Raw genomic sequence first — 54,514 nt, 5'->3', positions numbered from 1 at the left:
AGTAGTACAAACACCGCTTAAAGCGGTGGCAGAAGTGACAAACGCAGTTTGGCTTTGAATTATAAAAGCCAGCGCCTTGAGACGCTGGCCAGTACATAGGGCTTATAGCCCTGGAGCAAACCACCCGTTTTACGGGTGGTTATGATTTGCTTACGCACGTCAGAAAACACTCATCCGTCGCAGGTGAACGCAAGCGATCCGCGCGGGAGGATCTCGCCTCCTTCTGAGTCACCCGACTCCCCATTACCAACCGGATCTTCTCAGGCAAGCAAAAAAGTGATACCAGAAGTATCACTTAAAAGTTTCGGTGCGGTAGCGGTCAAGTAGACCGGCCCAATCGGTTTGGATGCAATTGATGCCACTGGTCAAGAGCTGCCCCCAGGCCTGGTCGGGAGCCTGCGTGATGGCCACTTCATCGCTAAGCGCGCCGAATAGTTGGGTTTGATCATCCAGATTAATTGCGTTACCCAGCATCAGGTAGCCAGCTGCGCGATATTTCGCTAATTGCCGCGAGTGGATCAAGTCAAAGGTCGCGGTTTTCTCGATCACCTCGACCCCGACCACATTGATCTCGGGGTAACTTTCTAGTACCGTCAACTCGGCCGCCTGACTGATGATCGGCACATACATATATTTGATCGGATGAGTAGCTAGCCGCGTCAATAAATCCCGGCGAACCGGTGATTTCAAAATAAAATGATCATGCCGCTGAGGGAATTGATCCAACAGCGCCAGAAACGCTGGCCAATGATCCCAGGAACGGTCCAAATTTAGAAAAACATCGTCTGGTACTTGCGCTAATAACTCGCTAAATCGCTCAACTTTCTTGGTGAGCCGTTGATCCAGCCAGTTATAATAAAATTTCTTGGCGATCGACGCCGTGCTCAACTGGTTCAGATTACGCTGCTCATGAAGCAATCGTGGTTCGCCACCATCGTGAAAAACGAAGAAATCGCCATCGGTGGACTGGGCCAGATCGATCTCAACAATATCAGCGCCTTGTTTGACGGCAACATTGACCGCAGCCGCTGTATTCTCAACGAGATTGCCGCCATGGGCGCCGCGGTGCAACATGATCAGAAACGGCTGGCTGGCCAGTAACGCTTGCAACGGTCGATTCATTTGCCGCTGCCAAGGCGACGCGATTTTTTGCTCTGTTGGCGCAGTGATCGGTTGCTTTGACTTAGGATCCAAGGGGGCGTTTCTCACCATCATTCGCCTGATTTCTTATTTTCTTTTTTGAAAAGTTGCTTGATTTTCGTCTTGCCATCCGCGTAGACGAAGAAGAGCACTAAGGCGTTGATGACCATCAAGATCACCGAGTAGACGAAGTTGATCGCGATGCCATCCACCCCATATTCCGGATTGGAATTGCTGCGGATCACGACACCGACAGGCTTGGCAATGGGATTATAGAGGAAGACAGACAGATCATAATCGCCTAATTTGCCATTGAAGTTAAGCGCCAGCATCGCCAAAATCGTCGGCAGAATGATCGGTAGCACGATTTTAACAAAGGAATAAATCGGTTTAGCCCCTAGATTCTTAGCGGCGTCTTCCAGATTCGTATCCACCGAGAAATAAGCGGCCTTCAAAAAACGAAAAGTGTTGGGTAACATCACCACAATATAAGCGACCAGCATGATCACCAAGGTGCCGGTCAGCGGGTGTCCGAACACGATCCAGCGCGGTCGCGAGTAGGCCAGTACCAAACCCAAGGCAAACATCAACCCTGGGAGGATCCAAGGCAGATAAAGCAAGAATTCCAAGACGGTGGTCAAGCGATTGCGGTACTTAAAGATGATCCGCGCCGCGATCGTCATTAGCGCCACCGCCGCGATTGCCGCCAGTCCGGCGTAAACGACACTGGTCAGGAAGGGATGATACGCCGAGCGATCGGTCAGCACCCGTTGATAGTTCTCCAAGCTGAAGGAATTCAGGTGGAGTTCCCGCGTCGAGATCGTCTTGAAATCAGTGAACGAGAACAAGACCACGACCACCAATGGTAATAAATTGATCAAGGCGAACAAGTAAGCAACGACGTGGGCGCCTAAGTTGAGTAACGGTTGCTTGATGCGCGTCGGTTCGATCGTGGTCTTCACCTTGGAGATCGACAAATAATTTCCCCGCCGCTCATTTCGTTGGATCACGAAAAGTAACCCTAATTGAAACACTCCCAGAAACAATGACAGCACAGCGGCCAACATCCGTGACGCTGGTCGTTGCGTAAAGGTCAGGATCAAGGGACCGATCGTTTCAAAGCGGCGACCGCCCACCATTAAGGGCGCGGCCATCGCCATTAAGCCGGTCTGAAAGAGCAAGATAATACAAGTCAGTAAAATCGGTTTTAACGCTGGCAAGACAACCTTGGTGAGAATCTTGAAGTCGGAAGCGCCCAAGCCTCTGGCCGCCTCCACAGTTTGAAAGTCGATACTCTTAAAGGCGTTGCGGAAGAAAATCATATAGTGGGCGGTACAAGCAAACGTCATCAAGAACAACACCGCGCCGAATCCGCCAAACCAATCCGCTGGCAAATTAGGAAAGTGACCGATCAGAAAACGGGTCACAAAGCCGCGTTTCCCATAGGTGAACAAGTAGCCATTGCTTAGCATGATCCCGCCAAAGACCAGCGGGATCATGTAACATAGCGTGAGGAACTGCTTACCCTTCAACTTGAAATATTCCAGGAAGAGCACCTCAGCAATGCCGACGATCGTTGTTGTGACCGTCAGCGCAAACGGCGCGCTGAGACGTGAAGATTTTCTGAATCAGCTCACTGGAGAACCCATCTTTGGAGAAAAAGACTGTTTTGAGGATCTCGATGTTGGGGACGATCATAAAGGCGATAATGAACCAAACCAACACGATCAAATAGGCAATCAAGCCTAAGTGAAGGCGGCGCCAGCGCCGCGGCGGATCTTGCCGTGAACTCGTTGTCATAAGTGCGCCCCCTTACCCTTTCGCCGGGTAACTTAAGATATTCTCTGATTGCACGCCCACAAAGATCTACTCACCGTTTCGATGTTGTTCGGCCTTTGACTCGCGCTGGAAAGAGATCAACTTGGTGCCGGCGATCTCGATCTGATAATACCCGTACATCCCGTAGAATTCCTTACCCACGATCTGACCGGCGATTCGATTGACCGCGCTGGCCGTGCGGGAGAAGGAGACCTTTTCTGGACGAACATAAAAGGCGTCACTGGCTGAAGCGTCGCTGACTTCGATCCCCAATTTGGCCAGGTCCGCCGCCGTTAACGAATTGGCTTCTCCGATAAATTTGCACACAAACTCGGTCGCGGACTCATTGTAGATTTGTTGCGGCCGACCGATCTGCTCGATCTGACCCTTGTTGAACACTGCGATCCGATCCGATAGCATCAGCGCTTCTTCCTGATCATGGGTCACATAAACGGTGGTGATCCCAAAAGATTTCTGAAATTCCTTGATTTCTTTTCGCAGTGATTTCCGCAATTTGGCGTCCAAATTCGAAAGGGGTTCATCCATGACCAAGATTTTCGGTTTCTTCGCCAAGGCGCGTGCGATCGCGACACGCTGTTGTTGTCCACCCGACAAGTTGGCCACGTTCTTGGCCAATTGTTCTGGGGTCAGGTCGATCATTTTCGCCAATTCCAGCACCCGCGTATCGATCTCTGCCTTCGATTTTTTCGCGATTTTAAGCCCAAAGGCAATGTTGTCATAGGCCGACATGGTGGGAAACAGGGCGTAACTTTGAAAGACCATGCCCACTTGCCGTTCATCGATCGGCATCGCCGTAATATCGACCCCAGCAATCTCAATGCTCCCTTGGGTGGGCTTCAAGAACCCAGCCAAGGCCCGCAGTGTCGTGGTCTTGCCGCAACCGGAGGGACCTAACAGCGTGAAGAACTCACCTTCATTGACCGCAAAACTCAAGTTAGGTACCGCGACAAAATCATCGTATTTGATTTCAATATTCTTAAACGTTATCATTTTGCCCGCTCACCCTTTCATTTAGCGCCGAGGAGATTCAGCTCGATGTATTCCGTCCAAGCGTCCAGATGTTGACTGATAAAGTCGTAGTCATTGGCTTGCGGCGTCGTTGTTTCTAGAATTTTCTTGATGCTTGGATTCACTGAAGATTGCGCTTCTTTATTGACCGGCGCCGAGCCAAATTTCTCAGACCAACCCCGCTGCAATTCGGCGCTACCTAAGAAATCAACAAAGTCTTTCGCCTGACTCTTCATCTTGTCCTTCTTGATGATACCCACTTGTTCAACCGTTTGCGGCACTCCATAAGGCGGATTGACAATGCCTAATTTAATGCCCAGCTTGTCCTCCAATAATGGCACATTGCTCAACCAAGTATAGGCATAATCAGCCACGCCATTGGCGATCTCGCCAACTTCGGATTGACCATCCGTGGCGTTCGTCCCATTCTTGAAGAACTTGTTCAAGACTTCAAAGCCTTCTTTGGAAATGCCCATTTTCGCGGATTTGTCTTGATAATTCATCAAGATGTTATAAACGACCGCGTTGGCTGTGGCGCCACCTAGGCCTTTAGGCACAATATATTTTCCTTTAAGACTTTTATCGTTGGCCAATTGTTGCCAGTCTTTGACCGCATCCGCAGCCTTGATCTTCTTGGCATCATAAACCATGAACACCCGCTGTTCTTGTAGCGGTGAGAATTTGTGCTGCTTGTTGACCAAAGCAGGATCGACTTGGTCCAGCCATTTAGGTTGATAGGTTTCCAAGATTCCGGTTTTCTCGACTTTGTTGAACATCATTTGGTTCATCCCAAAAACCACGTCCGCGATCGGCGCGTCTTTTTCCGCCATCACCCGGTTCAATAAATCGTTGCCGCCTAAGTCGACGATTTCCAAATCGAAACCTTTTTCTTTGGCCTTCTCTTTCAGAAAATCACCTCGGCCATTTGCAACCGAATTTGAATAAACGACAATTTTTTCATCTTTTTTGTGACCCCCGCTGGCCTTGCCCTTCACTTTGTTGTTGGCGCATCCGGCCAGTAACATCAGGGCAGTCACTGCTACCGCCGCAAATTTCAATCCCATTTTCATCTTGCATTCCCCTTATCCGCTTGTTTTTTTGCGCTAAATTAACACTTCCAAAAATGTAATGCAGCGATTATTATACATTATTTTCTGAAAGTTTCGGGAAAACGCAAACACGCATTTTCCGCGATTTTTCTCCAAAAACAGGCAGAGGGGTAGCGGTCGGGCGCTGGCTTCGTTTCTGACCCCGCCAGCAGCACCAAAAAAACTGACCGCCAGTCGTTCACGGTCAGTTCTTTGGGTGATAATGGTCACTATTATTTAGCCATTCCGGCGTTTTTGGACTAGGAGCGCGAGCATGTAGCAGATCACTTCGATCAAGGCGATGAAGAAGGTGACCGGCCAATTGGTCAGATAGCCTAACCACAGGCCGAGCCAGACGCCAAACAGGGCGGCCGCCACAGAGATCAGCAGCAATTGTTTCATGCTGTGTCCTAGGGCTTTGGCGATCGAGGCTGGCAACGTCAACAAGATGAACACCAGCATTGAGCCGACGATCTGCGCGCCGACGCTGACACTCATGGCCAGCAGGATCAAGAAGATGATCCCGATCACGCGGGAGTGGACCCCATTGGCCTTGGCGCCGACGCTATCGAAGGAATCGAATTGCAGCGGCCGGAAAATCAGCCAGATCGTCAACAGCACCACCAGCGACAACACCACCAGTTGCCAAACGCCACTCTGACTGATGCCGACAATACTCCCGAAAAGAATATCGGTGGCGTAACTAGAGCTTTGATTGGCCAGCGCCAGGAACAGGATCCCCGAGCCGATAAAGAGCGAGGAAACGGCGCTGATCGTCGATTCCCGTTGGACCCGCTCCACGGACAAACTACTGATCAACAAGCTACTGGCCAAGGTGAACAGCAACATTCCGATCAACGGCGAGATACCGAGAAATGCGCCAAACGCCGCGCCAGCAAAACCGATCTCGGACAACATGTGAGCCAGAAAAGACAGTTGCCGGGCCACCACGAAGACGCCGATCACCCCACAGGTCAAAGCGATAAACGTACTGGCCACAAACGCGTGGCGCATAAAGGTAAAAGCAAACATTAGAGCCGCACCCCCTTCAAACTATCGGCGTTGACTTCTTTGCTGGAACCGGTCAACAACTGCTGATTACTGATCAACAAGTAGCGGTCGGTGTACCGCGCCGTCAACTCCAAGTCGTGGCTGACGAAGACCAGCGCCATTTTCTGCTGGGTCACGATCGTATCCACCAAGGCCATCATCTGCACCTTCGCGTCCACGTCCATGCTGGCGGTGGCTTCATCCAAAATCAACAGATCTGGATCAGCCAACAAGGCCTGGGCCAAATACGCCCGTTGCCGCTCGCCGCCGGAGGTCAAGGTGATCGGACGGTCTTTGATCTGCGTCAATTGCGTCTGTTCCAAAACTTGGGTCACCCGCTCTTTTTCCTGGTGGCTCAACCACGGCCGCCAAGAAAGCCCCACATTCAAGGCCACGAAACTAGCGACGGACAGCGGCGCGTCGGCGTCCAAATTGCGAAATTGAGGCACATAACCGATCCGCAGTCGCTCATGACCAGGCAACGGGATCCGCGTGATCGTGCCAGCAGTGGGATGGGTCAACCCGATCAACAGTTTGACCAAAGTCGACTTGCCAGCGCCATTATGCCCGATCAAGGCCAATTTCTCGCCGGCGTCGATCGTAAAATTCAAATTCTTAAAAACAGTTTTCTCACCGAAGCTCATCGCTAAATCGGTGACTTTCAAAATTGGGTCTGTCATTGATTCTCCTCGCTTACTATTTCTCGAAACGTGCTGCGCGCAACTGGCTTTTCCGCTTAACTACGCTAGGCTTCTGGAGGCAAAGACCTGCCTCCAAAATCCTAGCTAGGTTAATGCTCAAAGCCAACCCGTTGCGCTCCGCACTCTGGTTTGAAACGTGCTCACCGACCTAGCTTCCTCCGCTTAGCTACGCCATTGTTCCGGAAGCAAAGCCCAGCTTCCATAACAATGGCTAGGCTAATGCTCAGAAGCTGACCAGGTCGGCTCGCACTCTGTTATTTTGTGATTGTCGCGAATGCTTGTAACTGGCTGGTCATCCAACTCAAATAATTCTTCCCTTGCGGCAATGTTTCGGTCACTCGCAAAATTGGCACCTGATGTCGCTCGGCCCGCTTGATCAAATCGGTGACCAAGGCGCTGGTCACTTGCTTATTGACGACTAGGCAACTGACTTCGCGGTGATCCAATTGATCTTGCATCCGCTGAATATCAGCAGGCTTCGGATCGGCGCCCTCTTCAATATCCAAGGCAAAGCTTTCATTGACGATGGTCATTTTCAAATTAGTCAGGACATAATTGAAAACCGGCTCGGTGATCATTACTTTCTGCCCGGAAAGCGTTTGGCGTAACTCTTTTTCCTGTTCTTGCAACTTGGCTAAACGCGCCAAATATTTCTGCCCGTTACGTTTGAAAGTCGCCGCCTGAGCTGGTCGCAGCGCGCTAAAACGCTTGACCAACAGCTTCGTGACTTGGGGCATCACGCTGAAATCATACCAAAGATGTTCATTACCGCCGTCTGGCAACTTAACGATATCCGCCGCTACATCGATCAGCTGGGTCTGTTCATTGTCGGCCTTGACCAATTTGGCCAGCCAGCTGTCATAGCCCGCGCCGTTCATCAGCGCCAGATCCGCCCGCGCCACGATCTTCGCGTCGTTGGTCGTCGGCGAATAATCGTGAGGATCCACACTCGGCGAATTGATCAAGCTCGTGACTGTCCCCGCGTCGCCCAAAATCGCCCGCGCCGGATCACCATAGAAATCCAATGAGGTCACAAAATGAATCTTGCCCGTGGTCTTCATTGGTTCCTTGGTCGCGGTCCGGCCACAAGCCGTTAGCAGCAGACTCAAGCTGAGTAGCGCCACCAACCAAGGCCATTGTTTAATCAGTTTTTTAACCATAACTCCTCCTTACTAATCAATAGTCTAATGATGACAATAAATATGGTCAAATGTTCATAGGTTCATCTATCGCAATAAAGCGGTTAATTGCGGTGATCACGCTGGGGTCGCGCCTGCCAAAACTCAGTGATAGCTTACATTCTAACCTTTTTTTCAAAAAAATTAAATTTTTTGTATTTCAGAGCCTTCGCTTGATTGCAGGTGTGCTGGGTTTAGTGGTGACGCAACCGCCTCAGGACGTTTGTCGTGGCTGGAACGCGGTGGGCATCGTTTGAAGCCAATTCCAAAAACGGGAATTGGCTTCAAATCGAGCCTTGTCCTAAGCGGCAAAGCCGCAAAGGACAATTTCACCGCTGAGCCACACGTCCTGAGGCGGTTGCTAGGCAGAATTGAGCTTATCTGCAATCGAAGCGAAGGATTTGACGACGTGGTTTTGCGAGCGAGCGGTCAAACAGTTGCCCATTTTTTATGGTACGGCAATACCAGCGGATTCGGATTGGGAGGTCGGTACATTTCGCGTAGGCCTAATAATTTGCCCAATTTCCGTAACAATTCTTGGGTGAAGACCGACCGATTCAGTTGATTCATCAAGAACTTGCCTCAGTTCATCAGGCGGACTTCACTGGTGTCACCAATTTAAAGCTGATGACCACTAGACACGGTCGTCATTTGCGTGGTTCCTCATCAATTGGCGATAGCTTGCCAATTGGCGTGAGTGCTCAAACGGCTGCTATAACGTTGAGCAGCTGGAGCGGAGCGTGGTGTTGGTGGTCTGTTTATTCGTTGGCGGAAGGTCGGGCTGGGGGTGAGTCAGCCGCGATATTATTGTTGGCGATTTATCGCCTACAATAAGGCCGAGCTTGAAGATTTTCGGTGGTTTTCCGAAAAGCTTCAAGTCGTGCCCGCCGCGTTCCACCACCCCCAGCCCGACCTGGAGCCCCACCACACCTGCCCACCACCAACGCCACGCGCAGCGCAAGCTGCGGCCAATCTACTTTCATGCAGCCTAAGTGTTCTTCCAGCGGTCATAATATCACCAAAAAAAACGGACTTGCTTTTATTTTATTGTGTGGTATATTGAAAATAGATTGATCACTGTTCACGAAATTTATTGGACTAACAGGCAGGTTAAGGGCGCTGATGGGTTGTGCATTCAAGGAGGAGTTAAGATGTCATTTACCGAAGTTATTGTAGGAATTTTGTCAACACTTTGGGCGCTGGCGCCCTTTGCGTTAGCGCTGTGTCTCGGCGTGGGTCTATTCATGTTGCTGGTATCCACCCTTGAACTACTCCATCGTTACCTCAAGCAACAAATCAAATAACCTCGAAATTCCGTTGACCACTGAAGTCGTCGCTAGTTAATCGCTAGCGGCTTTTTTTATTGGCCGCCCGGTGCTGACTAAAAAAGTCGCGGGAATCAGTTAGCTTGCAGAAGCTGGTCAGACGACCAACCGCTCCAAGCTCACGTTATCCCGCGACTTATGGCGTATTTTCAATCATAATTCTCGATTGCTATTTTATCTTGCGATGTTATCTTGTTAATTTATTTTGTTATTTCTATTTCGCTATTTCTCTGGCGTGCTTTTTCTATTCTGAAATGAGCGGACCGATGTATTCATTGACGGCGCGGACCCAATCCACCGGCTGAGCTTGGCGCAATTGGGTGGCCAAGGCGATGGTTTGGTCGGCGATGATGCTTTGGGCGTCGATCACTTGATAAGGGTGCTCCGGCGCCTTTTCTTGGGCCAATGACAATTCGGTACACCCGAGCACGATGACGGAAACGTGGTAGTCATCGTGCATTTTCGCCAAAATGCGGTGGTACAATTCATGGTCGACTAGATTCTGTTCTTTGATGTCTCGATAGATCAATTCGTTGACCATCGCTTGGATCGACTGATCACCGAGCACGACCTCGTGACCTGCCCGCTGGATCTCGTTGGCGTAAACCTTGTCGGCGATGGTGCCGGCGGTGGCGATCAAGCCCACCCGTTTTTCTTGGGGGAAGCGTTGGTGCAAGTTGTTGATCGCGATCCGCGGCATGTGTAACAGTGGCACTGGCGTCAGCGCCTGCAATTCTTCGTAGAAATAGTGGGCCGTGTTGCAGACCATCACGAAGAATTCCGGATGTAACTGACTCTGTTGCAAAATATCCGCCTGCAGATCCGGGAAGAAATTCGGTTGTTGGTGATCCAAAATATAGTTGGTGCGGTCGGGCACGGTGGCGTCATTGACCAACAAATAATTCAAATAATCCTGATCCTTACTGGCAGGTGTCCGCGCGTTCAATAACCGCAGATAACTTTCGGTGGCCATGGTGCCCATCCCACCAATGATCGTAAAGAAATCTTTCATCACAAACTAGCCTCGCAATCTAGCGGCCACAGCCTTGGCCACGGCCATATCCGTTGGCCACGGTGTATTGACGCCGCGGACTTTTTGTTCATCGTCGGAGCCTTTACCGGCCAGCACCACGATATCCCCTGGCTGACTTTCGGTAATCGCCAACTCGATGGCCTCGGCCCGATCCAATTCAATCGTCACTTTGACCTTCTGGGGATCGATCCCGGCCACGATTTGATTGGCGATGTCGATCGGCTCCTCGAAGCCCGGATCATCATTGGTGATAAATGCCCGTTGCGCCAATTGATTCAGCGCCTTGGCAAAACCTTCCCGCCGCGAAACGCCCTTGTCGCCAGGACTACCGACCACAACTAGGATCCGCGGTTGCTGATATTCTTTCTTCAAGAAGGACAACAACGCGACCATACTGGCATAATTGTGGGCATAATCCACATAAACGCGGCCGTGACCAGGAATGTCCAGTTTTTCCATCCGGCCAGGGATCTGCACATTGGCAATTCCCTTGGCGGTATCTGGATAAGTGGCGCCAGCCAACCCCGCGCCAATGATCGCGGCGCAAGCATTGCTTTCATTGTAATCGCCGATCAGATCCAGCTCATACTCGCCGGTGATCCGCAATTGCTCCGCTTTCAAGGTGCCCGCCGTCAACTTGAAGCGACTTTTAGACAAATCGGCTTCTTCAGACTGATAGCGGAAATCGATTTTGACCCCTTCTGGCGCTGGAAAATCCGCCGAGGCGAATAAGTAAACACTATCCGGCTCGGTGGTGATCGTCGCCGCCGCATAAACTTCATTGAAGTAATCTGTTTCGGCGTTGATCACACATTTCCGTGAATTAACCAACAGCTGCAACTTGCAGTGGAGATAATCGGCAAAAGTTGGGTGCTCGTTGGGGCCAATATGATCCGGCGAAATATTCAAGAAGAAGCCCACATCATAGGTCAGCCCGAAAACACGATTCTTCTTATAAGCTTGGGAAGACACTTCCATGGCCAGGTGGGTCATACCATTGTCCACCGCCGTCCGCATGTCGCGGAACAAGTCCAAGGATTCCGGCGTGGTCAATTCCGAAGCGATATGCTGCTCTGGTTTAGGGCCTAGCACCCGTTCCACCGTGGAGGACATCGCCGTATGCCCATCATTGACGCGATCCAACATCCCCTTGGTGAAATAGGCCGAAGTCGTCTTACCCTTGGTGCCCGTATAGGCGATCACGAACAAGTCATCTTGCGGAAAATCGTAAAACGCCGCCGCTAATAGCGCCATCGCTTTACGAATATTGCGAACGATCAAGGCGTGCATGCCCTTGCCTTCCGCGTAAGGTTGTTCCGCGACGTACACGGTTGCTCCGTTGTTTTTAGCCATTTCCAAATAGATCGGGCGGAAGTTCTCACCTTTACAGAAGAAGAGTGTATTCGCGGTAACTTGGCGCGAGTCGTAGGACGCGCTGGTGAATTTCTGCGAGACCTTGTCCTGGACGGCGCTGCTTTTTAATAAGTGGTGCTCCTTTAAAATTAAAATACATGCATCTAGTGTTAGCCCCATAATCTAACTCCCTTTACTTAGCTATCATGTGTTTGTGCGATTTCAAAACCGCAACTTATGCGCGACGACGTTAGTTTATATTATACCACAGAGTGCGAACCGACCCGGGTAGCTCCTGAGCATTAGCCTAGATAAAGTAGCTTGTCCGCAGCTTGCGCTGCGAGAATCGGGGTGAGCTCGCTGTGGGCGTCACTTTGAGCTTCGCGAAACCCGCGCGAATCTCAAAGCTGAGCCTTGGTCTAAGTGGCACAGCCACTAAGACCAATTTCACGGCGATCTCACCCCGATTCTCTCCGCTCCAGCCGCTCACGTTATAACAGCCGTTTGAGCACTCACGCCCGCCGGTAAGCTATTGCTAATTGATGGAGATCCACGCAATTGACGGCCATGGTTAGTGGTCACAAGCTTTAAATTGGTGACACCAGTACAGTCTGCCTGATGAACAGACCTAGTTCTCAGTGAATCAACTGAATCGGCTGGTTTCTACCCATGGATGGATTGTTAAGGAAACAAGCAACGATGTTCTACGTACGCAAAGTATCCCGGTCTCCTAATCCAAATCAGTTGGCATTGCCGTACCACCCCAAAAGTAGATTGGGCACTCACGGCAACTGGCAAGCTATTGCTAATTGTTGAGGAACCACGTAAATGACGACCGTGGTTAGTGAGTACAAGCTTTAAATTGGTGACACCAGTACAGTCTGCCTAATGAACTAAGGCAAGTTCTTGATGAATCGGCTGAATCGGTCGGTTGCCAACCTAAACCCGCCTAGGTATGTGAGATAGAGTTGTCGGAACTATCTGAAATGCACCGACCTACTAATCCGAATCCGTTGGTATTGCTGTACCTCCTCAAAAGCGGGCAATTGTTTTGACCTCTCGCTTGCAAAACCTCTTCGTCAGATACCCAACTTCGATTGCAGATAGGCCCAATTCTGCCTAGCAACCGCCTCAGGACGTGTGGCTCAGCGGTGAGATTATTCTAAGCGATTTATCGCTTAGAATAAGGCCTGATTTTGAGACAAGCCGCTGGGCTTGCGGATTGGCTCAAAACAGTGCCCACCGCGTTCGAAACAGAGTGCGAACCGACCCGGGTAACTCCTGAGCATTAGCCTAGCAATTGTTTTGGAAGCCGCACTTTGCTTCCGGAACAATTGCGTAGCTAAGCGCAGGGAGTTGGGTCGGTGTGCACGTTTCCAGCCACGACAAACGTCCTGAGGCGGTTGCGTTCCCATCCAAACCCACCACACCTGCAATCAAGTCGCCCTAGCTAAATAAGTTTTTGATATTACGCCAAATCTTCTCCAGCCAATTCAACCCATCAACTTTCTCAGCCGCTAAAACCGCCACGTTCTGATCCTGCTCGGGGACCAGGTGTCCACTGCCAACCAGGGGCATCGTTACACTGCCCATTTGATCGTTTTTGGCGATCGGCGCGGTTTGACTGTACTTGGTCTTTTCGATCTTCAAGTTCAGTTGCTTCGCAGTCACGCTTTTCGGCAGTAACATTTTGACGGTTTGGCTGGGAACGACTTTGACCTTGGCTTTCTTGCCGTCAGCGACCTTCATCGCCGGCAATAACGCGCTGGCCTTCTTGGTCTGGAAAACGTTGACTAGGTGCCAGTTGGCGTAGACTTCCTTCATCAGGTCGGCGGTGGCGACGAAGCGTTTCGTGCGATCGCTACTATTGCCATCGGCGTGCAGCACGACGGTGATGATGCGGAAACCGTTCTTTTTGACGGTGCCAACGAAACATTCTCCCGCTAGATCTGAGGTGCCGGTTTTCAGGCCGTCAACAGGTAGCTCGGCCTGGGCCACGGCTTGTCCCGGCAAAAGATAGTTCCAAGTCGGGTAGGTGGTGCCATGGAAAGGTAGCCCGGTGATCGTGGTCGTTTTCAAAACTTCGGGATAATCGTTCAGTAGGTGTTGCGCGACAACGGCCAGGTCCCGGGCGCGCATTTGATTTTCCGCATCGGCGGCGGAATCAGGGTAGCGATTATCGCCAAGGAAGCTGTTATTGAGGCCGCTAGCGTTGACGATTTGGTAATCTCGGGCGCCCCATTTCTTCAGTTGGGCCCGCATGGCGTCGACGAATTTCGTCTGATCGCCACTGACCGCGTCAGCCAAAACCATGACCGCCGCGTTGGCGGAGTAGACCCACCCAGCCTCGAACAATTCTTTGACGGTGTAGGCCTGGCCCGCGGCGAACGGAATGTTGGACAATTCCATGTTACGGCTCAACGTGACTTCGTGGTCGCTAGGCGTCAACGTTTGGCTCCAGCTGAGTTTGCCTTGTTGGACCGCTTGGAGCACTAAGTACAGGGATAACATTTTGGTCAGCGAGGCAATCGGCAAAACAGTGTCGATATTCTTCGCCGCCAGGATCTGCCCACTGTCAACTTCCACGGCTAAACCCGCTTTGCCGGCAATGTCCGTTTGCGGTGACTCGATCGTGCTACTGGCCGCGGCCACCAATTGGCGCGTTGGCTGGCTGATCCCCACGATCATGCCCAATACCAACGTCACCACTAGGAAAAGATGTCGTGTTCTATTCTTCATTAAAAAAATCCTCCATTGATCACTGGCTCCCCCACCAACCAGTTGTCCCCAACGCTTTCTCCCCCAAGAAATCGCGTCACGGTGGCACGACGGCAACAACAGACGTGCCACCGGCTTACTTCGATCTGATTCTAATTCACTGAGCTTGATTCGATGGCGCTTCATGTATTTCACTCGGCGCATACGGTGCTGGTGCCTGCGTTTGGTGCGAGCACTTGATTCTGCTGTTCAGCGCTTGGTATTTCGTGGTTTGTATTTCGTATTTCATGGTCGGTATTTCGTTTTTCGTGTTTCAACTTCATCATTGATTTTTGCGCGTCGTCTTTTAACGCGACGGGCGGGCTAGGACCGCGCCTGATCACCTGTTGGGGCGGTCAGGCTGCTGGCCTTGACGAGATCGGTTCGCTTGGCCGTGACGTCCAACGGTAAAATAATAATAAAGGCTGTTTCGTCGGGATTTGAGGTGGCGTAGATCTCGCCGCCATGCAGCACGACGATACTTTTCGCGATGGCCAAGCCTAGACCTGAGCCGCCGGTACTCGCTGACCGTGACCCATCGACCCGATAAAAACGTTCGAAAATACTTTGGAGGTCTGCTTCGGGAATCGGCGTGCCATCGTTGGTCACGTTGACGACAACGTTATCTTGCTCGATATGGGCGCTGAGCATGATTCGGGTCGCGCCCTTGCCGTATTTGAACGCGTTGGTGATCAGATTGCTGAAAACCCGCACCAATTTGCCTGTGTCCGCCCGCATGATAATCGGACGTTGGACCACGGCGACTTCAATGAACATCTGCCGTTTTTGCGCCTCAAGTTCGAAGTCCGCCGACAATTGTTCCAACATCGAAACCAAATCGAACCGTTGCAACTGTAAATCCGCGTGGGTTTGTTGGACCTTGGTGAATTCGAACAGATCTTCAACTAATTCCTTCATCTGTTTGGTTTTCTGATAGGCAATGTGGTTGTAGCGCAACAAATCGGCTTCGTCGCGATATTGCTTGTTCTCGATCAGGCCTAAATACCCGATGATCGACGTTAACGGCGTGCGAATATCGTGGCTAACGTTGGTGATCAATTCGTCCTTGGAAACCTCGATTTTGCGCTCCTCAGCCATGGAATTCACCGTGCTATCCACCAGCGCGTTGATGCTGGCGATCACGTGATTCAAATAACCGCCAACCTTTAAATTGATCCGGTGATCCAAATGACCGTCCGCAATATAATGCAATTCCGCAATAATATGCCGCATTTGCATTTGCCGATAACGCCGGTGCAACCGCCAGTAGATCACCCAAACATTGATCAGCATCAGGATCGTGATGAAGATCCACTGCCAACTCCAAATGTGCCACGGTCCGATCGTCAGCGCGTTTTTGATCTGGTAGATCCCATCGTTGAGCCCGCGATTACTGCTGATAGCCTGGTTGATCAAGACAACCACGGCGAACTCCAGCAGCAACATCAGCCCTAAGGTGACCACCCCTTCGAGAAAAAGTTCCCACTTCTCACTGGTTTTTAAAATCACCGGTCGCGGCGCCGCTGGTGTTTTCCCCGACGTTGCGCCCAACGCGCGGCGCTTGGTCTTGGCCGCTGATGGCCCTGTTTTGCCGGCCATTACGCGCTCACCTTGTAACCAACGCCCCAAACGGTTTCGATCACTTTCTCGCCGCCGGTTGCTTCTTCGATTTTATCACGCAAATGGCTGACGTGAACCATGACCGTTTTCGCGGAAACAATGCTTTCCTGTTGCCAGACCCGCTCGAAAATCTCATCCGCCGAGAAAACCCGATTGGGATGGCTGGCCAACAAATAAAGAATGCCAAATTCCAAGGCGGTCAATTGAATATCCACCTGATTCAACGTCGTCACTTCATGGGAATCCTTATTGATGATCAGCGATCCCACTTCCAAGCGATCAGGCTCACTGCTGGTCACCTGCGCACTAGCTCGGCGCAATAACGATTTGACCCGCGCCATCACTTCCAACGGGTTGAACGGCTTGGACACGTAATCATCGGCGCCGGTGATCAAGCCTTGGATCTTATCCATATCGGTGGTTTTCGCGGAAACCACAATAATTGGGATGTCTGACTCTTTGCGAACTTCTTTGATCACATCGATCCCCGTCATATTAGGCATCATAATGTCCAGAATCATCAAAGCGATGTCTGGGTTGGTCGCCAATTTGGTCAAGGCTTCGCGCCCGGTAAAAGCCGGCACGGGCTGGTAGCCTTCATTCTTGGCATAAATACTTAATAACTCAACAATGTCTTTATCATCATCAACGATCAGAATCTTCATTTCACAACCTCATTTCCTCATTAACACAACGGCCAGTTAGTTTCAGCGCTAACTGTTGAAAGGTAAACACACCCCTTATTGTACCAAAAGCCACGTTAAAATTCTCTAAAGAATTTAGGTGGGCGGGCCGAGCTGGATCGCCGATGGCATCGCCGCGGTTTGCGCCAGGAGAAGCTGAGCCAGGCCGAATGCGGGAGCGGCCATAGCCATGGCAGCGGGGGATTCGACCGGGTGGCGGCCAAGCATTAGTCTGCCAGTAATCTTGGCACATAAAGAAAGCCTCACTTCCGGGCAAGAAGTGAGGCGGTGAACCTAGTTTTTCAGTTTTAAGGGGGAGGAGTAAAAAGGAAAAAACTAGTTCTTAAGGTTTTGAGTTTAGTTGCTAGATCAGCAGGTGGGTCCACCACTGGATTGAAGATGGCTGGCAACGGGCATTGCCATGACCACTGCTTCTCTATGTGATTAATAGTAAGCCAAAGAAGTGAATGAATCGTGATTCAAACTTGGCAGTTTCGCGAAATAATTGTGATGAAATTATGAACTCCGCTAGATTGCGAGGGTGGTGGGTGTTGCGCGTGAGCGCAACCGGCTGGGACTGCTGTTGCGGACTGGAACGTGGTGGGCATCGTTTGAAGCCAATTCCAAAAGCGGGAATTGTCTTCAAATCGAGCCTTGTCCTAAGCGGCAAAGCCGCAAAGGACAATTTCACCACTGAGCCGCGCAGTCCCAGCCGGTTGCTAGGCAGAATTGAGCCGATCTGCAATCAAGGCGAAGGATTGGACGAAGTGGTTTTGCGAGCTAGAGGTCAAACAATTGTCATTTCTGAAGTGGTACGGCAATGCCAACTGATTTTGATTAGTTGGTTGGGACATTTTGCGTAGACTGAAAATCTCTACTCGTTTCCTCAACAATTCATGGATGGAACCCGACCGATTCAGTTGATTCACTGAAAACCAGGTCTGTTCATCTGACAGACTGTACTGGTGTCACCAATTTAAAGCTGATGACCACTAGACACAGTCGTCATTTGCGTGGTTCCTCATCAATTGGCGATAGCTTGCCAATTGGCGTGAGCGCTCAAACGACTGCTATAACGTTGAGCGGCTGGAGCGGAGAAATTCGGGGTGAGATCGCCGTGAAATTGTCCTTGGCGGCTCTGCCGCTTAGGACAAGGCCTGATTTTGAGACAAGCCGCGCACTTTGCGGATTGGCTCAAAACAGCGCCCACAGCGAGCTCACCCCGAATTTCGCAGCGCAAGCTGCGGCCAATCTACTTTTAACCAGAATAAGCAATCTCGCTGATCAGCACCGTCAAAAAAAGCCGTAACGCGATTTCACGTTACAGCCTGATCAATTCTTATTTTCGAATCACAGCAACTGAGATGCGGGCATGCTTGACCATGTAAGCCGCTTGACTACCGACGCGCGCGCCGGTAGTTTTCGCTCGGGCACCGATGATCAATAAATCCGGCTTGATCGTCGGGATCGTCTCATGCACAATGACATCGCCCGGCTTGCCCTCACCGATAAAAGTCTCAACCTTCTCCACGCCAGCGTCCTCGGCCTCATGGCGATATTCTTCCAAATGTCGCTCCAGATCCTCGCGCTCGCCGTGAACATAATCATTACTGAAGGCTTGGTAAACATTCATTTCGTCGCTTTCCAAAATCGAAACGATCGCCAAACCTAAATGGTCTTTCTTGGCGCGGTGGACCGCGTATTTAAAGGCCAATTTGGAATCCTCTGAATCATCCACCGCGACTAGCATTTTATGAAAATATACTTCTGGATCTCGATCTACTTCTGCCATCGATCTAGCACCCTTTCTTTCCGAAAACCACTAACTTGACTTAACTGAATTTTTCGAAACGTGCTGCGCGAGGATTGCTTGTTGCGCTTAACTACGTCATGGTTTCGAAAGCAAAGAACGGCTTTCAAAGTCATGACTAGGTTAATGCTCACAAGCACCCATCCTCGCTCCGCACTCTGATTTCTGAAACGTGCTCGCCGACCCAGCTCCTTCCGCTTAGCTACGCGCTGGCTTTGGAAGCAAAACCGGCTTCCAGAGCCTTCGCTAGGCTAATGCTCAGGAGCTAACCGGATCGGCTCGCACTCTGGTTTTTTGAAACGTGCTGCGCGCAACTGACTTCTGTGCTTAGCTACGCACTGGTTTCGGAAGCCTAGCCCGCGCTTCCAAAGCCAGTACTAGGCTAATGCTCGAAGTCAACCCGTTGCGCTCCGCACTCTGGTTTAAAACAGGCCTTTGACTGATTCCCATACGATTTGTAGGTTCAGGATCGTTAGGAGGATCGTGCAGGTCCACGCTAGGATCGTGATCCATTTGCGGTTGGCGAATTCGCCCATGATTTTCTTGGAACCGGTATAGATCGTTAGGGGAATCATGGAGAATGGTAAGGCGACGGATAGGAAGACCTGCGAGTTGACCAGTAAGGCGTCCAAAGCGGATTCCTTGCCGTGATAGATGATCGCGCAGATCAAAACGGGAATAACTGAAATTAGCCGAGTCACTAAGCGCCGCGCCCAAAGAGGCATCTTCATGTGGATGAAGCCTTCCATGACGACCTGGCCAGTTAATGTGCCGGTGATGGTTGAATTTTGTCCTGACGCCAACAACGCGACGGCAAACAGAGTCGATAGGACTGGTGACGCGACCGCGCCGGCCATTTTATGATCCTGTAAGGCGTTGTATAAGTTACTGAAAGTGCCTAATTGTGAGGTGTCTTTGCCGAAGAACAAAGCGGCGCCGACGATCAGCAACAAGCAGTTAACGACGAAAGCCGCGCTAAGCTGCAAATTTGAATCCCAAGTGGTGTACTTGATCGCGCGCCGAGTCGATTCCTTGTCGTTGCGATCAAATTGCCTCGTTTGGGCAATCGATGAATGCAAGTAAAGGTTGTGGGGCATAACGGTGGCCCCGACGATCCCTAAGGCCATGTGCAATTCGCCTGGGCGGAGGATCTCTTTATGCGGTAACAAGCCTTCAAACGCCGCGGCCATATTAGGTTGGGCGATGATCACTTGATAAACGAAAACGACTAAAATAACAATGATCAGCGTCACCACGATGGCTTCGATTTTTCTGAAACCAAGCTTGGTCAGCGCTAATAGTAGGAAAACATCGAGGACGGTCAAGGCAACGCCGACCACCAATGGGATGCCGAACAAAAGCTTCAGTGAAATCGCGCCACCAATAACTTCGGCGATATCTGTCGCCATGATCGCCAGTTCGGTGGTGATCCATAAGAAGATCCCCATGCCTTTGCTGGTGTGGGCCCGGGTCGCTTGCGCCAAGTCCATATGGGTCACGATGCCAAGTTTAGCAGCCATGTATTGCAGCAACATCGCAATTAAACTTGAAATCAAGATCACGGACATCAGCAAGTAACCGTACTGGGCGCCACCACCGATCGAGGTGACCCAGTTACCTGGATCCATGTAACCAACTGCAACTAATGCACCTGGTCCTGAAAATGCTAGTAAATTCTTCCAGAAATTACCTGATTTAGGAATTTCGACGGTATTATTGATCTCTTCCAAACTTGGTCCATTGGCATATTCGATCAATTTATGGTGTTCTTCTTCTGCCATTGTGTGCCATCCCTTCTTCTCTTTCACTCCAAAAACTATTGTACTCTTATTTTAACGAATGTGAAGATAAAGTTTAGGTATGCCAAAGTAAATTTTCAGAAAAATATCATCAGAAAAGTGTTTGTTTCCCGGAAACTCGGTAAATTTAACCGGCCTTTTCTCATTATTTTTCTTAAACTTACCTAACTTTTCTGAAAATCCGCGCCCAAATTTACCCTGACCCCACTGCCACTTCGCTGCCGACTTTGCCCAAAATGTTCTGTCACTTCTCCTTAAATAATCTGTGCTTCTCTCAAATGTTCTGCTACTTCTCCCCAAATAATCTGTCTCCTCTTAGCGAGGCTGGCCTAACTCAGTGCCGCCGCCAACGCCCATGCTGATTGCCGCCACTCAACCTCACCAAAAACGACCTTTCAGCGTCATAATACCGCCAAAAGGTCGTTCTGTCTAAAGAATTGGTTTGATTTAAGAAGTTAAGTAGTCCGCGGCTAAAAGTTAATTGGTCTAGCCTAAAATCGGCTTAATTGCCGATGCTGTAATTTGGTGATTCTTTGGTGATCTGGACATCATGAGGGTGGGATTCCCGCAAGCCTGCGCCAGTGATTTTAACGAACTGGGCGTTGTCGTTCAAGGCTTGGATCGTTGGCGCGCCAACATAACCCATGCCAGAGCGCAAACCGCCAACCAATTGATAGATCACGTCGGCCAAGGCACCCTTCGCCGCGACCCGACCCTCGATGCCTTCGGGAACCAGTTTGTTGGCTTCGTTGACGCCAGATTGGAAGTAACGATCTGACGAGCCGTGGGACATTGCGGCCAGCGAGCCCATGCCCCGGTAAGTCTTGAAGCGTCGTCCTTGGAAAATCTCGAATTCGCCAGGCGCTTCGTCGGTCCCGGCCAACATGCTGCCTAACATAACCGCGTTGCCGCCTGCTGCCAAGGCCTTGACGATATCGCCAGAGAACTTGATCCCGCCATCTGCGATGATCGCCTTGCCTCGTTGCCGCGCCACCGTCGCCGCGTCATAGATCGCGGTGATCTGCGGAACGCCGACCCCGGCAATGATCCGGGTGGTACAGATCGAGCCTGGGCCGATCCCAACTTTGACCACGTCAACGCCCGCGTCATACAAAGCGGCCGTCCCTTCAGCGGTGGCCACGTTGCCAGCGATCAGAGTTTTTTCAGGGAAGGTCGCGCGGATCTCCGCCACTTTCCGCAGAACTCCCGCGGAATGACCATGAGCCGTATCGATGATCAACGCGTCGATCCCGGCATCAAACAGCGCCTGCGCCCGGTCAAAAGTATCCGAAGTCACGCCGACCGCGCCAGCAACCAACAACCGACCGTGACTGTCCTTGGCCGAGTTCGGATATTGCTTCACATTTTCAATATCTTTGATGGTAATCAGTCCGCTCAACCGGCCAGCGTCGTCAACTAATGGCAATTTCTCGATCCGGTGCTGTTGCAAAATCTTTTCCGCTTCATCCAACGATGTACCTTGACGCGCGGTCACTAAAGCGTCATCGGTCATCACGTCCTTGACCGGCACAGCGTAATCGGTCACGAAGCGCAGATCCCGGTTGGTCACGATCCCCACCAAAGTCAAATCTTCCTGCGATTTGACCACCGGTACCCCGCTGATGCGATAACGGCGCATCAAATCTTCGGCTTCACTGACCGGCCGTTCCGGCGTAATGAAAAACGGATCAGCGATCACGCCGCTTTCGGAGCGCTTGACTTTCCGCACTTCGTCAGCTTGTTGCTCAATACTCATGTTCTTATGGATCACGCCTAGACCGCCTTGGCGCGCCATGGCGATCGCCATGGGCGCTTCTGTAACGGTATCCATGCTGGCGCTGAGAATCGGGACATTTAAATGGATGTTGGCCGCCAAATCAACCGACAGATCCACATCATTCGGTAAAACATGACTTTCTGCTGGTATCAACAGCACATCATCAAACGTTAATCCTTCTTTTGCAAATTTCTGGTCCCAATTGCTCATCAAACTAGCCTCCAAAGTATTAATTGTATTTTATTTTAACAACTAACTTAGCATAGCTCGCCACTTTGGTCAATAGCAAAACTGGTTTACTGGTTTTTTAGATTGGCCGCAGCTTGCGCTGCGCGTGGCGTTGGTGGTGGGCAGATGTGGTAGGGCTCCAGGTCGGGCTGGGGGTGGTGGAACGCTGCGGGCACGACTTGAAGCTTTTCGGAAACCCGCCGAAAATCTTCAAGCTCGGCCTTATTGTAGGCGATAAATCGCCAACAATAATATCGCGGCTGACTCACCCCCAGCCCGACCTTCCGCCAGACGAACAAACGAACCACCAACGCCACGCTCCGCTCCAGCCGCTCAACGTTATAACAGCCGTTTGAGCACTCACGCGACTAGCAAGCTATGGTCAATTGATGAGGAGCCACGCAATTGACGACCGCGGTTAGTGGTTACAATTCTCAAATTGGCGACACCAGTGCAGTCTACTTGATCAACTAAGGCAAGTTCTTGATGAATCAACAGAATTGGTCGGTTTCCACCCAAAGATTGTTTATGGAGCGGGTAACGATGTTCAACCGGTGCAAACTGTACCAACCTACTAATCCAAATCAGTTGGTATTGCCGTTCCACCAAAAAATGAACGATTATTTTGACCTCTAGCTCGCAAAACCACTTCGTTAAATCCTTCGCTTCGATTGCAGATAGGCTCAATTATGCCCAGCAACCGGGTCGGGCCATGTGGCTCAGCGGTGAAATTATTCTTTGCGGCTTTGCCGCTTAGAATAAGGCTCGATTTGAAGACAAGCCGCGCACTTTGCGGATTGGCTTCAAACGATGCCCACTGCGTTCCAGCCGCACAAATGGCCCGACCCGGTTGCGCTCACGCGCAACACCCACCCAAACCCGCAATTCAAGCAAAAATCAAATTTTTACCCGTTGGTCAGACCAGCATGGATCTGATCCAAATTCCACTTCATCATGTCGTAATAAGTATCGCCAGTCTTGCCTTTTGGCGCCAGTGAATCGGTGAAGATCTTGGAATAGATCGTCAGACCCGTTTCCGTAGCCACTTTGTTCATCGACTTCGGGGACACCGAGGTCTCGACGAAGAGACTTTTGACTTGGGAGTGGTCGATCTGCTTGAGCACGGCCTTCATTTGTTCCGGCGTGCCTTGAGCTTCGGTGTTGATCTCCCAAATATAAGCGGGCGTGACGTGATAGGCCTTGCTGAAATATTTAAAAGCGCCTTCGGATGTGACCAGTAACCGCTGGGCTTTGGGAATATCGAGAAATTGTGAGGTGGCTTGGTTGTGCAACTTGGTCAATTTAGCAAGATAAGCGTCCGCGTTTTTTTGGTAATAAGCGGCGTTTTGTGGATCTTTTTCTTTGAGGACCTTGGTGATCGTTTTGACGTATTGGCAGCCATTGGCCAGGTCGAGCCACGCGTGGGGATCTTCTTCCTTGACGTTGGTGGTCAAGTGTAAGGCGGTCACGCCAGCGCTGGCGGCGAAAACGTCGCGATTGAATTTCTTGCCGGAGGTTTCGACCAATTTCTTGAACCAGCCATTGCCGCCGGTTTCCAAGTTCAGGCCGTTGTGGAACAACACATCAGCCTCAGCCGCGGCGGAAACGTCGGCGGGACGGGGTTCATACTCGTGAGGATCGGTGCCTCGCTTGACGATGCTATACAGTTCGATGCGGTCCTGGCCCACATTATGGACCATATCTTCAAGGATCGAATTGGTGGTCACCACGCGCAATTTGCTATCAGCGGCCACGCGTTTCGCGGCGGTATTACCGCGATTGTTCAGGAAAAACCAGGTCCCGCCAATGATCAGGAAAACGCTGAGAAAAGTTAAGATCGCTTTTTTCATTAACGGTCACCGCCTTCGTTGGTCGCTAGAGTCTCAACCGACGCCGCTTGTGGCGCTGGCGCGGTTTTCTTGACCCGGTGGCGCAAGAAAGCTTGCTTGGGTGACAGCAGGAAGGAGATCAGGAACAGGCCCGCCGCCACTAAAACGATTGCTGGACCTGACGCCCAGTTGAAGGTGTAGCTGAAATACAAGCCGGTGATCGAAGAAAGCACGCCGATACCCCCGGCGAGAAACAGCATCGTGGTCAGTTTGTCGGTCCACAGAAAGGCGGTCGCCGCCGGTGTGATCAACATCGCCACCACCAAAATAATGCCGACAGTCTGTAAGGCGGAAACGGTCACCAAGGTCAGGACCAACATTAGCGCGTAATGGAGGATCTGCACCTTGAGCCCGTAAGTTTGCGCGTAGGTCGCGTCAAAGGAGGTGATCAATAATTCCTTGTAGAAGAAGGAAACGAACAGAATCACGATCCCCAAGACCACCGCCGTCGTCATAATGTCGCTGTCACTGACCGCTAAAATATTCCCGAACAAAATATGGTGCAAGTTAGTCGAGCTTTCCGCCATGGAGATCAGAATGAAGCCCAGCGCGTAGAAGGCGCTAAAGACCACGCCGATCGAGGTATCGGTTTTGATTTTGCTATGGGACGCGACGAAGCCGATCAATAATGCCGCCAGGATCCCGAACAAGGACGCCCCGATCAGGATGTTGAAGCCGAACATATAGGCCACCGCCACCCCAGGCAAAACCGCGTGAGAAATCGCGTCGCCCATCAAGGACATCCCCCGCAAAATAATGAAACTCCCGATCACGCCGGACATCACGCCAACCATAATGGCCGTGATCAAGGCGCTTTGCAGGAAATCATATTTGCCCAAAGCGTTAATAAAGTCGATCAATGAATTCATTCGCCTACCCCCGTTTTCTCTGTGAAAAGTACCGCCGATAAATCAGCGCTAAATGCTTGGCCAATGTTGGCGGGATTGTAAACCGCGCTCGTTGGGCCGTAATCGATCACGCCATGATTCATCACCACTAAATCGTCGAAATACCGGGAAACCTTATTCAAATCGTGATGAACCACAATGATCGTTTTGCCTTGGTCCCGCCATTGTTGCAAAATTGCCATGATCGCCGTCTCGCTTTGCAGATCGATCCCCACGAACGGCTCATCGAGAATAATGATCTCCGCCTGCTGAACGATCGCCCGAGCCACAAAGACCCGTTGCAACTGGCCCCCAGACAAGTTGCCGATCTGCCGCCGCTTGAAGTCGCTCAAGGCAACTTGGGCCAACGCCTGCTCCGTTTCCGCCCGCTCCTTAGCGCCTGGACTGCGGAACAAGCCTAGCCGGCCGTAAGTCCCGGTTTCCACCAAGTCGAAAACGTTGATCGGAAAAGTAAGATCCAGATCCTTACGTTGTTCCACATAAGCGACCTGCTTTTGGACTTGTTTCATGGTTTGATCATTGTAAGCGACAGTGCCCTGCTGCGTTTTGATCAGTCCCAAGACTGCCTTGATCAGTGTTGACTTGCCTGCGCCGTTTGGTCCGATGATGCCCGTGATCTTGCCGGCCTGGAATGTCACGTCCAGGTTTGCAAAAACCGGGGTTTCGTCATAGGCCACGGTTAAATTCTTGATTGTTAACATAATGCGCCTCCCCTTTTTGATATCGCTCTTCTTGAAGTCTACTGGAAAGTTTCGTTAATTGCAAGAACTTTGTTAATCTAGCCTAAATATACAATTAAACTACGTCATTATCCTGATTAGTTTTAGCTAATTTTGTGATTGTGTCCGTATGTTCCTAAAGTAGCTTGCCCGCAGCTTGCGCTGCGAAATTCGGGGTGAGCTCGCTGTGGGCGCTGTTTTGAGCCAATCCGCAAAGGACGCGGCTTGTCTCAAAATCAGGCCTTGTCCTAAGCGGCAGAGCCGCTAAGGACAATTTCACGGCGATCTCACCCCGAATTTCTCCGCTCCAGCCGCTCAACGTTATAGCAATCGTTTGAGCACTCACGCCATTTGGCAAGCTATGGTCAATTGATGAGGATTCGCGTAATTGACGACCGTGGTTAGTGGTTACCAGCTTTGAATTGGTGACACCAGTGAAGTCTGTCTGATGAACTGAGGCCAGTTCTTGATGAATCAACTGAATCGGTCGGCTTTCCACCCAAGGTTTGTTAAGGAAACGGGTAGCGATGTCCAACCAATGCAAAATGCCCCGAACTTCCAATCCAAATCAGTTGGCATTGCCGTACCTTCAAAAGAGGGAATGGTTTGATCTCAATCTTGCAAAAGCACTTTGTCAAGTCCTTCACCTGAATTGCAGATACGCTCAATTCTGTTCAGCAACCGCCTCAGGACGTCTGTTCAGCAACCGCCTCAGGACGTGTGGCTCAGCGGTGAGATTATTCTTAGCGATTTATCGCTTAGAATAAGGCTCGATTTGAAGACAAGCCGCTGGGCTTGCGGATTGGCTTCAAACGATGCCCACCGCGTTCCAGCCACGACAAACGTCCTGAGGCGGTTGCGTCACCACTCAAACCCACCTTCACCTGCAATCAAGCACGGATCAGTTGGCATTGCCGTACCATTACCAAAAGGACGATTGTTTGACCACCACACTTGCAAAAGCGCTTTGTCAGATATCCAACTTCGATTGCAGATAAGCTCAATTCTGCCTAGCAACCGGCTGGGACTGCGCGGCTCAGTGGTGAAATTGTCCTTGGCGGCTTTGCCGCTTAGGACAAGGCTCGATTTGAAGACAAGCCGCGCACTTTGCGGATTGGCTTCAAACGATGCCCACCACGTTCCAGTCCGCATCAGCAGTCCCAGCCGGTTGCGTCCACATCCAAACCCAACTCTTCTGCCATGAAATCGTCAGCAAAAGCCAGAACCGCTCGCAAAACAAACAAACGCAAAAAAATCCCGCTCAACCGAAATTGAGCGGGACCATTTTCAATTCAAATGAAGTGGGCGGAGCTTAAAACATCGTGTTGCCTTTGATGTGATAATGCCGCCGGAATAAGTAACGGAGCCCGTAAACCGCGGCTGCCATTAGCAGATAGACAATCGCTGGTAGCACCACATTCAGACCTGGCAAGATCACAGAAATCATGCTGATCAACGCCATCACCACAAAAACGGCGACCACGGAGAGCAAGATAGTCCGCCACAATGGCCGTTTTGGCTTGCGCCCGGCTTTTTTGGCAGCTTGGGATTCGGCCATGCCATCGGTGAACCAAGTCAGTAAGAACCCAAAGGACAGTGACATGGTCACCAAAGTCAAGAAGCCAGAACTGGTGTTGTTGGCGGCGTTGGCTTTGGTGAAGAAGCCCATCACGCCGAAGACAGCGGCTAGGATCACGAAGTATAACATGGACCAGTCAACTGACCGCATCCAATATTTGATTTCGATTGGCTTGGCAGGCGCATGAATGATGTGGTCAACTTTGACGGTGGGTGCGCCGTAGAGTTGCGCGGCAGGCTTGCCAGTGCGTTGTCCGGCGATGATCTCTGGCAGGAATTCGTCGATTTTTTGGTCAGCGTCGGCTTCGGTGTAACCCGCTTCCACGAAAAGTTTGTGCATTTTGAAGACGTAATCGTCATTCTTATTGGTTAATTCCGCCCGCAATTCGGCCGGGGTCATCTCTTGCGGATCCTTGCCTTGAGGACGTTTCCGTTCGCTACGAACCTTGGCCTGTCTAGCGCTGGCCTCCTGATTACGTCGCGCGGTCTCAGCGCTAACATCCGTTTTAACGATGTCGATCGTGTCGGTCTCATCAGTCGCGGCGGTTGAATCAGCTGAATTGGTTGAATCAGTCGAATCGGTTGAATTGTTGGCAGATTCTGCCGCTGGTTCGTCCTTGACGGGTTCGCTCGTTGCTTGCACCTCGTCTGGCGGTGTTTGCTGGTTGTTTTCTTCGTTTGCTTTCACTAAAATATCGCTCCCTGATAAACTAAATTGATGTGGTGCTCTGGTGGTTTAGACGTTGAAACGGAACTCGATGATGTCGCCGTCTTGAACCAAATATTCTTTACCTTCTGACCGTAAGCGGCCGGCTTCGCGCACCGCTTGCATGCTGCCGTACTTATCCAAGTCGGTGAAGGAGACGGTTTCGGCGCGAATAAAGCCGCGTTCGAAGTCGGAATGGATGACGCCGGCTACTTGCGGCGCCTTCATGCCTTTGCGGAAGGTCCAGGCGCGGGTTTCTTTGCCGCCGGCGGTGAAGAAAGTGGCTAGGCCCAGCAAGGAATACGAGGCCTTGATCAGGCGATCCAAGCCGGATTCGCTGGCGCCTTCCGCGGCCAAAAAGTCAGCCTTGTCGGCGTCATCTAATTCGGCGATCTCTTCTTCGGTCCGTGCGGAGATGCCGATCGCTTCCGCGTTTTCACCGGCTGCGTAGTCCCGGACGATTTGGAAATACTGGTCGTCTTCAGGCGCGCCCATCGCGTCTTCAGCAATATTGGCCACGTACAGAACCGGTTTGGCCGTTAATAGGAATAGGCCTTTGACGATTTTGGCTTCGTCTTCGTCAAACGCGATCGACCGCACGCTGTCGCCAGCTTCCAAAACCGGTTTGATCTTCTTCAAAACGGCAAATTCAGCCACCGCTTCTTTATCTTTGGTGCGCGCCACCTTTTCCACGCGTTCGTAGCGCTTATTGATGCTTTCCAAATCGGCCAAAACCAACTCCAGATTGATCGTTTCAATGTCGTCTAGGGGATCGACCTTGCCGGTGACGCTGGTAATATTATCATCGTCAAACGCGCGCACCACGTGAATGATCGCGTCAACTTGGCGAATGTTCTCCAAGAATTTATTACCCAAACCTTCACCCTTGCTGGCGCCTTTGACAATGCCGGCAATATCGGTGAATTCGAAGGTGGTATGAATGATTTTCTTGGCCGGGATCAATTCGTCGATCCGCTTGAGCCGACTATCCGGCACTTCGACCATGCCCACATTGGGATCGATCGTGGCGAATGGATAATTGGCCATTTCCGCACCGGCCTTGGTGATTGCGTTAAATAATGTTGATTTACCAACGTTTGGCAAGCCAACGATACCAGCTGTTAGTGACATAATAAACTTCCTTTTTCTCTGATTTATTGCGACGAACCGCGCTGCTCTGGCGCTTGGTGACGACGTGGTCGCGCTGGGCCATGTTCAAGCCTAGGGCCGTTTGAGCGCGGCTGGCGTCACATATTGCGGCTCTTGGCTCAGGTCAACTTCCGCGGCGGGAGTCACCACTTTCTTCAACTTCTTGGTGAAATCGCGCCGCGTCAACATCACCAAGTGGCCGCACCCCAAGCATTTGATCTTGATGTCGGCGCCAACGCGGGTCACTTCCCAGCGGTTCGCGCCGCAAGCGTGGGGTTTCTTCATTTGAACAATATCGCCTAATTCAAACATATCGCACCTCTAATCTAAATGCATTTGCATCATTTCCAAGATCCGATTCAGATCTTCAGTGGACGCGTAACTGATCTCGATCTTGCCAGCGCCTTTCTTGGTGCTGTCGATTTTGACCTTAGTGCCCAGCTGATCGATCAAGGCGTTCTCCGTCGCCACGATGAACGGTGATTTGGCCGCTTTCTTCGCTTTACGAGCAGGCTTATCACTATTCAATTGGAGCACCAGTTGTTCCAATTGGCGGACGGTCAGGTTCTCTTTGACGGCTTTGACCGCCAGTAAATCGATCTGATCCTTCTTCTTCAAGCTTAATAGCGTGCGCGCTTGCCCCATGGACAATTGGCCCGCCTGCAAAAGCTTCTTGGTCGGATCCGGCAAGGTCAACAAGCGCAAGTAATTGGCGATGTATGGTCGGCTTTTGCCAATGCGCTCAGAAACTTGTTCCTGGGTCAACGCCAACTTCTTGATCAAGGTTTGGTACGCCTCGGCTTCCTCCAAAGGCGTCAAATCTTCTCGTTGCAGGTTCTCCAACACCGCGATCTCCATCATTTGAGTCTCATCGATGTCGCGAATGATGGCCGGGATCGTCTCTTTACCAGCTAACTTGCTGGCGCGAAACCGCCGCTCGCCGGCGATGATCTCATAACCATTGATACTTTGGCGCACAATGATCGGTTGGAAAACGCCGCTTTGCTTGATCGAATTGGCCAGCTCTTGCAAAGCCGCCTGATCAAACGTCTTCCGGGGTTGGTAAGGATTGGGGCGGATCTCCGCTAAGGCTAATTCTTCCACCGCTTCTTTATCAGAATCGATTGCCTCAAAGTCCGAGAAAATCGCGTCGATCCCACGACCCAAACCTTTAGAATTTTTATTGGTCGCCATTCGCCTTCATGACCTCCTTTGCTAAGGAAATGTAGACCTCGGCGCCGCGTGACTTGGGATCATAATCAATGATCGGCAACCCGTAACTCGGCGCTTCCGCTAACCTGGTGATGCGCGGAATAACGGTTTTGTAAACCCGCTCGCGGAACGTTTTGCGCACTTCATCGATCACTTCGGCGCCCAAATTGGTGCGAGCGTCATACATGGTCAAGAGCACGCCTTCGATTCCTAGATGGGCGTTGAAATGCTTCTGAACCAAGCGAACCGTATTCAACAATTGGCTCAAGCCTTCCAAGGCATAATATTCACTTTGGACCGGAATCATGATCGAATCGCTGGCGGTAAAAGCGTTGATCGACAGCTGCCCCAATGACGGCGGACAATCGATCAAAATATAGTCATATTGATCTCGAACTTCCCGCAAGCCAGCTTCCAGCCGCTGTTCCCGCGCCATTTGTGAGGTGAGCTCGATTTCCGCGCCAGCCAGTTGGATCGTCGCTGGCACCACATCTAAATTGACCCGTTTGGTATGATACGTCGCAGCTTTGATCGGTAATTCGTTGATCAGCACATCGTAAACATCCTTAGAAACATCAGATTTCTTGATGCCTAACCCACTGGTGGCATTGCCTTGGGGATCTGTATCCACAATCAAGACCCGTTTACCGGCTTCATTGAGGCAAGCGCCCAAATTGATCGTTGTTGTTGTTTTACCCACGCCGCCTTTTTGATTGGCGATCGAAATAATTTTAACCATTTAGTTCTCCTCTTTAGCCTTGGAATCTGGCGCTGCTGGCGCCTCGGGTACGGTCACCTTGATCGTGACTTGGTAGCTCTGCCCTGCCAGTGCCTCTTGATAGGACACTTGGGCGCCACTGGCCTCGATCAACTTGATCGATTGCTTGACCGTGTTGACGGCGACCCGCAGATCAGCGTTACCCACATGTTGCCGCTGACCACCAGTCAACCGTCCCGCCGCTTTGGCCGGGGATTTAGCGCCGGTCGACGCAGCCGATGGCAACTCGGGGCCGGCCACTGCTGGTTCCGGTTCCGGTTGACTCAGCCGTTTGATCAAAGCATCGGTTTGCGTCACCGTTAAATTATCCGTTAAAATCTGCTTCAAGACAATCGCCTGCGCGGTAGCGTCCAGTTGCAAAAGCGCCCGCCCATGTCGCGGTGAAATTTTGCCACTGGCTAAGGCTTCTTGGGCCTCGATCGGCAGCTTCAACAACCGCAACTTATTGGCGATGTACGACTGACTCTTGCCCACGCGTTGCGCCAGCTGGGCCTGGGTCAGCTGATTGTGGGCCAACAAATCTTGATAGGCGCTGGCCTCGTCGATCGCGTTAAGATCTTCCCGCTGCAAGTTCTCGATCACCGCCATTTCCGCGGATTCCTGAGAGTCCATTTGCGTCACGATTGCTGGGATCTGGCGCCAAGCCAAGGCCTGGACCGCCCGAAAGCGCCGCTCACCGGCAATGATCTCATAATGTCGCGGTTCATATTCGCGTAAAATAATTGGCTGCAAAAGGCCGTGCGCCGCGATTGTTTCCGCCAATTCGCTGATCGACTCATCACCAAACTGCTTCCGCGGTTGGTGCCGGTTGGGCACGATCTGTTTCAACGCGACCTCTTGGACCCGTTTCGCCGCAGTCGCAGCGGTGGTATCCGGCGCGGCGGTTGGTGCCGTTAACGCTGGCGTTGCCAACTCCTGACCCGGCGCCGCATTCCCGTTAGACTGGGTGCTAGTCGCTGCTGCTTTGGCTGACGTGCTACCAGCGGTCGTGCCCGCAACGTCTGACGTCGCGCTGGGCTTAGCTGTTGTTGTGTTTGATTTTTTCTGACGATTAAAGAAAGCCATGGTGATCCCCCTTAATATTCTCGGTCATGCCCTGTTGACGCTGAATCACACGCGATCAACCAGTGGTGCCTTGGCAATAGTCCCCGGCTTCCGTGGGTATGTTTTCGGTGTTTCTTTGGTTTTTTGGATAATGATGATTTTACGTAAATCGGCCGTTTCTGGCAACGTCAACGTCTTGGTCGCCACCACTTTGCCGCCGAGAATCTTAATGGCATAATCCGCCGCCGCTAATTCCTCGTCGCCTTTCGCGCTCTTCATTGCCACGAAATAGCCGCCCTTCTTGACCAACGGCAAGCACAACTCAGCCAACACCGGCAAATTCGCCACCGCCCGCGCCGTCACCACATCGTAACTTTGGCGATGACTCGAACGCTTACTCCCGAAATCCTCGGCGCGATCATGATAAAACGCCACCTGCTCCAGATCCAGCTCCCCAGCCAACTCCTGCAGAAATTTGATCCGCTTATTCAACGAATCCACGATACTCACCTGCAACTGCGGGAAAACGATTTTAACAGGTAACGAGGGAAAACCCGCGCCAGCGCCCACATCCAGCAAGGACCAGGGCTGCGTCTGCAGTTCTGGCAACGCCAACGCCAAGGTCAACGAATCATAAAAGTGCTTCAAATAAACCTCGGGTTCGGCAGTGATCGCCGTCAAGTTGACTTGCTCGTTGGTTTGGACCAGTAAGCGGTAGTATGTCGCGAACTGGGTCATTTGGGGGGCAGTGATGGTAATGCCGTCATCTGCGAGTTGTTGCTGAAAGGCTTCTGGTGACATGGTTTTCCTCATCTCTCGTGAAACAGTTTTGTGTTTCACACACTCCCTTTTACTTTAACGAAAATGGCTACATTTTGCAAGATGATTCCCGACATTTTTGCGACGATTGCTTGGGTCCAGAGTGCGAACCGACCCGGGTAGCTCCTGAGCATTAGCCTAGCAATTGTTTTGGAAGCCGCACTTTGCTTCCGGAACAATTGCGTAGCTAAGCGCAGGGAGCTGGGTCGGTGAGCACGTTTCAATGTTGCCCGCAGCTTGCGCTGCGAAATTCGGGGTGAGCTCGCTGTGGGCGTCACTTTGAGCTTCGCAAAAACCGCGAATCTCAAAGCTGAGCCTTGGCCTAAGCGGCAGAGCCGCTAAGGCCAATTTCACGGCGATCTCACCCCGAATTTCTCCGCTCCAGCCGCTCAACGTTTTAACAGCCGTTTGAGCACTCACGCCGACCGGCAAGCTATCGCCAATTGATGAGGAGCCCCGCAAATGACGACCGCGGTTAGTGGTCACCAGCCTTAAATTGGTGACACCAGCGAAGTCTGTCTGATGAACTAGGACATGATCTTGATGAATTGGCTGAATCGATCCGTTTCCACACATGAAATGGTTACGGAAACGAGTAGAGATGTTCTGCTTCCAAAAATGTACCAACCAACTGATCCAAATCCGTTGGCATTGCCGTACCACCCCAAAAGAAGGCGATTGTTTGACCCCCGCACTTGCAAAAGCACTTCGTCAAATCCTTCGCTTCGATTGCAGATAAGCTCAATTCTGCCTAGCAACCGCCTCAGGACGTGTGGCTCAGCGGTGAGATTATTCTTAGCGATTTATCGCTTAGAATAAGGCCTGATTTTGAGACAAGCCGCTGGGCTTGCGGATTGGCTCAAAACAGTGCCCACCGCGTTCCAGCCACGACAAACGTCCTGAGGCGGTTGCGTCACCACCCAAACCCACCACACCGGCAATCAAGCGAAAAAGCACGAATAGAAGCCGGTTCGCTCACGCACAACACCCGCCATCAATCAGCCAAATCAAAGAGATCTCCGGTGATCACTCGGCTTCGCTTTCGTCGCCGTGATTGCTTGAAGCGGCTGATTTTGAACCGATCACCCCGTGTTTAGCCAGTTCTTGTCGGCGGTAGGTCGCCATTTTCTTCAAGAAGAGCCAGCCGACCACAATATTCAAGATACCGGTGCCCAAGAAGATCCATTTAATATCAATCACGTCCGCCAGCGGCCCGAACATCAGGGTGCCGATCGGGGTGGTGGCGCCGACGAAGATCCCGAAGACTGAGAAAACGCGGCCCATGAATTCTGGTTCGACGTTTTCTTGGATCAAAGTCGTGTCCGCGGTAGGCAGCAACGGGAACACCAGCCCGCCGATGGCCATGATCACGCAGTACCAAACGATATTGCTGGCAAACCCGATCACGCCAAAGACCACGCCACAGACGATCATGACTAAGGAAATCGCGCCGATTTTATCTTTGATGACCTTGTGCAGAGACACCAAGACCCCGCCGATCACGCTGCCGATCGACCAGGCCACCTCCGACCAGGTCAGATACATCACGTTTTCGCCATAGGCCCGTTCAACGAACACCGGCGACAAAACGCTGGCCGGCGCCAATAAAACGAAAAAGGCGAAGTAGGCGATCATCAAGCCTAAAATCAACGGCCGCATTTTGACATAGTTGAGCCCCGCGGCCATTTCTTGGAAAATTCCCAATTTCTCCCGGATCCGTGCCTGTGGTTTCAATTTCAGCGTGCCGATCATACTGATCCCGATCGTCGCTGTGATCACATCCAGCCAAAAAGCGAAGTTCAAGTCGAAGTTGGCTAGGATCACGCCCCCGATCGCCGGCGCCATCAATTGCGAGAACGACGCCAAAGTGTTGTAGATCCCGTTGATCCGCGAAAGATCCGAAGTCGGCGTAATGTCGGCGACCAGCGCGTTCACGCTAGGCGACTGAATGCCATTGCCCGCCGAGCGCGCCGCCAGTAAAATCAGCAGCAGCCACAAAGCGTCGATATCAAACGCGAACAAAATCGCCATTAATAATGTGACCAAAGCGATCCCGCCATCGGCCATCATCGCCAATTTACGTCGGCTGTACCGATCGGCCCAAACGCCAGCCCACAAGGAAATGATCACCGAGGGGACGGTGTTGGCCAGCGTGGCGTAGGTGACCCACATGCCGGAGCCGGTTTTCAAAGTGATGTACCAGACCACCGCGAAGCCGCTGACCATCGAGCCGAACATGGAGATGGTTTGGCTGATCAGTAGGATCGAGATTTGTTGGCGCCAATTCTTGGCCTTATTTTGTTGATAATTTGTTGAATCTGTCATAATTCCTCCAAAAACTTTCCCCAGAAAGTTTGTCTCTTCATTCGTTTGTTCTATATAAAGTGTGTCCAGAATGCGCAGCGCAACGGGTTGACTTCGAGCATTAGCCTAGCGATGGCTTTGGAAGCGGGCTTCGCTTCCGAAGCCATTGCGTAGCTAAGCACAGAAGTCAGTTGAGCGGAGCACGTTTCAATGTTGGCCGCGGCTTGCGCTGCGAAATTCGGGGTGAGCTCGCTGTGGGCGCTGTTTTGAGCCAATCCGCAAAGTACGCGGCTTGTCTCAAAATCAGGCCTTGTCCTAAGCGGCAGAGCCGCCAAGGACAATTTCACGGCGATCTCACCCCGAATTTCTCCGCTCCAGCCGCTCAACGTTTTAACAGCCGTTTGAGCACTCACGCCGGCTGGCAAGCTATCGCCAATTGATGGAGAGCCACGCAATTGACGACCATGGTTAGTGGTTACAATCTTTGCATTGGTGACACCAGTGCAGTCTGTCAGATGAACAAACCTAGTACTCGGTGAATCAACTGAATCGGTCGATTTTCACTCGTGGATTGTTTATGAAGCAGGTAAATATGTTCACCCAACTCAACCTGTACTAACCAACTGATTCCAATCCGTTGGCATTGCCGTACCACCTTAAAAGTGTGCGATTGTTTGACCTCTAGCTTGCAAAAGCACTTCGTCAAATCCTTCGTTTCGATTGCAGATAAGCTCAATTCTGCCTAGCAACCACCTCAGGACGTGTGGCTCAGCGGTGAGATTATTCTTAGCGATTTATCGCTTAGAATAAGGCCTGATTTTGAGACAAGCCGCCGGACTTGCGGATTGGCTCAAAACAGTGCCCACCGCGTTCCAGCCACGATAAACGTCCTGAGGCGGTTGCGTCACCACCCAAACCCACCAGACCTGCAATTAAGCACAGGCTTCTAGAATCCGTTGGTATTGCCGTACCACCAAAAAATGGACGATTGTTTTGACCTCAATCTTGCAAAACCGCTTCGTCAGATACCCAACTTCGATTGCAGATAAGCTCAATTCTGCCTAGCAACCGGCTGGGACTGCGCGGCTCAGTGGTGAAATTGTCCTTGGCGGCTTTGCCGCTTAGGACAAGGCTCGATTTGAAGACAATTCCCGCTTTTGGAATTGGCTTCAAACGATGCCCACCACGTTCCAGTCCGCAACAGCAGTCCCAGCCGGTTGCGCTCACGCGCAACACCCACCAAACCCGCAATTAAGTGTAGAAAAAAGTGTAGAAAAAACCGTAAAAAAAGACTGCACCAATGACCAACAGCATTGGGCAGTCTAATCTTTGTCCGTCTGAACTCCCACCGATCAAAATGGAAGTTTGACGTTACCCCGAAAAGAAGTGGCCATGCTGCGACTTACTGTGCGATTATTTTTTCGATTTAACAACATGTCGCTTCCTTCTTTCTCCATTAATTTACACTTATTAAGTAATTTATCATAAAACGGCTAAATTGCCTAGTATTTTTTAACCAAGCATCATTTGACTGGGTGCTGGAGCTGAATAAGCAACGTTAAGCGCCGGTTCATCCTGGATTCAGGCCGCTTCAATCTTGCTCGTCACCTGGCACATCGCGAAGGCCTAACGGAACAAGGATCACGGAGAAAAGGGCGATCAGTGTTCCCGCGATGATAAAGATCGCGGGCGCCGCCAGCCGGTCAAACAGGAAACCAAAGACTGCCGTTCCCAATGGAACCGCTACTTGCACAAAGGCGTCAAGCAGTGAGAACACCTTGCCTTGTTGCTTGGGCTGAATTTGTTTTTGCATATAGGTGACTAGGGGGATCTTCCCGGTGACCAGAACCATCCCGATCAAAAGACTGATCAGGAAAATAAGAGCCGTAAAAACAACTAGCGGTGACGCGAACGCCTGGATAACCACACCATTGCTGGCAATTAAGATACCGCACACGATCCAACTCAGCACAATCAATGAGAGCTCTCTCCGCTTGAACTTTAGATAGGGCATTACCAGCGAAGCGATGATCATCCCCACGGGGACGGCGATCTCAATTAGTCCGATCGAGAGCGAATTACCCGACAGTTTCGTGAAGACGACATAGGGCAGCCCCACTGTCAGGCTAGACATCAAGAAATTGATCAAGAGCATCCCCAGCATCAAGAGCAGGACCACGTGTTCTTTCAGCAAATATTTGATCGTCTCCACAAATGTGGCATTATTGGTCGATATTGAATCTGAATCTAAGTCGGTTGAACGGATACTTGGACGTTTAGAGTACGGTAGTTTTAGGAAAAAGATAATTGCGATGACTTCGCAGAACACCTCGAAACCCAAGAAGAGCTTGAGGTTGATAAACGAGTACGCGGCGCCTGCTAACAGTGGTCCCATCATCGACGCGAATGAGCTCATCGACTGTTGTGTACTATTGTAATCGATCAGTTGTTCTTCCGAGGACACAATATAAACGGCAGAGGTCATCAACGTGCTGCCATAACTAATGTCGCTGATGTTGAGGAAAACGGTCAGAATGGAAACAGAGATCACGCTGACTTGCCCGCCCCACTGGAGAAAAAGGCCAAAAACAAGCAAGGACACAATACTGACCAGCTGCGACCCAATGAGTAGCGCTCGCTTAGGAAAGCGGTCAACAATATAGGCGTGAGAATGATCGAGGTGACCGCGCCAACGACCAACACCGTGCTGTATGCGGTGGCGCTGTTTGTTTTTGCTAAAATGCTTAGTGATAATGCAAATGTAAAAATGCTGCTGCCAAGCTCCGCAAATAAAACAGAGCCCATTAACCAAATCTTATTTTTACCCATTATGTTCCTCCCGGTGCCATTGCAAGAGCGTAGTTGCGATGCCTACTCAACTCTGCCATGGCGCTTTGACGGCTAGTGCTTTAGGCCGGCTGATCTCACGACTCGCAAAAAGACTGGTGCAACCTGTGACGGATTTCAACGTGATCAGCATCAATCAGTCCGAAGTTAGTAGCTCCCCGCATGCGAAAACGGAACTTCAAAAAGTCGTTGGACAACACAAAAAGGCCATCGTAAACACAGCGTTGCGTTTGCAGTAGCCTCAATAACCATTTTATTCCGAGTGATAAGGGGGGGTTAACTAGCCTTTATCAAAGCAGTGGTAGGTGTTGAGGCGACGTTCAAAGTTGTCCTTAAATAGCTTCATAATTGCCACCTTCTTTCCCTTTCGCTTTCGGCCGCAGCCAGAGCGGCTGACCGCACCTTGATAAAACGCTAATAAGATATAAACACTGGGTGTCCCACACGGATAAAAACCTTTATTCTAGTAAAGCCTTACTTCAAGAAGTCAAAACGATTAAAGTTTCGTCAAAATCGCCGCTATTTTCCCCGACCGATTTTTCCAAGATCAGCTGACATCGCTTGCAAGGATCACACTATGAATCTTGGGAATCTGTTTCGTAAAGTAACGTGACCTGACCTAGTTTCAAAAGATTGTCCGGATCAACCAACTTGACCGCACGGTAGGCGTCATTGATCAGTTGAATCCGACCAGTGGCAAATAAATCACCGCCAGGTTCAGTCGTTGGTTGAAGCTCAAATTCATACCCAGAGATACCAGATTTCTTCTTGATGGGCGTAACTTTACTAATAACGAAACCTGCTGTTTCCGTTTTATTGGGATACCGAATGACTAAAAGGGAATCATAGAAGAAGACTTCCGCTTTTGATCGTGACATTGTCTCCACTGAAGTTAAATCAAGGGCTTGCCAGCGTGCATTGGCAAAATCTTCCTTTGAATTGGCTTGGCCCTTTATGGTGGACGTATAAATTTGGTTATATAAATCGATATAGTGATTGCCCTCAGGATTATTAACGAATTTACTGCCGCTAACCAACTTACTGCTACTAGAATTGCTGGCTGATTTTTGAGAAGAATCAACTGACTGGTGATCACGCTTGTTCGGACGGTTGACCTGAACCGAAATGCCGACCACCACTAGCGTGATAAGAAGCCCAACAACAACTAACCACCTAGATTTTTTATGCATTCTGCCACTTCCAGTCTACAAAATCAAAGGGAAATTTCAACACATGCCGCAAAGATGATCAGTGAACTTTGCGGCATGACCACTACTTTCAAAGACATTTTTTGAAATCGATTTCACACCCAATTATATTCTAAATCACAAATAATGTCTATGAACTTTTCTAATATAATTAAAATATTTTTCCGTTATTAAGCGTTTAGCTCATTGTTTATTAATGCTTAGCAAATGGTGCGTCGCTATTCCGTTAAGCCCAGCTTCGTCACAACAGAGATTGCTGAATTTAACAGCAGGCTGATTGTCATGTCAAACCGGAAACCTAGCACCGCGTGAATTGATGTTTCCGAAGTAACTGACAGCTGCTGCCTTTGTCCATCTTTCTCTGTAAGCGAGGCGTAGATGCCTTTTTATGGCATCAAAGAAGTCTAGAACACCTGGTGAAGAATCATTTTCCAACACCAAAAATTCTAGACCCAAAAAGAGCCGCCCTTGATGACGACTTCCTAGTAATAATGGGAAGTGCTGATCAGGGGCGGTTTCTTGATAATGCTATTTAGATTGCTGGAAGTGGCGGCAGTCAACGACAACATATACAACGAGACAAGTCAACGACATCCACGATGATTAAGTTAGCGTTTGCGCGCGGTAACATCGTTGTCCGCTTGCTTTTTTTCTGCTCTTCTATGTCTAGAGAAGCCCAATAGTATGACTATAGCAATTATTACTAACAGATATATTCGAATTTGTGGGGTATTTTCCGCGCCAGTGACTAACCAGGCGCCGAATGCCGAAAGCAGAATCATGAGATCTCTTAGGCTATCTTGTGTCTTTTTGGACATTATTATTGCCACCCCCAATTTTGGGTAAAAATAGCAGTAGAAGTGCTGGTATCTTCAGCTGCGCTAATTAACGATGTCGTAGAAACCGCGGCGGTACCCATTAGCATCGCAGCAATTAAACAGCTGGTAAATGATTTTTTCATAATGAAACTCTCCTTGTTTCGAGATTGTCTTTACATTAACTACCATTATTGAGGTGGAATTGTACGCCAAGGCCAATCATCTAAAATCAAATGATGCTCATTCATGTGATCACCTTCATATGTTATCTTTATTATAAGGGCAACCATATCTAGATAAAGACAAAATGTTGCGTAATTCGACATGAAAGGAATTCAACTGATGGAACATGGTAATTTAATAAAAAAACTCCGTGAGGAACGTGGGCTTACACAAGTCGAACTTTCAAGAAACATTACACATCGAACGACCTTGATCTCTTTTGAAAAAAAGGGGTCGCACGTTAGTTTTGATGCATTATTGAATTATCTCGATCGAATGAATATCTCCATTGAGGAATATGAATTTCTGTATAATAAGAATTCAGCACCCGTAAAAGATAAAGTGAAAAATGAATTTCGGCAACTAATAAACCAGAAAGATTTATCGCCAAATTTACCAATTGTGTTAGAAAAATATCGACAGTACATGAGTGAGTATCATGCCACTGGTGATTTCTTATATTATTCTCTATATGCACAACTATTCCTAATCGCCAATTATCGGACTCACTCACTTGGTGTCCATCCCACTGAAGTCAAACAAATCAAAGAAAATATTCAACAATACTTGTTAACTATTTCAAATTGGGGGCGTTTTGAACTAGTTGCTTTTACAAATTGTATGTTTGTTTTTGATACTGACTTTGTCGCTAGTTGTCTCAAAACGATGATAAAAAATGCTTATTTCTATCAAAATAGCAACTATTATCAAACAGATTTAAAGGTTTTATATGTTAACGCGATCACTTTGATGTTAGACCGAAAAGAATACGATCTTTTCAACCAATTATTTACTGAGTTCAAAAAAATAGCCACATCCAATCGTGACGTGGAATTAAAAGTGTATATTCTAATCTTTAATTTTATAAAGTTGAAAATTGAAGGTGCCGATAATGATCAGACAAGGGATGAACAATTCATTGAATATTTAAAATGGTTGGACATGGAGGAATGGATAGCATACATTGAATCGGTTACGGATAAATCTTAGTAATTGATCCCAGAATGATCTTCTTTCACATCTACTTCCCAAGTTGGAGTCACGAGTCCGAGTCTCGTCATCCGCTTTATAATTAGAGTCCTTGGTAAACAATGCTACTTTATGCTATTCGTGGTAAGGCTAGCCAATGTCATCGAATAGCCTTAAAATATCGGTCACGAAACACGAAATCGTTCGCTTTCGTCATTAACTTTCTGTATATCGGCGTGATGCTGCTGTATTTCGGCCTGTGGCTAGCCCGCCACTACCAACAGGCCCAATTCCGAGATGATCGAATCACCTGGTGGTTGATTGCCGGCTTACTCCTGGCCGGATACGGTCTTTCTTTACTGATTTCGACTGTCACCGGGACAATCCTGCTAACGCTTTTGGCTACCTTAGGCTGCTGTGGCCTGCTGGTATGGCAACGCTCTCGCCCCTACAAAAATAATGCTTGAAAGTCTGCCACCGCGAACCTATTCTTGCCCCAACGCTAGCGCCCGTTTGCCTAGCTTGGGGCTTTTTTTGAAGTAAATCGACCAGCTTAATCGGCTCAATAGCCAGCCCCAGCAGCGGCCCAGGCACCAACGATCACCTTCAAGTTCGGCGCCGCTTAAAAAGGTCAAATTGCCTAGCGTTTTCGCTATTATTTTTCCAAAAAAGCGTTATAATAGATTTGGTTAAAATAAAAGTTAGGAGGACTGAAGAAATGTTAAAAACTATTTCAACGAATTTCTCGGCGGCGCAGTTACAAAGGGATTGTCCTCAATTGGCCCATCGGATCGGAATTTTGATCAACACTTATCTCCAACCAGGTGAGTTTCATGATCCTTATGCCCTGAAGGTGCGGCGTTACACCATTGTTTTGAACCAACACACTCAGCGGTTGGATCTCCGGTCAGCTTGGGATCTGGCGGATGGCGAGCAACCGTTATTGACCTTACAAGCGCTCCTTGGCGAGGCGCCCTCGGTTGACCTGACCGAAGCGACGATCACCAAAATGTTGATCACGCAACTGGACGCGGTCTTGGCCCACTGAGCGGTCAATTGGCTGATTGGAGCGCTGATTGGATTACTGATTAGATTGTTGATCGGAGCGCTGATCGGATTGTTGATTGGATAACTGGCCGGATCACTGCCGGATTACTGACTGGATTACTGCTTGGATTACTGGCGGAGCGCTGGCGAGCTTGGATCCACGCCCGTGATCAGGCCCACATGATGACCCCAACGTGATCACACCAAGATCACGCCCACAAAAAAACTGATTCGGCCATTTCCGTTTAGCGTCAACAGAAATGGTTCGAATCAGTTTTTTCCTTTTTTAGAGCGCGGCCGACAGATTGTTAACACAGGGGGGGGAGGAAGTGTCTAACAGGTAATAAGAAGCGCGTAGCAGTCGGGGGGGACTGGAATCGCGATTTGTGGCCGCGTTGGGGTAACCTGTAAAATATGATCCATGCGCGAAACAGCGCCTAAACATCGGCGTTTAGCAGTTCTTCACGCCGTCAGTCATCATTTTCTCTTTGAGTTCGGCAGTCGTGGGCGCTTGGTAACGCGTAATCGAAACGGCGCTATCCAAGATGCCGCTGTTGTCGCGAAGAATCAAGAAACCATTGTGAAAATCCAGAGCCAAGCCATCCGTCAAATACATCAACTCGGGTTTTCCGGTAAAGAAATGGAGACCCTGTTCATTGGCCAACGCCTGATCATAGCCGTTCTCAGGCTGATCTACCAGAACCAACTGGAATTTAGCGCCGATCGTACAGGAGCCACCCATGTTTGAGAATTTGTTCGATCCATCATCCAATGCTAGCAGCACCAGCTCATCCTTGGTAATTTTATTCGCCAAATAGGTTTGAGCCGCCTCTTTGATTTTGATTTCCATGCTAAATCACCTCATCCTTTTTAAAAAAGGTTGTGCACAACTCTTACTATTTCATTGTAGCCGTCTTGTGCGCCGATTGCAACGGAACTGCTTAAAAAAAGTAAGCCGCCTGCGCGACGAAATGTCACTAATATCAACGGTTGATCAGCGTTTAACTTTATTCTGCTTGACGTCGCCAGGGACTAAGCGCACAAACTTCGCCATTCGTCCAATTTCCATCGCGACAGATTTCGCTCAGAATGATCAACCCCTCACAGTTGCATTTGCTTGCATTCAGTTGACTACTTACTTAAAATTAGTGGTGTAAACTGAAAGTGGAGGTAATTTTTATGACAAAAGTCGTTATTTTGGGCGCTAATGGTCAAATCGCCCGTTTAGCAACAGCTCAATTACTGGCTGACAAAAAGGTTGACCTGAAATTATTTTTACGGAACGCTGGACGTTTGAAGAATGAAGCCACGGGCAACGCCGAAATCATCGAAGGCGACGCCACCAAAGAAGCCGATCTAACCAAAGCAATCACTGGCGCTGATGTGGTCTACGCCAACTTGGCTGGCGGGACGATCGAAGTCCAAGCGCGCAAAGTTGTTAATGTCATGGACAAATTAGGCGTGAAACGGTTGATCTGGATCTCAACTTTAGGGATCTACGACGAAGTGCCCGGCAAGTTCGGCGAATGGAATCATGAACAACTGGACGAAGGCTACTTACCACTTTACGCGGCGGCGGCCGAACAAGTTGAGAAGTCTGACTTGGATTATACGATCATTCGGCCGGCTTGGCTGGACAACAAAGATGAAGTTGATTATGAATTGACGCAAAAGGGCGAAGACTTCAAAGGGACTGAGGTTTCACGGAAGAGTGTGGCTGCCTTTGTTAAGCGTCTGATCGATGATCCGACGGAGAATCTGCGGCATTCTGTGGGCATCAACAAGCCCAATACCGATGGCGACAAGCCAGCCTGGTATTAGCCCGGTATTAAAAGTAGGTTGGCCGCAGCTTGCGCTGCGCGTGGCGTTGGTGGTTGGCAAGTGTAGTAGGGCTCCAGGTCGGGCTGGGGGTGGTGGAACGCTGCGGGCACGATTTTGAGCTTTTCGGAAGAGCGCCGAAAATCTCAAAACTCGGCCTTATTGTAGGCGATAAATCGCCAACAATAATATCGCGGCTGACTCACCCCCAGCCCGACCTTCCGCCAACGAGTAAACAGACCACCAACGCCAGAGTGTGAGCCGACCTGGTCAGCTTCTGAGCATTAGCCTAGCAACTATTTTGGAGGCTGGTTTATGCCTCCAGAATAGTTGCGTAGCTAAGCGGAAGAAGCTAGGTCGGCGAACACGTTTCAACGCCACGCTCCGCTCCAGCCGCTCAACGTTTTAACAGCCGTTTGAGCACTCACGCCAATTGGCAAGCTATGGTCAATTGATGGAGATCCACGGAATTGACGACCGTTGTTAGTGGTCACAATTCTTAAATTGGTGTCACCAGTGAAGTCTGTTTGATGAACAAACCTAATTCTCAGTGAATCAACTGAATTGATCGGTTTCCACCCAAGGATTGTCAAGAAAACGGTGAGATGTTCAGCCACGCAAAATATCCCGACTACCTGATCCAAACCCGTTGGCATTGCCGTACCACCTCAAAAGTGGGCCATCTTTTTGACCGCTAGCTTGCAAAAGCACTTCGTCAAATTCTTCACTTCGATTGCAGATAGGCGCAATTCTGCCTAGCAACCGGCTGGGACTGCGCGGCTCAGTGGTGAAATTGTCCTTGGCGGCTTTGCCGCTTAGGACAAGGCTCGATTTGAAGACAATTCCCGCTTTTGGAATTGGCTTCAAACGATGCCCACCACGTTCCAGTCCGCAACAGCAGTCCCAGCCGGTTGCGCTCACGCGCAACACCCACCAAAAACCTGCAATCAAGCGCAGAACAAAAAACAGCACCACCTATTTTTCCAATCAATCACAGCAATATGCTTTACCAAAAAAATCCAAGGAAAGAGAAGGCTTTGACATGACAGAATACAAGTTTCTCGAACCATACAAGTTTTTGCATAAGGACATTACCCTGAAGAACCGCGTCGTTATCCCGCCAATGACGGAAACGATGGGCTTTCACGATGGTAGCGTCAGCGACGCCGAATTGAGTTATTATGGCACTCATACTGGCGGTGTCGGCATGTTCATCACCGCCGTTGCCAACGTTAACGATTTGGGTAAGGGGTTTGAAGGTGAGCTGAGTGTCGCCGATGATCGTTTTATCCCCGGTCTGCGCAAGCTGGCCCACGCGATTCAACAGGATGGCACCAGGGCTGTTTTGCAGATTTTCAGCGCTGGGCGGATGACCAATAGTCAGGTGCTCCGCGGTCAACAACCGGTTAGCGCCAGCGCGGTCGCGGCGTTGCGGGCGGGCTCGGAAACGCCGCGCGCTCTGTCCACTGAGGAAGTTTACGCGACGATTGCCGATTTCGGCCAGGCTGTGCGCCGGGCGATCCTTGCTGGTTTTGACGGTGTGGAAATTCACGGTGCCAACACTTACTTGATCCAACAATTTTTCTCCCCTCATTCCAACCAACGGACCGACGAGTTCGGTGGTTCTGTGGAGAAACGGATGACTTTCGCCTTGGATATTATTCGCGAAGTCAATCGGGTCGTGGACGAATACGCCACCAAGCCGTTCATTATCGGCTATCGGATCTCGCCTGAAGAAATCGAGAAGCCAGGGATCACTTTTGAGGATACCTTGAAGTTTATCGATGTGCTCAAGGATCAACCTCTCGATTATCTCCACGTTTCCATGGGCAGTGTTTGGCGCAAATCGCTGAACAATCCTAGCATCACCACCCCCCTGAACGAGACGATCAAGGCTCACTTGGCTGGCAAAATGCCGCTGATCGTGGTCGGCGACCTGCAAACGCCTGCCGATGTGGAAAAGGCTGCCACAGCTTTCGATTTAGTCGCCATCGGTCGCCAGAGCTTGCGCGAACCACAATGGGTCCAAAAAGTCGAACATCATGACGAACAAGCGATCCGCTACGCGATCTCGCCGGATGATTTAGACGAATTGGGCATCAAGCCGCCTTTCCTGCAAATCCTGATCGCCCTCAGCGGTGAAAACGGGATCCCACTGACAACCGCCAAGGACGTCAACCAAGATGCCGCCAACGCCCGGATCGACCACTATCTTAGTGGCGGTAAATAACGTTCAGACTAATTAACGCTTGAAAAAGCGCTGAATTAGTCAGCATTTAAAAAAGTGCTGAAATCAGGCAAGCATTTAAAAAAACGTCAAGACTAGTTGCTTGGCGTTTTTTGTCGGCGTTTGGATGCGAATGAATGGCGATTAACCCCTGGATCAGGCGCCGCTGACGGGTTCGTTGCCAGCACCTTCACGTTTTTCTAAAGGCGCAATGTCAAGAGTAATTCCGTGCCCGTGGACGCTTGATCGATGAAGTTTAGTTTCTTGAGGAGACCAAGCGACGGCACGTTGGCCCGGGCAACTTCGGCTTTGATCGTCGTGATGCCTTGCTCTTTTAGCCGCCGGATCACCGCGCTGACCGCTTCGAAAGCATAGCCGTGCCGCGCTTCAGTTCGGCGGATCGAATAGCCGAGCCAGCAGCTATCATCCGCTTGTTTGAGATAAATGTCGCCCAATAACGCGCCGGTCTCGCGGCTAATAATAGCCAGCTGGACGCCCTTGGTCAAATCCTCGTCGCCCAACAAAATAGCCGCATAAGCCTGTTTCGTCAACCCTTTCAGGCCTTGATAACGCATCCACTCCAAATCATTGTGATAAGCCATAAAACTAGTGAGATCACTTTCCTGAAAACGACGGATCAGGCAGCGCTGGGTGTTGATTTCCATTGGTTACTCTTTTCGATGATTATTTGGTCGAACTAACCATATCAAATTTGTTGCCATTTTGCACATCTGCGCGAAAAAAAGAAGCACCAGCACTAGCCAAACTGACTGATTGGTGTTAAAACAATTTATATATTGGAACCCCTTTCGAGGGTGATTCCGTGAACACCCATTAATGGATGATTCCTTGAGAGAGTATCGGCTTGCCCGGTACTCTTTTTTTTAGTGGTTTTATTTCAAGCCCTGATAACGAATCGCAGCACGGGATTAATTGCGGGAACTTAGTGTTGACAATTAGTCAGTTGATGCGCTAAACTGGGCGTATTATAAATGTCGAAATGAGGGATCATGCCGTTGAGAATCTAAATTAATTCAAAACAACAGTTGAGCTAAACAGTCTTGTTGAACAACAAGGGGGTTCTCTGTGCGTTTTTGGATCGATTTAGTGCTCAAGGGTGTGGTCTCTTTTTGTGTCCAATTTGTCAAAATAACCTTGCGAGCCTGATCCTTGCGCAGACTGATTGGTGGCCGTTTGTACTGCCTATAGGTAGATTGGCCGCAGCTTGCGCTGCGCGTGGCGTTGGTGGTGGGCAGGTGTGGTGGGGCTCCAGGTCGGGCTGGGGGTGGTGGAACGCGGCGGGCACGATTTTGAGCTTTTCGGAAACCCGCCGAAAATCTCAAAACTCGGCCTTATTGTAGGCGATAAATCGCCAACAATAATATCGCGGCTGACTCACCCCCAGCCCGACCTTCCGCCAACAAACGAACGGACCACCAACGCCACGCTCCGCTCCAGCCGCTCAACGTTATAACAATCGTTTGAGCACTCCCGCCGACTGGCAAGCTATCGCCAATTGATGAGGAGCCCCGCAACTGACGGCCGTGGTCAGTGGTCACCAGCCTCAAATTGGTGACACCAGCGAAGTCTGTCTGATGAACAGACCTAGCTCTCAGAAAATCAACTGAATCGGTCGGTTTCGCCAAGGATTGTTAAGGAAATGAGTAGAGATGCTCAGCCTACGCAAAATGGCCTGACTACCTAATCCGAATCCGTTGGTGTTGCCGTACCACCACAAAAATAGTCGATTGTTTGACCTCTACCTGGCAAAACCACTTCGTCAAATCCTTCGCTTCGATTGCAGATAGGCGCAATTCTGCCTAGCAACCGCCTCAGGACGTGTGGCTCAGCGGTGAAATTGTCCTTGGCGGCTTTGCCGCTTAGGACAAGGCTCGATTTGAAGACAATTCCCGCTTTTGGAATTGGCTTCAAACGATGCCCACTGCGTTCCAGCCACGACAAACGTCCTGAGGCGGTTGCGTCACCACTAAACCCAACCACACCCGCAATCAAGCATAGGTTCAATAACAACGCATAAACTTCCGAAATCTGTTGACATTGCCGTACCACCAAAAAGTAGCAATTGTTTGACCACCACATTTGCAAAAGCGCTTCGTCAGATACACAGCTTCGATTGCAGATAGGCTCAATTCTGCCCAGCAACCGGCTGGGACTGCGCGGCTCAGTGGTGAAATTGTCCTTGGCGGCTTTGCCGCTTAGGACAAGGCCTGATTTTGAGACAAGCCGCGCTTTTTGCGGATTGGCTCAAAACAGTGCCCACCACGTTCCAGTCCGCATCAGCAGTCCCAGCCGGTTGCGCTCACGCGCAACACCCACCCAACCCCGCAATCAAGCCCCCAAATCAACCAACCCCATTTTTCAAAAAGTATTCTGAGGTGATGAATCTATGCCTAAAATTGAAATCAAAGACCTAACCTTTGGCTACGATCAACAAGGCACGCTCTTGTTTGACCACGCCGACTTAAATTTAGAATCGACCTGGAAACTAGGCCTGATCGGACGTAACGGTCGGGGGAAAACCACCCTGCTGAAATTGTTACAACATCAGCTACCTTTCTCCGGGGAGATCAACCAACCGCTGAATTTCGTTTATTTTCCGCAAACGATCGCCGATCCGACGCAATTGACCTACGAGTTGATCGCCGCGCTGTCGCCCAGTGAATTGTGGGAGGTCCAGCGTGAATTGAACTTGTTGCAAGTGGATGAAGGCGTGCTGTGGCGGCCTTTCTCTGACCTGTCTGGCGGCGAACAGACGAAGGTTTTGCTGGCGTTGTTGTTCACGGATACGACCAACTACCCGCTGATCGACGAACCGACCAATCATTTGGATCTGCAAAGTCGGCAGCAAGTCGCCCGCTATTTGCGCCAGAAGCACCAGGGTTTCATTGTTGTCAGTCACGATCGACATTTTATCGATGAAACGACCGACCATATTTTGGCCATTGATAAGGCTAAGTTGACCTTGATGCAAGGGAATTTCAGCAGTTACGAGCAGCAAAAGCAGCAACAAGATGATTACGAACAAGCGCAAAACAGCAAACTCAAAAAAGATATCGGGCGGTTGCGCCAAACCGCGGCGGAAAAGGCGGCGTGGTCCCATTCCCGTGAGAAAGACAAATACGGGCAACAACACGTCAAAAACAGCGGCGCGATCGGCGATACCGGCTTTATCAGCGCCCGCGCCGCCCGCACGATGAAACGTTCTAAGAATCTCCAACATCGCATGGAAACAGAGATCAGTGAAAAAGAAACGCTCCTGAAAAATATTGAATATATTGATCCCTTGGGTATTAATTTTCAACCGACTTTTCGCAAAAATTTGTTGACGGTGAAAGATTTCCAATTGAGTTATGAAAAGGACCGGCCCTTATTTCAACCGGTCAGTTTCCAGCTTGACCGGGGCCAACAATTGGCGCTGGTTGGCCCCAACGGCGTGGGCAAATCTTCATTGATCCGCACGCTTTTAGGTGAATTCCGCGGTATGCGCAGCGGTCAATTCCAATTGTCGGATCAGCTCAGGATCAGTCGCGTGCGGCAGGATTATCAGGATAACCGCGGTTCGCTGGCCGACTTTGCCGAAGCTCAGCACTTGGATTACCAGCTGTTCTTGAATAATCTGCATAAGCTAGGGCTGCCGCGCAACGCGTTTTCCAGTCGGATCGAGCAGTTGAGTATGGGCCAGCAGAAGAAAGTCGAGTTGGCCAAATCCCTGGCGCAACCAGCCGAACTTTATTTGTGGGATGAGCCGCTGAATTATTTGGACGTTTTCAATCAGGAACAATTGGAACAACTGATCACCGATTTCAAGCCCACCTTATTGTTGATCGAACACGATCAGGACTTCATCGCCCACGTCACCGACCAAGTCGTTCAGCTTCGCCCGCAATCCTAGCGAAGCGGACGGGGCCAAGGTGCCGGCCACCGCGCCTGATCCTTCGTCGCTTTAATTGAATTTGCTGATATAGAACAGTCCGGTCTAACAACCCGGACTGTTCTATTTTCTGTACCAAAAATATTTTCTTGCCACTTTCCAAAAAGTGCCATGAGTGGCTATTTTTCAGAAATAGTCGGCTTGCGGCTGGTCTGTTTACAGAAACAATAGTGACTATTCAACTATATCAGCATTCTAAAAGCGCTGATTTTTCCCTGTACCAGTGGATTTCAAACGCTTTACATCTGTTTTCATTCGTTCTAGGATGAAGTTGTCAGAACCTGAACAAATTTGAAAGAGATGTTGAAAATGTCTAAGTTAGCGACGACAGCGATCAGCGCGCCCAATGTGGATGACGCGATCAACCAATTGGTCAGCCGTGGGGTGGTGGCCTTCAAGAAATATCAGAACTACGATCAAACGCAAGTTGACGCGATCTGCGCCGCGATCGTGCGCACCGCGATCCGGCACGCCAAGGAGTTGGCCTTTCTCGCCTACAAGGAGACCGGACGGGGCAACGCGGAAGATAAAGCAATCAAGAATATTTATGCCAGTCAATACATTTGGAATGAGATCAAAGACGACCAAACCGTGGGCGTGATCAGTCGCAACGTGCATAACGGCTTGGAAAAAATCGCGGAACCACTAGGGGTGATCGCCGGGGTAACGCCGGTGACCAATCCCACGTCCACGGTGATTTTCAAAATTTTGCTGGCTTTGAAAACGCGGAACGCGATTATTTTCGGCTTACACCCCCAAGCTCAGGAATGCGGCAGCGCTACTTGTCAACTTTTGGCCACGGCGGCGGTCAACGCGGGAGCGCCGGCGAATTTGATTCAGTGGATCCAGCAACCAAGCATTGCGGCCACGTCCGCGTTGATGAACCATCCGCAAGTCAACTTGGTCTTGGCCACCGGCGGCCCCAGCATGGTCAAAGCCGCCTATTCCACCGGCAAACCGGCGATGGGTGTTGGCCCCGGCAACGCGCCGGCCTACATTGAGAAAACCGCCAACATCGCCAACGCCGTCGCTGACATCATCATGTCGAAGACTTTCGACAACGGCATGATCTGCGCCTCCGAGAACAGCATTGTCGTCGATCGCGACGTTCTCGAAGCAGTCAAACAAGAATTCCAGCGGCAAGGCGCCTTCTTCGTGGCGCCAGCCGACGTGGCCAAGTTGAGCGCCACCGTGATCGATCCCGAACGCCACACCGTGCGCGGCCCGATCGCCGGCCAAAGCGCCACCCGCATCGCCGCCTTGGCCGGTATCAAAGTCCCTGCGAACACAAAGTTATTGATCGGCGAAATCGCCGGCATCGGTCCCAACTACCCACTTTCCGGAGAAAAGTTGTCCCCGGTTTTGTCCATGTACGTGGCCAATAATCAGCAGGCCGCCTTCAGTATTTGCCTGGGACTGTTGAATTACGGCGGCTTAGGCCACACTGCCGTCGTCCACTCCCAAGACAACGATTTGATCGAACGCTTTGGCGCCATGATGCCCGCCTGCCGGATCCTGGTCAACACCCCTGGCTCCCTAGGCGGCATCGGCGGTCTCTTCAACAAGCTGACCCCTTCCCTGACTTTAGGCACCGGTTCCTACGGCAAAAACTCGATCTCTCACAATTTGACCGACTTCGATTTGTTGAATATCAAAACCGTCGCTCGCGCAACCCGGCGGCCCCACGAATTGATCAACGAGATCCGCGACGTTTTACATGAATATTAGAAAAACACAGCCGCCTAAGCGACTGCAGTAATTGTCACCTCGGCAAAAAACCTCCCAGCATACTAAAATGCGCTTTAGTATATCGGGAGGTTTTGTTAGGAAGAAGCGCTTAGATCCAAACTTTTGCGTTGCGTCGTAGCACTGACGCCCAGCTAAAATTTTGAATGATTCAGCTTTGAACGCCGCCATTGGATTTCTTGAGCGGGCGCTTTTGCCAACCTTATTGTTGGCCACCTGCAGCGCTAACCCTAATTAGGCAAGTCCAGCGCTTGCAACATTTTCCGCTGGACCGTGGGCAAGGCCGCCGCGGGGAAATCTGCCGCCGCGAACCAACGGCCGGGTAAATTGGCCAAATCGGGCACCTGCGGCAACTCCGCCGTCAATAAATGCAGTTGCCACTGCCGGTGGGTAAAGGTGTGCTTGACCAGCGGCAAATGCGGATCACGCAGCGGGAGTGGTGTCGGCCACCCACTTAACGCCTGCCACGCCGTCGTCACCGCCGCCAACAAAACTGCCGGGTCACTCGGCGGCTCGGTTGGTTGCCCAGCACCATTTTTGGCGGGCGCCGCTAACGGATTTGCCGTGGTCAGGGTTTTGTCGGGCTGGTCAGCTTGGCTGGCAGTTAGCAGCTCATCCTGATCCAACAGGGGGAATAGCCACAACCGCGCCAGCATCCCCGTGGTCGGCCGCTGCAACAAGAGCCACCCCGCCGGACTATGAATCGCCAAGGCGAAATAATGCTGGACCACCGGCCGCGCTTTTTTCTGGCGAACGGGATATTGCAAACTCGTGCCCGCCGCCGCGCTGGCATCGAAACGGCGCAAAGGTGACTGGGTCTCATCTGGATTCTTGGCGGTCATGTAACGGGTGCCGATGTCCATGATTGCCTGATTGAAATCGCCAGGTCGCGCCGGGTCGATCAAGCGGGCGATGATCGCGCTGAATACCAAGCGCGTCTGCGGCTTGGTGATATCCAAGTCGATTTCCAACAAGCGGGCAAAGACGCGAAAAGCATTGCCATCCACTGCCGGCACCGCTTCGCCGAAAGCAATACTCGCGATCGCGCCAGCAGTATACGGCCCAACTCCAGCCAGATCCACCAGTTCGGCGGCCGTGCGCGGCCAAACACCGGCGTAGTCGTGCACCAATTGTTGCGCCGCCTTCTGCAAGTTGCGGGCCCGGGAATAGTAACCCAGGCCTGACCATAATTGCAACAGCTGTTCTTCCGGCACCGTCGCTAAATCTTGAATCGTCGGTAGCGCCGCCAAAAAACGTTGGTAGTATGGTATCACGGTTTGCACTTGGGTTTGTTGCAACATGATCTCACTCAAGAGGATATGATACGGCTCTTGATCTTGGCGCCAAGGCAGGTCGCGGCCCTCAGCGTCGTACCAGCTCAACAACGTCTGGCGGAACGCGGCGATTTTTTCAGGTGACCAGGTCAAATAATGGTCGGCCAAACTTGCTACGGTTGCTTGCGTCTTGCTCATTTTCTGTTTCCCCACTTATCTTGAATACTGCGCTAAGCGTACCCGAATTCCCCGCCTTTTGCAAAAAAACTGTTGTGGTTGGGTGGTGATGATTGTATTTTGTTGAAAGTAGATTGTCCGCAGCTTGCGCTGCGAAATTCGGGGTGAGCTCGCTGTGGGCGCTGTTTTGAGCCAATCCGCAAAGTGCGCGGCTTGTCTCAAAATCAGGCCTTGTCCTAAGCGGCAAAGCCGCCAAGGACAATTTCACGGCGATCTCACCCCGAATTTCTCCGCTCCAGCCGCTCAACGTTATAGCAGTCGTTTGAGCACTCACGCCAATTGACAGGCTATCGCCAATTGATGAGGATCCACGCAATTAACGGCCGTGGTTAGTGGTTACCAGCTTTAAATTGGTGACACCAGTACAGTTTGTTTGATGAACTCGAGCAGAATCTTGACGAATCAACTGAATCGATCGGCTTTCCACTCGTGGATTGTTAAGCAAACGAGTGGAGATGTTCAGCCTACGCAAAGTATACCGGTCTCCTAATCCAAATCAGTTGGGATTGCCTTACACCCCAAAAAGGGCGATTGTTTGACCGCTTACTTGCAAATGCACTTCGTCGAATACTCAACTTCGATTGCAGATAGGCTCAATTCTGCCTAGCAACCGCCTCAGGACGTGTGGCTCAGCGGTGAGATTATTCTTAGCGA

The 54,514-nt window shown here is 50.6% G+C and carries 59 protein-coding genes; 13 read left to right on the top strand and 46 right to left on the bottom strand.

Features of this window, described 5'->3' with window-relative positions:
* Positions 1–291 precede the first annotated feature (291 nt).
* From EKM94_RS09550 to EKM94_RS09515, 8 genes are all read right to left on the bottom strand, one after another.
* A complete protein-coding gene (locus EKM94_RS09550) occupies positions 292–1,215 on the bottom strand; it encodes a glycerophosphodiester phosphodiesterase family protein (protein ID WP_125601020.1) in 924 nt (307 codons plus the stop codon).
* Positions 1,212–2,672, bottom strand: a complete 1,461-nt coding sequence (locus EKM94_RS09545; protein ID WP_125601016.1) for an ABC transporter permease — start codon at positions 2,670–2,672, stop codon at positions 1,212–1,214. The genes EKM94_RS09550 and EKM94_RS09545 overlap by 4 nt, the downstream gene beginning before the upstream one ends.
* A 25-nt stretch (positions 2,673–2,697) precedes the next feature.
* Positions 2,698–2,940 (bottom strand): hypothetical protein, encoded by a 243-nt coding sequence (locus tag EKM94_RS09540; RefSeq protein WP_125601013.1) that lies wholly within the window; start codon positions 2,938–2,940, stop codon positions 2,698–2,700.
* A gap of 66 nt (positions 2,941–3,006) precedes the next feature.
* Entirely contained in the window at positions 3,007–3,969 is a 963-nt protein-coding gene (locus EKM94_RS09535) for an ABC transporter ATP-binding protein (RefSeq protein WP_125601010.1), read from the bottom strand.
* 17 nt (positions 3,970–3,986) lie between these two features.
* Positions 3,987–5,057 (bottom strand): extracellular solute-binding protein, encoded by a 1,071-nt coding sequence (locus tag EKM94_RS09530; RefSeq protein ID WP_125601007.1) that lies wholly within the window; start codon positions 5,055–5,057, stop codon positions 3,987–3,989.
* A gap of 255 nt (positions 5,058–5,312) precedes the next feature.
* Complete coding sequence (locus EKM94_RS09525; protein ID WP_125601005.1) at positions 5,313–6,107, bottom strand: metal ABC transporter permease; 795 nt, start codon at positions 6,105–6,107, stop codon at positions 5,313–5,315.
* On the bottom strand, positions 6,107–6,805 hold the full coding sequence (locus EKM94_RS09520; RefSeq protein ID WP_125601002.1) for a metal ABC transporter ATP-binding protein: 699 nt from the start codon (positions 6,803–6,805) through the stop codon (positions 6,107–6,109). Before EKM94_RS09520 ends, EKM94_RS09525 begins: the two co-directional genes overlap by 1 nt.
* 275 nt (positions 6,806–7,080) lie before the next feature.
* Positions 7,081–7,986, bottom strand: a complete 906-nt coding sequence (locus EKM94_RS09515; protein ID WP_125600999.1) for a metal ABC transporter solute-binding protein, Zn/Mn family — start codon at positions 7,984–7,986, stop codon at positions 7,081–7,083.
* Positions 7,987–8,257: 271 nt separating this feature from the next.
* Here EKM94_RS09515 and EKM94_RS09510 point away from each other — a divergent pair, with 271 nt between their 5' ends.
* From EKM94_RS09510 to EKM94_RS12455, 3 genes are all read left to right on the top strand, one after another.
* A complete protein-coding gene (locus EKM94_RS09510) occupies positions 8,258–8,569 on the top strand; it encodes a hypothetical protein (RefSeq protein WP_125600996.1) in 312 nt (103 codons plus the stop codon).
* On the top strand, positions 8,566–8,838 hold the full coding sequence (locus EKM94_RS09505) for a hypothetical protein (protein ID WP_125600993.1): 273 nt from the start codon (positions 8,566–8,568) through the stop codon (positions 8,836–8,838). The genes EKM94_RS09510 and EKM94_RS09505 overlap by 4 nt, the downstream gene beginning before the upstream one ends.
* Before the next feature lie 317 nt (positions 8,839–9,155).
* Positions 9,156–9,308, top strand: coding sequence for a hypothetical protein (locus EKM94_RS12455; protein WP_164511184.1), 153 nt, complete (start codon positions 9,156–9,158; stop codon positions 9,306–9,308).
* A 265-nt stretch (positions 9,309–9,573) separates the two neighbouring features.
* Here the strand turns inward: EKM94_RS12455 and EKM94_RS09500 are convergent, their stop codons facing one another.
* The 6 genes from EKM94_RS09500 to EKM94_RS09475 all read right to left on the bottom strand — a co-directional run bounded on the left by EKM94_RS09500 (position 9,574) and on the right by EKM94_RS09475 (position 16,757).
* Positions 9,574–10,341: an aspartate/glutamate racemase family protein gene (locus tag EKM94_RS09500; RefSeq protein ID WP_125600990.1), complete on the bottom strand. Its 768-nt coding sequence runs from the start codon at positions 10,339–10,341 to the stop codon at positions 9,574–9,576.
* A gap of 6 nt (positions 10,342–10,347) precedes the next feature.
* A complete protein-coding gene (locus EKM94_RS09495; RefSeq protein WP_125600987.1) occupies positions 10,348–11,895 on the bottom strand; it encodes a UDP-N-acetylmuramoyl-L-alanyl-D-glutamate--2,6-diaminopimelate ligase in 1,548 nt (515 codons plus the stop codon).
* A 127-nt stretch (positions 11,896–12,022) separates the two neighbouring features.
* A complete protein-coding gene (locus tag EKM94_RS09490; protein ID WP_125600984.1) occupies positions 12,023–12,205 on the bottom strand; it encodes a hypothetical protein in 183 nt (60 codons plus the stop codon).
* Between the two features lie 956 nt (positions 12,206–13,161).
* Positions 13,162–14,454 carry a serine hydrolase gene (locus tag EKM94_RS09485; RefSeq protein WP_164511183.1) on the bottom strand — a complete coding sequence of 431 codons (1,293 nt, stop codon included), beginning with the start codon at positions 14,452–14,454 and terminating at the stop codon, positions 13,162–13,164.
* A 342-nt stretch (positions 14,455–14,796) separates the two neighbouring features.
* Positions 14,797–15,981, bottom strand: a complete 1,185-nt coding sequence (locus EKM94_RS09480; RefSeq protein WP_379861293.1) for a sensor histidine kinase — start codon at positions 15,979–15,981, stop codon at positions 14,797–14,799.
* An 89-nt stretch (positions 15,982–16,070) separates the two neighbouring features.
* On the bottom strand, positions 16,071–16,757 hold the full coding sequence (locus EKM94_RS09475; RefSeq protein ID WP_125600976.1) for a response regulator transcription factor: 687 nt from the start codon (positions 16,755–16,757) through the stop codon (positions 16,071–16,073).
* 629 nt (positions 16,758–17,386) lie between these two features.
* On the opposite strand from EKM94_RS09475, the gene EKM94_RS09470 reads away from it, so the two are divergent.
* Positions 17,387–17,638 carry a hypothetical protein gene (locus EKM94_RS09470; protein ID WP_125600973.1) on the top strand — a complete coding sequence of 84 codons (252 nt, stop codon included), beginning with the start codon at positions 17,387–17,389 and terminating at the stop codon, positions 17,636–17,638.
* A 122-nt stretch (positions 17,639–17,760) separates the two neighbouring features.
* A complete protein-coding gene (locus EKM94_RS09465; RefSeq protein ID WP_125600970.1) occupies positions 17,761–18,084 on the top strand; it encodes a hypothetical protein in 324 nt (107 codons plus the stop codon).
* 30 nt (positions 18,085–18,114) lie between these two features.
* Here the strand turns inward: EKM94_RS09465 and EKM94_RS09460 are convergent, their stop codons facing one another.
* The 22 genes from EKM94_RS09460 to EKM94_RS09370 form a co-directional block, all read right to left on the bottom strand.
* Entirely contained in the window at positions 18,115–18,567 is a 453-nt protein-coding gene (locus EKM94_RS09460; RefSeq protein ID WP_125600967.1) for a universal stress protein, read from the bottom strand.
* A 440-nt stretch (positions 18,568–19,007) separates the two neighbouring features.
* A complete protein-coding gene (locus EKM94_RS09455) occupies positions 19,008–20,366 on the bottom strand; it encodes an Nramp family divalent metal transporter (protein ID WP_125600964.1) in 1,359 nt (452 codons plus the stop codon).
* Positions 20,367–20,886: 520 nt separating this feature from the next.
* Positions 20,887–22,371, bottom strand: a complete 1,485-nt coding sequence (gene guaB, locus EKM94_RS09450; RefSeq protein ID WP_125600961.1) for an IMP dehydrogenase — start codon at positions 22,369–22,371, stop codon at positions 20,887–20,889.
* A gap of 378 nt (positions 22,372–22,749) precedes the next feature.
* Entirely contained in the window at positions 22,750–22,884 is a 135-nt protein-coding gene (locus EKM94_RS12870; RefSeq protein ID WP_263853250.1) for a hypothetical protein, read from the bottom strand.
* Positions 22,885–23,294: 410 nt separating this feature from the next.
* On the bottom strand, positions 23,295–24,239 hold the full coding sequence (locus tag EKM94_RS09445) for a metal ABC transporter substrate-binding protein (protein ID WP_125600958.1): 945 nt from the start codon (positions 24,237–24,239) through the stop codon (positions 23,295–23,297).
* Entirely contained in the window at positions 24,239–25,147 is a 909-nt protein-coding gene (locus EKM94_RS09440; protein WP_125600955.1) for a metal ABC transporter permease, read from the bottom strand. The genes EKM94_RS09445 and EKM94_RS09440 overlap by 1 nt, the downstream gene beginning before the upstream one ends.
* Entirely contained in the window at positions 25,144–25,887 is a 744-nt protein-coding gene (locus EKM94_RS09435) for a metal ABC transporter ATP-binding protein (RefSeq protein ID WP_125600952.1), read from the bottom strand. Before EKM94_RS09435 ends, EKM94_RS09440 begins: the two co-directional genes overlap by 4 nt.
* Before the next feature lie 154 nt (positions 25,888–26,041).
* Entirely contained in the window at positions 26,042–26,383 is a 342-nt protein-coding gene (locus tag EKM94_RS09430; protein ID WP_225422202.1) for a hypothetical protein, read from the bottom strand.
* A 233-nt stretch (positions 26,384–26,616) separates the two neighbouring features.
* Positions 26,617–26,742 carry a hypothetical protein gene (locus EKM94_RS12865; protein ID WP_263853211.1) on the bottom strand — a complete coding sequence of 42 codons (126 nt, stop codon included), beginning with the start codon at positions 26,740–26,742 and terminating at the stop codon, positions 26,617–26,619.
* A gap of 24 nt (positions 26,743–26,766) precedes the next feature.
* Positions 26,767–27,057, bottom strand: coding sequence for a hypothetical protein (locus tag EKM94_RS09425; protein ID WP_125600947.1), 291 nt, complete (start codon positions 27,055–27,057; stop codon positions 26,767–26,769).
* Between the two features lie 160 nt (positions 27,058–27,217).
* Complete coding sequence (locus EKM94_RS09420) at positions 27,218–28,171, bottom strand: DUF1129 family protein (protein ID WP_125600944.1); 954 nt, start codon at positions 28,169–28,171, stop codon at positions 27,218–27,220.
* Between the two features lie 48 nt (positions 28,172–28,219).
* Positions 28,220–29,320 carry a redox-regulated ATPase YchF gene (gene ychF / locus EKM94_RS09415; protein WP_125600941.1) on the bottom strand — a complete coding sequence of 367 codons (1,101 nt, stop codon included), beginning with the start codon at positions 29,318–29,320 and terminating at the stop codon, positions 28,220–28,222.
* A gap of 90 nt (positions 29,321–29,410) precedes the next feature.
* On the bottom strand, positions 29,411–29,650 hold the full coding sequence (locus EKM94_RS09410; protein ID WP_125600938.1) for a DUF951 domain-containing protein: 240 nt from the start codon (positions 29,648–29,650) through the stop codon (positions 29,411–29,413).
* A 9-nt stretch (positions 29,651–29,659) separates the two neighbouring features.
* A complete protein-coding gene (locus EKM94_RS09405; protein WP_125600935.1) occupies positions 29,660–30,532 on the bottom strand; it encodes a ParB/RepB/Spo0J family partition protein in 873 nt (290 codons plus the stop codon).
* A complete protein-coding gene (locus EKM94_RS09400; RefSeq protein WP_125600932.1) occupies positions 30,519–31,289 on the bottom strand; it encodes a ParA family protein in 771 nt (256 codons plus the stop codon). Before EKM94_RS09400 ends, EKM94_RS09405 begins: the two co-directional genes overlap by 14 nt.
* Entirely contained in the window at positions 31,290–32,393 is a 1,104-nt protein-coding gene (locus EKM94_RS09395; protein WP_125600929.1) for a ParB/RepB/Spo0J family partition protein, read from the bottom strand.
* A gap of 45 nt (positions 32,394–32,438) precedes the next feature.
* A complete protein-coding gene (rsmG, locus tag EKM94_RS09390) occupies positions 32,439–33,173 on the bottom strand; it encodes a 16S rRNA (guanine(527)-N(7))-methyltransferase RsmG (RefSeq protein ID WP_125600926.1) in 735 nt (244 codons plus the stop codon).
* 156 nt (positions 33,174–33,329) lie between these two features.
* Positions 33,330–33,818, bottom strand: coding sequence for a hypothetical protein (locus EKM94_RS09385; RefSeq protein ID WP_125600923.1), 489 nt, complete (start codon positions 33,816–33,818; stop codon positions 33,330–33,332).
* A gap of 399 nt (positions 33,819–34,217) precedes the next feature.
* Complete coding sequence (locus EKM94_RS09380) at positions 34,218–35,516, bottom strand: MFS transporter (protein ID WP_125600920.1); 1,299 nt, start codon at positions 35,514–35,516, stop codon at positions 34,218–34,220.
* Between the two features lie 50 nt (positions 35,517–35,566).
* Complete coding sequence (locus EKM94_RS09375; RefSeq protein ID WP_125600917.1) at positions 35,567–35,950, bottom strand: hypothetical protein; 384 nt, start codon at positions 35,948–35,950, stop codon at positions 35,567–35,569.
* Between the two features lie 544 nt (positions 35,951–36,494).
* Entirely contained in the window at positions 36,495–36,668 is a 174-nt protein-coding gene (locus tag EKM94_RS12450) for a hypothetical protein (RefSeq protein WP_164511182.1), read from the bottom strand.
* Between the two features lie 418 nt (positions 36,669–37,086).
* Positions 37,087–38,154: an MFS transporter gene (locus tag EKM94_RS09370; RefSeq protein ID WP_225422203.1), complete on the bottom strand. Its 1,068-nt coding sequence runs from the start codon at positions 38,152–38,154 to the stop codon at positions 37,087–37,089.
* A 12-nt stretch (positions 38,155–38,166) separates the two neighbouring features.
* On the opposite strand from EKM94_RS09370, the gene EKM94_RS12650 reads away from it, so the two are divergent.
* A complete protein-coding gene (locus EKM94_RS12650) occupies positions 38,167–38,400 on the top strand; it encodes a hypothetical protein (RefSeq protein WP_225422204.1) in 234 nt (77 codons plus the stop codon).
* A 517-nt stretch (positions 38,401–38,917) separates the two neighbouring features.
* Here the strand turns inward: EKM94_RS12650 and EKM94_RS09365 are convergent.
* Both EKM94_RS09365 and EKM94_RS12445 read right to left on the bottom strand, forming a co-directional pair.
* Entirely contained in the window at positions 38,918–39,532 is a 615-nt protein-coding gene (locus tag EKM94_RS09365) for a hypothetical protein (RefSeq protein ID WP_125600911.1), read from the bottom strand.
* Between the two features lie 838 nt (positions 39,533–40,370).
* Complete coding sequence (locus tag EKM94_RS12445) at positions 40,371–40,511, bottom strand: hypothetical protein (protein ID WP_164511181.1); 141 nt, start codon at positions 40,509–40,511, stop codon at positions 40,371–40,373.
* Between the two features lie 199 nt (positions 40,512–40,710).
* Between EKM94_RS12445 and EKM94_RS09360 the strand changes: the two genes are divergently transcribed.
* Together EKM94_RS09360 and EKM94_RS09355 are read left to right on the top strand one after the other, a co-directional pair.
* A complete protein-coding gene (locus EKM94_RS09360; RefSeq protein WP_164511180.1) occupies positions 40,711–41,580 on the top strand; it encodes an Rgg/GadR/MutR family transcriptional regulator in 870 nt (289 codons plus the stop codon).
* 697 nt (positions 41,581–42,277) lie between these two features.
* A complete protein-coding gene (locus EKM94_RS09355; protein ID WP_125600906.1) occupies positions 42,278–42,607 on the top strand; it encodes a hypothetical protein in 330 nt (109 codons plus the stop codon).
* A gap of 450 nt (positions 42,608–43,057) precedes the next feature.
* On the opposite strand, the gene EKM94_RS09350 is transcribed toward EKM94_RS09355, so the two are convergent.
* Positions 43,058–43,456 (bottom strand): iron-sulfur cluster biosynthesis family protein, encoded by a 399-nt coding sequence (locus EKM94_RS09350; RefSeq protein ID WP_125600903.1) that lies wholly within the window; start codon positions 43,454–43,456, stop codon positions 43,058–43,060.
* A gap of 329 nt (positions 43,457–43,785) precedes the next feature.
* Here EKM94_RS09350 and EKM94_RS09345 point away from each other — a divergent pair, with 329 nt between their 5' ends.
* Complete coding sequence (locus EKM94_RS09345; protein ID WP_125600900.1) at positions 43,786–44,427, top strand: SDR family oxidoreductase; 642 nt, start codon at positions 43,786–43,788, stop codon at positions 44,425–44,427.
* Between the two features lie 368 nt (positions 44,428–44,795).
* Here the strand turns inward: EKM94_RS09345 and EKM94_RS09340 are convergent, their stop codons facing one another.
* Both EKM94_RS09340 and EKM94_RS09335 read right to left on the bottom strand, forming a co-directional pair.
* Positions 44,796–45,080: a hypothetical protein gene (locus EKM94_RS09340; RefSeq protein ID WP_125600897.1), complete on the bottom strand. Its 285-nt coding sequence runs from the start codon at positions 45,078–45,080 to the stop codon at positions 44,796–44,798.
* Entirely contained in the window at positions 45,034–45,291 is a 258-nt protein-coding gene (locus tag EKM94_RS09335) for a hypothetical protein (protein ID WP_125600894.1), read from the bottom strand. Before EKM94_RS09335 ends, EKM94_RS09340 begins: the two co-directional genes overlap by 47 nt.
* A gap of 175 nt (positions 45,292–45,466) precedes the next feature.
* Between EKM94_RS09335 and EKM94_RS09330 the strand changes: the two genes are divergently transcribed.
* Positions 45,467–46,654 (top strand): NADH-dependent flavin oxidoreductase, encoded by a 1,188-nt coding sequence (locus EKM94_RS09330; protein WP_125600889.1) that lies wholly within the window; start codon positions 45,467–45,469, stop codon positions 46,652–46,654.
* A gap of 197 nt (positions 46,655–46,851) precedes the next feature.
* On the opposite strand, the gene EKM94_RS09325 is transcribed toward EKM94_RS09330, so the two are convergent.
* The 3 genes from EKM94_RS09325 to EKM94_RS09315 all read right to left on the bottom strand — a co-directional run bounded on the left by EKM94_RS09325 (position 46,852) and on the right by EKM94_RS09315 (position 48,583).
* On the bottom strand, positions 46,852–47,316 hold the full coding sequence (locus EKM94_RS09325) for a GNAT family N-acetyltransferase (protein WP_125600886.1): 465 nt from the start codon (positions 47,314–47,316) through the stop codon (positions 46,852–46,854).
* Between the two features lie 687 nt (positions 47,317–48,003).
* Entirely contained in the window at positions 48,004–48,210 is a 207-nt protein-coding gene (locus EKM94_RS09320) for a hypothetical protein (protein ID WP_125600883.1), read from the bottom strand.
* A 142-nt stretch (positions 48,211–48,352) separates the two neighbouring features.
* Positions 48,353–48,583 (bottom strand): hypothetical protein, encoded by a 231-nt coding sequence (locus tag EKM94_RS09315; RefSeq protein WP_125600880.1) that lies wholly within the window; start codon positions 48,581–48,583, stop codon positions 48,353–48,355.
* Positions 48,584–48,839: 256 nt separating this feature from the next.
* Between EKM94_RS09315 and EKM94_RS09310 the strand changes: the two genes are divergently transcribed.
* The 3 genes from EKM94_RS09310 (at position 48,840) to EKM94_RS09300 (ending at position 52,331) form a co-directional block, all read left to right on the top strand.
* On the top strand, positions 48,840–49,046 hold the full coding sequence (locus EKM94_RS09310; protein ID WP_125600877.1) for a hypothetical protein: 207 nt from the start codon (positions 48,840–48,842) through the stop codon (positions 49,044–49,046).
* A gap of 12 nt (positions 49,047–49,058) precedes the next feature.
* Positions 49,059–50,564, top strand: coding sequence for a ribosomal protection-like ABC-F family protein (gene abc-f, locus EKM94_RS09305; RefSeq protein ID WP_125600874.1), 1,506 nt, complete (start codon positions 49,059–49,061; stop codon positions 50,562–50,564).
* 348 nt (positions 50,565–50,912) lie between these two features.
* Complete coding sequence (locus EKM94_RS09300; protein ID WP_191987504.1) at positions 50,913–52,331, top strand: aldehyde dehydrogenase family protein; 1,419 nt, start codon at positions 50,913–50,915, stop codon at positions 52,329–52,331.
* A gap of 248 nt (positions 52,332–52,579) precedes the next feature.
* On the opposite strand, the gene EKM94_RS09295 is transcribed toward EKM94_RS09300, so the two are convergent.
* Both EKM94_RS09295 and EKM94_RS09290 read right to left on the bottom strand, forming a co-directional pair.
* Positions 52,580–53,821: an A/G-specific adenine glycosylase gene (locus tag EKM94_RS09295; protein ID WP_125600872.1), complete on the bottom strand. Its 1,242-nt coding sequence runs from the start codon at positions 53,819–53,821 to the stop codon at positions 52,580–52,582.
* The gene (locus EKM94_RS09290; protein WP_125600869.1) at positions 53,760–54,176 is read right to left on the bottom strand and encodes a hypothetical protein; all 417 of its coding nucleotides are present in this window, start codon (positions 54,174–54,176) and stop codon (positions 53,760–53,762) included. Before EKM94_RS09290 ends, EKM94_RS09295 begins: the two co-directional genes overlap by 62 nt.
* Positions 54,177–54,514: the final 338 nt, after the last annotated feature.

It is taken from the genome of Lapidilactobacillus achengensis (assembly GCF_003946655.1).
In the GTDB taxonomy this organism is placed as follows: domain Bacteria; phylum Bacillota; class Bacilli; order Lactobacillales; family Lactobacillaceae; genus Lapidilactobacillus; species Lapidilactobacillus achengensis.
This window is presented reverse-complemented; position numbering and strand designations above follow the sequence as displayed.

Bases quoted from the DNA above. Each gene is read 5' to 3' on its own strand.
- EKM94_RS09515 (WP_125600999.1), bottom strand. From the start codon at position 7,986: ATGGTTAAAAAACTGATTAAACAATGGCCTTGGTTGGTGGCGCTACTC.
- EKM94_RS09400 (WP_125600932.1), bottom strand. From the start codon at position 31,289: ATGGTTAAAATTATTTCGATCGCCAATCAAAAAGGCGGCGTGGGTAAA.
- EKM94_RS12650 (WP_225422204.1), top strand. From the start codon at position 38,167: ATGATCGAGGTGACCGCGCCAACGACCAACACCGTGCTGTATGCGGTG.
- EKM94_RS09425 (WP_125600947.1), bottom strand. From the start codon at position 27,057: ATGCGGACTGGAACGTGGTGGGCATCGTTTGAAGCCAATCCGCAAAGT.
- EKM94_RS09300 (WP_191987504.1), top strand. From the start codon at position 50,913: ATGTCTAAGTTAGCGACGACAGCGATCAGCGCGCCCAATGTGGATGAC.
- EKM94_RS09500 (WP_125600990.1), bottom strand. From the start codon at position 10,341: ATGAAAGATTTCTTTACGATCATTGGTGGGATGGGCACCATGGCCACC.
- EKM94_RS09455 (WP_125600964.1), bottom strand. From the start codon at position 20,366: ATGGCAGAAGAAGAACACCATAAATTGATCGAATATGCCAATGGACCA.
- abc-f (WP_125600874.1), top strand. From the start codon at position 49,059: ATGCCTAAAATTGAAATCAAAGACCTAACCTTTGGCTACGATCAACAA.
- EKM94_RS09405 (WP_125600935.1), bottom strand. From the start codon at position 30,532: ATGGCGACCAATAAAAATTCTAAAGGTTTGGGTCGTGGGATCGACGCG.
- EKM94_RS09435 (WP_125600952.1), bottom strand. From the start codon at position 25,887: ATGTTAACAATCAAGAATTTAACCGTGGCCTATGACGAAACCCCGGTT.
- EKM94_RS09330 (WP_125600889.1), top strand. From the start codon at position 45,467: ATGACAGAATACAAGTTTCTCGAACCATACAAGTTTTTGCATAAGGAC.
- EKM94_RS09350 (WP_125600903.1), bottom strand. From the start codon at position 43,456: ATGGAAATCAAAATCAAAGAGGCGGCTCAAACCTATTTGGCGAATAAA.
- EKM94_RS12455 (WP_164511184.1), top strand. From the start codon at position 9,156: ATGTCATTTACCGAAGTTATTGTAGGAATTTTGTCAACACTTTGGGCG.
- EKM94_RS09360 (WP_164511180.1), top strand. From the start codon at position 40,711: ATGGAACATGGTAATTTAATAAAAAAACTCCGTGAGGAACGTGGGCTT.
- EKM94_RS09495 (WP_125600987.1), bottom strand. From the start codon at position 11,895: ATGGGGCTAACACTAGATGCATGTATTTTAATTTTAAAGGAGCACCAC.
- EKM94_RS09550 (WP_125601020.1), bottom strand. From the start codon at position 1,215: ATGATGGTGAGAAACGCCCCCTTGGATCCTAAGTCAAAGCAACCGATC.
- EKM94_RS09325 (WP_125600886.1), bottom strand. From the start codon at position 47,316: ATGGAAATCAACACCCAGCGCTGCCTGATCCGTCGTTTTCAGGAAAGT.
- EKM94_RS09410 (WP_125600938.1), bottom strand. From the start codon at position 29,650: ATGTTTGAATTAGGCGATATTGTTCAAATGAAGAAACCCCACGCTTGC.
- EKM94_RS09530 (WP_125601007.1), bottom strand. From the start codon at position 5,057: ATGAAAATGGGATTGAAATTTGCGGCGGTAGCAGTGACTGCCCTGATG.
- rsmG (WP_125600926.1), bottom strand. From the start codon at position 33,173: ATGTCACCAGAAGCCTTTCAGCAACAACTCGCAGATGACGGCATTACC.
- EKM94_RS09395 (WP_125600929.1), bottom strand. From the start codon at position 32,393: ATGGCTTTCTTTAATCGTCAGAAAAAATCAAACACAACAACAGCTAAG.
- EKM94_RS12445 (WP_164511181.1), bottom strand. From the start codon at position 40,511: ATGAAAAAATCATTTACCAGCTGTTTAATTGCTGCGATGCTAATGGGT.
- EKM94_RS09535 (WP_125601010.1), bottom strand. From the start codon at position 3,969: ATGATAACGTTTAAGAATATTGAAATCAAATACGATGATTTTGTCGCG.
- EKM94_RS09475 (WP_125600976.1), bottom strand. From the start codon at position 16,757: ATGAAGATTCTGATCGTTGATGATGATAAAGACATTGTTGAGTTATTA.
- EKM94_RS09460 (WP_125600967.1), bottom strand. From the start codon at position 18,567: ATGGCAGAAGTAGATCGAGATCCAGAAGTATATTTTCATAAAATGCTA.
- EKM94_RS09345 (WP_125600900.1), top strand. From the start codon at position 43,786: ATGACAAAAGTCGTTATTTTGGGCGCTAATGGTCAAATCGCCCGTTTA.
- EKM94_RS09540 (WP_125601013.1), bottom strand. From the start codon at position 2,940: ATGACAACGAGTTCACGGCAAGATCCGCCGCGGCGCTGGCGCCGCCTT.
- EKM94_RS09520 (WP_125601002.1), bottom strand. From the start codon at position 6,805: ATGACAGACCCAATTTTGAAAGTCACCGATTTAGCGATGAGCTTCGGT.
- EKM94_RS09355 (WP_125600906.1), top strand. From the start codon at position 42,278: ATGTTAAAAACTATTTCAACGAATTTCTCGGCGGCGCAGTTACAAAGG.
- ychF (WP_125600941.1), bottom strand. From the start codon at position 29,320: ATGTCACTAACAGCTGGTATCGTTGGCTTGCCAAACGTTGGTAAATCA.
- EKM94_RS09440 (WP_125600955.1), bottom strand. From the start codon at position 25,147: ATGAATTCATTGATCGACTTTATTAACGCTTTGGGCAAATATGATTTC.
- EKM94_RS09445 (WP_125600958.1), bottom strand. From the start codon at position 24,239: ATGAAAAAAGCGATCTTAACTTTTCTCAGCGTTTTCCTGATCATTGGC.
- EKM94_RS09485 (WP_164511183.1), bottom strand. From the start codon at position 14,454: ATGAAGAATAGAACACGACATCTTTTCCTAGTGGTGACGTTGGTATTG.
- EKM94_RS09380 (WP_125600920.1), bottom strand. From the start codon at position 35,516: ATGACAGATTCAACAAATTATCAACAAAATAAGGCCAAGAATTGGCGC.
- EKM94_RS09340 (WP_125600897.1), bottom strand. From the start codon at position 45,080: ATGCCAACGGGTTTGGATCAGGTAGTCGGGATATTTTGCGTGGCTGAA.
- EKM94_RS09465 (WP_125600970.1), top strand. From the start codon at position 17,761: ATGACCACTAGACACAGTCGTCATTTGCGTGGTTCCTCATCAATTGGC.
- EKM94_RS09365 (WP_125600911.1), bottom strand. From the start codon at position 39,532: ATGCATAAAAAATCTAGGTGGTTAGTTGTTGTTGGGCTTCTTATCACG.
- guaB (WP_125600961.1), bottom strand. From the start codon at position 22,371: ATGAGCAATTGGGACCAGAAATTTGCAAAAGAAGGATTAACGTTTGAT.
- EKM94_RS09525 (WP_125601005.1), bottom strand. From the start codon at position 6,107: ATGTTTGCTTTTACCTTTATGCGCCACGCGTTTGTGGCCAGTACGTTT.
- EKM94_RS09295 (WP_125600872.1), bottom strand. From the start codon at position 53,821: ATGAGCAAGACGCAAGCAACCGTAGCAAGTTTGGCCGACCATTATTTG.